The sequence below is a fragment of the Sphingomonas sp. Y38-1Y genome, from assembly GCF_032391395.1.
Taxonomy (GTDB): domain Bacteria; phylum Pseudomonadota; class Alphaproteobacteria; order Sphingomonadales; family Sphingomonadaceae; genus Sphingomonas.
Window position 1 is genome coordinate 1,469,850 of the sequence record NZ_CP135916.1, and the last position, 55,520, is coordinate 1,525,369.

General features: G+C 69.2%; 56 protein-coding genes (2 of these 56 cut by a window edge). 29 read left to right on the forward strand and 27 right to left on the reverse strand.

Features of this window, described 5'->3' with window-relative positions; genetic code table 11:
• A protein-coding gene (locus RS883_RS06975) for a LacI family DNA-binding transcriptional regulator (RefSeq protein WP_315764157.1) crosses the window boundary here: on the reverse strand, positions 1–707 show its 5' portion. 385 nt of this gene lie to the left of the window's left edge; 707 of the gene's 1,092 nt are visible here — the first part of the coding sequence; it begins with the start codon at positions 705–707; its stop codon lies off the left edge, out of view.
• A gap of 267 nt (positions 708–974) precedes the next feature.
• Here RS883_RS06975 and RS883_RS06980 point away from each other — a divergent pair, with 267 nt between their 5' ends.
• The 5 genes from RS883_RS06980 (at position 975) to RS883_RS07000 (ending at position 8,637) form a co-directional block, all read left to right on the forward strand.
• Positions 975–3,872, forward strand: a complete 2,898-nt coding sequence (locus RS883_RS06980; protein WP_409977402.1) for a TonB-dependent receptor — start codon at positions 975–977, stop codon at positions 3,870–3,872.
• Positions 3,873–3,951: 79 nt separating this feature from the next.
• Complete coding sequence (locus RS883_RS06985; RefSeq protein ID WP_315764159.1) at positions 3,952–5,199, forward strand: SGNH/GDSL hydrolase family protein; 1,248 nt, start codon at positions 3,952–3,954, stop codon at positions 5,197–5,199.
• A 9-nt stretch (positions 5,200–5,208) separates the two neighbouring features.
• Positions 5,209–5,538: a hypothetical protein gene (locus tag RS883_RS06990; protein ID WP_315764161.1), complete on the forward strand. Its 330-nt coding sequence runs from the start codon at positions 5,209–5,211 to the stop codon at positions 5,536–5,538.
• 172 nt (positions 5,539–5,710) lie between these two features.
• Positions 5,711–7,444, forward strand: a complete 1,734-nt coding sequence (locus RS883_RS06995; protein WP_315764163.1) for a copper resistance system multicopper oxidase — start codon at positions 5,711–5,713, stop codon at positions 7,442–7,444.
• The gene (locus RS883_RS07000; RefSeq protein WP_315764165.1) at positions 7,441–8,637 is read left to right on the forward strand and encodes a copper resistance protein B; all 1,197 of its coding nucleotides are present in this window, start codon (positions 7,441–7,443) and stop codon (positions 8,635–8,637) included. Before RS883_RS06995 ends, RS883_RS07000 begins: the two co-directional genes overlap by 4 nt.
• Before the next feature lie 440 nt (positions 8,638–9,077).
• Here RS883_RS07000 and RS883_RS07005 read toward each other — a convergent pair whose 3' ends face one another.
• Complete coding sequence (locus tag RS883_RS07005) at positions 9,078–9,983, reverse strand: NAD(P)/FAD-dependent oxidoreductase (RefSeq protein WP_315764167.1); 906 nt, start codon at positions 9,981–9,983, stop codon at positions 9,078–9,080.
• A gap of 87 nt (positions 9,984–10,070) precedes the next feature.
• On the opposite strand from RS883_RS07005, the gene RS883_RS07010 reads away from it, so the two are divergent.
• Genes RS883_RS07010 through rplS form a run of 4 tightly spaced genes read left to right on the forward strand, consistent with a single transcriptional unit; the run spans position 10,071 to position 11,827 of the window.
• Complete coding sequence (locus RS883_RS07010; RefSeq protein ID WP_315764169.1) at positions 10,071–10,331, forward strand: AbrB/MazE/SpoVT family DNA-binding domain-containing protein; 261 nt, start codon at positions 10,071–10,073, stop codon at positions 10,329–10,331.
• Complete coding sequence (locus tag RS883_RS07015; protein ID WP_315764171.1) at positions 10,324–10,707, forward strand: type II toxin-antitoxin system VapC family toxin; 384 nt, start codon at positions 10,324–10,326, stop codon at positions 10,705–10,707. The genes RS883_RS07010 and RS883_RS07015 overlap by 8 nt, the downstream gene beginning before the upstream one ends.
• Positions 10,704–11,441: a tRNA (guanosine(37)-N1)-methyltransferase TrmD gene (gene trmD, locus RS883_RS07020; protein ID WP_315764174.1), complete on the forward strand. Its 738-nt coding sequence runs from the start codon at positions 10,704–10,706 to the stop codon at positions 11,439–11,441. Before RS883_RS07015 ends, trmD begins: the two co-directional genes overlap by 4 nt.
• A complete protein-coding gene (gene rplS / locus RS883_RS07025) occupies positions 11,438–11,827 on the forward strand; it encodes a 50S ribosomal protein L19 (protein WP_315764176.1) in 390 nt (129 codons plus the stop codon). Before trmD ends, rplS begins: the two co-directional genes overlap by 4 nt.
• A 164-nt stretch (positions 11,828–11,991) precedes the next feature.
• Here rplS and RS883_RS07030 read toward each other — a convergent pair whose 3' ends face one another.
• Both RS883_RS07030 and RS883_RS07035 read right to left on the reverse strand, forming a co-directional pair.
• Complete coding sequence (locus tag RS883_RS07030; protein ID WP_315764178.1) at positions 11,992–13,023, reverse strand: ferritin-like domain-containing protein; 1,032 nt, start codon at positions 13,021–13,023, stop codon at positions 11,992–11,994.
• 16 nt (positions 13,024–13,039) lie between these two features.
• Complete coding sequence (locus tag RS883_RS07035) at positions 13,040–14,002, reverse strand: ferritin-like domain-containing protein (protein WP_315764180.1); 963 nt, start codon at positions 14,000–14,002, stop codon at positions 13,040–13,042.
• Between the two features lie 172 nt (positions 14,003–14,174).
• Between RS883_RS07035 and RS883_RS07040 the strand changes: the two genes are divergently transcribed.
• On the forward strand, positions 14,175–14,930 hold the full coding sequence (locus RS883_RS07040; RefSeq protein WP_315764183.1) for a Crp/Fnr family transcriptional regulator: 756 nt from the start codon (positions 14,175–14,177) through the stop codon (positions 14,928–14,930).
• A 266-nt stretch (positions 14,931–15,196) separates the two neighbouring features.
• Here RS883_RS07040 and RS883_RS07045 read toward each other — a convergent pair whose 3' ends face one another.
• The 3 genes from RS883_RS07045 to RS883_RS07055 form a co-directional block, all read right to left on the reverse strand.
• A complete protein-coding gene (locus tag RS883_RS07045) occupies positions 15,197–15,904 on the reverse strand; it encodes an anti-sigma factor (RefSeq protein ID WP_315764185.1) in 708 nt (235 codons plus the stop codon).
• On the reverse strand, positions 15,894–16,451 hold the full coding sequence (locus RS883_RS07050) for a sigma-70 family RNA polymerase sigma factor (RefSeq protein ID WP_315764187.1): 558 nt from the start codon (positions 16,449–16,451) through the stop codon (positions 15,894–15,896). The genes RS883_RS07045 and RS883_RS07050 overlap by 11 nt, the downstream gene beginning before the upstream one ends.
• 341 nt (positions 16,452–16,792) lie before the next feature.
• The gene (locus RS883_RS07055) at positions 16,793–18,730 is read right to left on the reverse strand and encodes a PAS domain S-box protein (protein ID WP_315764190.1); all 1,938 of its coding nucleotides are present in this window, start codon (positions 18,728–18,730) and stop codon (positions 16,793–16,795) included.
• A gap of 204 nt (positions 18,731–18,934) precedes the next feature.
• Here RS883_RS07055 and RS883_RS07060 point away from each other — a divergent pair, with 204 nt between their 5' ends.
• The 5 genes from RS883_RS07060 to RS883_RS07080 all read left to right on the forward strand — a co-directional run bounded on the left by RS883_RS07060 (position 18,935) and on the right by RS883_RS07080 (position 22,749).
• Positions 18,935–19,105 carry a hypothetical protein gene (locus tag RS883_RS07060; RefSeq protein WP_315764192.1) on the forward strand — a complete coding sequence of 57 codons (171 nt, stop codon included), beginning with the start codon at positions 18,935–18,937 and terminating at the stop codon, positions 19,103–19,105.
• Positions 19,105–19,935 (forward strand): MBL fold metallo-hydrolase, encoded by an 831-nt coding sequence (locus tag RS883_RS07065; RefSeq protein WP_315764193.1) that lies wholly within the window; start codon positions 19,105–19,107, stop codon positions 19,933–19,935. The genes RS883_RS07060 and RS883_RS07065 overlap by 1 nt, the downstream gene beginning before the upstream one ends.
• Positions 19,936–19,959: 24 nt before the next feature.
• A complete protein-coding gene (locus tag RS883_RS07070) occupies positions 19,960–20,481 on the forward strand; it encodes a ferritin-like domain-containing protein (RefSeq protein WP_315764195.1) in 522 nt (173 codons plus the stop codon).
• A 77-nt stretch (positions 20,482–20,558) separates the two neighbouring features.
• On the forward strand, positions 20,559–22,079 hold the full coding sequence (locus tag RS883_RS07075) for a tryptophan halogenase family protein (protein WP_315764197.1): 1,521 nt from the start codon (positions 20,559–20,561) through the stop codon (positions 22,077–22,079).
• Positions 22,080–22,122: 43 nt separating this feature from the next.
• On the forward strand, positions 22,123–22,749 hold the full coding sequence (locus RS883_RS07080) for a trimeric intracellular cation channel family protein (protein ID WP_315764199.1): 627 nt from the start codon (positions 22,123–22,125) through the stop codon (positions 22,747–22,749).
• Here the strand turns inward: RS883_RS07080 and RS883_RS07085 are convergent.
• From RS883_RS07085 to sppA, 3 genes are read right to left on the reverse strand one after another with little or no spacing between them, the layout of a single operon-like run.
• Positions 22,746–23,414, reverse strand: a complete 669-nt coding sequence (locus tag RS883_RS07085) for a DUF2490 domain-containing protein (RefSeq protein ID WP_315764201.1) — start codon at positions 23,412–23,414, stop codon at positions 22,746–22,748. The genes RS883_RS07080 and RS883_RS07085 overlap by 4 nt on opposite strands.
• Positions 23,415–23,453: 39 nt before the next feature.
• On the reverse strand, positions 23,454–24,017 hold the full coding sequence (locus RS883_RS07090; RefSeq protein ID WP_315764204.1) for a GNAT family N-acetyltransferase: 564 nt from the start codon (positions 24,015–24,017) through the stop codon (positions 23,454–23,456).
• Complete coding sequence (gene sppA, locus RS883_RS07095) at positions 24,014–25,906, reverse strand: signal peptide peptidase SppA (protein ID WP_315764208.1); 1,893 nt, start codon at positions 25,904–25,906, stop codon at positions 24,014–24,016. Before sppA ends, RS883_RS07090 begins: the two co-directional genes overlap by 4 nt.
• 200 nt (positions 25,907–26,106) lie before the next feature.
• On the opposite strand from sppA, the gene groES reads away from it, so the two are divergent.
• Positions 26,107–26,397 carry a co-chaperone GroES gene (groES, locus tag RS883_RS07100; RefSeq protein WP_096342122.1) on the forward strand — a complete coding sequence of 97 codons (291 nt, stop codon included), beginning with the start codon at positions 26,107–26,109 and terminating at the stop codon, positions 26,395–26,397.
• Between the two features lie 49 nt (positions 26,398–26,446).
• A complete protein-coding gene (gene groL, locus RS883_RS07105; RefSeq protein ID WP_315764212.1) occupies positions 26,447–28,084 on the forward strand; it encodes a chaperonin GroEL in 1,638 nt (545 codons plus the stop codon).
• A 147-nt stretch (positions 28,085–28,231) separates the two neighbouring features.
• On the opposite strand, the gene glsA is transcribed toward groL, so the two are convergent.
• The 8 genes from glsA to RS883_RS07145 all read right to left on the reverse strand — a co-directional run bounded on the left by glsA (position 28,232) and on the right by RS883_RS07145 (position 36,165).
• Positions 28,232–29,143: a glutaminase A gene (gene glsA, locus RS883_RS07110; RefSeq protein WP_315764215.1), complete on the reverse strand. Its 912-nt coding sequence runs from the start codon at positions 29,141–29,143 to the stop codon at positions 28,232–28,234.
• A 52-nt stretch (positions 29,144–29,195) separates the two neighbouring features.
• On the reverse strand, positions 29,196–30,119 hold the full coding sequence (locus RS883_RS07115) for a TraB/GumN family protein (RefSeq protein ID WP_315764217.1): 924 nt from the start codon (positions 30,117–30,119) through the stop codon (positions 29,196–29,198).
• Between the two features lie 217 nt (positions 30,120–30,336).
• The gene (locus tag RS883_RS07120) at positions 30,337–31,188 is read right to left on the reverse strand and encodes an RDD family protein (RefSeq protein ID WP_315764219.1); all 852 of its coding nucleotides are present in this window, start codon (positions 31,186–31,188) and stop codon (positions 30,337–30,339) included.
• Positions 31,175–32,176: a stage II sporulation protein M gene (locus RS883_RS07125; protein WP_315764222.1), complete on the reverse strand. Its 1,002-nt coding sequence runs from the start codon at positions 32,174–32,176 to the stop codon at positions 31,175–31,177. The genes RS883_RS07120 and RS883_RS07125 overlap by 14 nt, the downstream gene beginning before the upstream one ends.
• Positions 32,176–33,414, reverse strand: coding sequence for a DUF58 domain-containing protein (locus RS883_RS07130; protein WP_315764225.1), 1,239 nt, complete (start codon positions 33,412–33,414; stop codon positions 32,176–32,178). The genes RS883_RS07125 and RS883_RS07130 overlap by 1 nt, the downstream gene beginning before the upstream one ends.
• 2 nt (positions 33,415–33,416) lie before the next feature.
• Positions 33,417–34,373, reverse strand: a complete 957-nt coding sequence (locus tag RS883_RS07135) for a MoxR family ATPase (protein ID WP_315764228.1) — start codon at positions 34,371–34,373, stop codon at positions 33,417–33,419.
• On the reverse strand, positions 34,370–35,548 hold the full coding sequence (locus tag RS883_RS07140; RefSeq protein WP_315764230.1) for a hypothetical protein: 1,179 nt from the start codon (positions 35,546–35,548) through the stop codon (positions 34,370–34,372). Before RS883_RS07140 ends, RS883_RS07135 begins: the two co-directional genes overlap by 4 nt.
• Complete coding sequence (locus RS883_RS07145; protein ID WP_315764233.1) at positions 35,545–36,165, reverse strand: hypothetical protein; 621 nt, start codon at positions 36,163–36,165, stop codon at positions 35,545–35,547. Before RS883_RS07145 ends, RS883_RS07140 begins: the two co-directional genes overlap by 4 nt.
• 99 nt (positions 36,166–36,264) lie before the next feature.
• Between RS883_RS07145 and RS883_RS07150 the strand changes: the two genes are divergently transcribed.
• From RS883_RS07150 to RS883_RS07170, 5 genes are all read left to right on the forward strand, one after another.
• Positions 36,265–37,062 (forward strand): hypothetical protein, encoded by a 798-nt coding sequence (locus RS883_RS07150; RefSeq protein WP_315764236.1) that lies wholly within the window; start codon positions 36,265–36,267, stop codon positions 37,060–37,062.
• Between the two features lie 32 nt (positions 37,063–37,094).
• Positions 37,095–38,507 carry an amidohydrolase gene (locus RS883_RS07155; RefSeq protein ID WP_315764238.1) on the forward strand — a complete coding sequence of 471 codons (1,413 nt, stop codon included), beginning with the start codon at positions 37,095–37,097 and terminating at the stop codon, positions 38,505–38,507.
• A complete protein-coding gene (locus RS883_RS07160; protein WP_315764241.1) occupies positions 38,507–39,814 on the forward strand; it encodes an amidohydrolase family protein in 1,308 nt (435 codons plus the stop codon). The genes RS883_RS07155 and RS883_RS07160 overlap by 1 nt, the downstream gene beginning before the upstream one ends.
• Positions 39,815–39,933: 119 nt before the next feature.
• Positions 39,934–40,581, forward strand: a complete 648-nt coding sequence (locus tag RS883_RS07165; RefSeq protein WP_315764244.1) for a TetR/AcrR family transcriptional regulator — start codon at positions 39,934–39,936, stop codon at positions 40,579–40,581.
• A complete protein-coding gene (locus tag RS883_RS07170) occupies positions 40,578–40,922 on the forward strand; it encodes a hypothetical protein (RefSeq protein ID WP_315764246.1) in 345 nt (114 codons plus the stop codon). The genes RS883_RS07165 and RS883_RS07170 overlap by 4 nt, the downstream gene beginning before the upstream one ends.
• A gap of 136 nt (positions 40,923–41,058) precedes the next feature.
• Here the strand turns inward: RS883_RS07170 and RS883_RS07175 are convergent, their stop codons facing one another.
• Complete coding sequence (locus RS883_RS07175; protein ID WP_315764249.1) at positions 41,059–43,533, reverse strand: PhoX family protein; 2,475 nt, start codon at positions 43,531–43,533, stop codon at positions 41,059–41,061.
• Positions 43,534–43,713: 180 nt separating this feature from the next.
• Between RS883_RS07175 and RS883_RS07180 the strand changes: the two genes are divergently transcribed.
• Genes RS883_RS07180 through RS883_RS07190 form a run of 3 tightly spaced genes read left to right on the forward strand, consistent with a single transcriptional unit; the run spans position 43,714 to position 45,049 of the window.
• Complete coding sequence (locus tag RS883_RS07180; RefSeq protein WP_315764252.1) at positions 43,714–44,211, forward strand: hypothetical protein; 498 nt, start codon at positions 43,714–43,716, stop codon at positions 44,209–44,211.
• Positions 44,208–44,660 (forward strand): hypothetical protein, encoded by a 453-nt coding sequence (locus RS883_RS07185; RefSeq protein WP_315764255.1) that lies wholly within the window; start codon positions 44,208–44,210, stop codon positions 44,658–44,660. The genes RS883_RS07180 and RS883_RS07185 overlap by 4 nt, the downstream gene beginning before the upstream one ends.
• Positions 44,657–45,049: a hypothetical protein gene (locus RS883_RS07190; protein ID WP_315764258.1), complete on the forward strand. Its 393-nt coding sequence runs from the start codon at positions 44,657–44,659 to the stop codon at positions 45,047–45,049. The genes RS883_RS07185 and RS883_RS07190 overlap by 4 nt, the downstream gene beginning before the upstream one ends.
• A 40-nt stretch (positions 45,050–45,089) precedes the next feature.
• On the opposite strand, the gene RS883_RS07195 is transcribed toward RS883_RS07190, so the two are convergent.
• From RS883_RS07195 to gspG, 7 genes are all read right to left on the reverse strand, one after another.
• On the reverse strand, positions 45,090–45,407 hold the full coding sequence (locus RS883_RS07195) for an HPF/RaiA family ribosome-associated protein (protein WP_315764261.1): 318 nt from the start codon (positions 45,405–45,407) through the stop codon (positions 45,090–45,092).
• Positions 45,407–45,616, reverse strand: a complete 210-nt coding sequence (locus RS883_RS07200) for a hypothetical protein (RefSeq protein ID WP_315764264.1) — start codon at positions 45,614–45,616, stop codon at positions 45,407–45,409. Before RS883_RS07200 ends, RS883_RS07195 begins: the two co-directional genes overlap by 1 nt.
• Before the next feature lie 93 nt (positions 45,617–45,709).
• Positions 45,710–47,794: a type II secretion system secretin GspD gene (gspD, locus tag RS883_RS07205; protein ID WP_315764267.1), complete on the reverse strand. Its 2,085-nt coding sequence runs from the start codon at positions 47,792–47,794 to the stop codon at positions 45,710–45,712.
• 10 nt (positions 47,795–47,804) lie between these two features.
• Positions 47,805–48,485 carry a type II secretion system protein N gene (locus tag RS883_RS07210; RefSeq protein ID WP_315764270.1) on the reverse strand — a complete coding sequence of 227 codons (681 nt, stop codon included), beginning with the start codon at positions 48,483–48,485 and terminating at the stop codon, positions 47,805–47,807.
• Complete coding sequence (gspI, locus tag RS883_RS07215) at positions 48,482–48,997, reverse strand: type II secretion system minor pseudopilin GspI (RefSeq protein WP_315764273.1); 516 nt, start codon at positions 48,995–48,997, stop codon at positions 48,482–48,484. Before gspI ends, RS883_RS07210 begins: the two co-directional genes overlap by 4 nt.
• 41 nt (positions 48,998–49,038) lie before the next feature.
• On the reverse strand, positions 49,039–49,464 hold the full coding sequence (locus RS883_RS07220) for a prepilin-type N-terminal cleavage/methylation domain-containing protein (RefSeq protein ID WP_315764276.1): 426 nt from the start codon (positions 49,462–49,464) through the stop codon (positions 49,039–49,041).
• A 294-nt stretch (positions 49,465–49,758) separates the two neighbouring features.
• Positions 49,759–50,235: a type II secretion system major pseudopilin GspG gene (gene gspG / locus RS883_RS07225; protein WP_315764279.1), complete on the reverse strand. Its 477-nt coding sequence runs from the start codon at positions 50,233–50,235 to the stop codon at positions 49,759–49,761.
• 33 nt (positions 50,236–50,268) lie between these two features.
• Between gspG and gspL the strand changes: the two genes are divergently transcribed.
• The 4 genes from gspL (at position 50,269) to RS883_RS07245 (ending at position 54,617) form a co-directional block, all read left to right on the forward strand.
• Positions 50,269–51,321 (forward strand): type II secretion system protein GspL, encoded by a 1,053-nt coding sequence (gene gspL / locus RS883_RS07230; protein WP_315764282.1) that lies wholly within the window; start codon positions 50,269–50,271, stop codon positions 51,319–51,321.
• The gene (gene gspM, locus RS883_RS07235) at positions 51,318–51,812 is read left to right on the forward strand and encodes a type II secretion system protein GspM (RefSeq protein WP_315764285.1); all 495 of its coding nucleotides are present in this window, start codon (positions 51,318–51,320) and stop codon (positions 51,810–51,812) included. Before gspL ends, gspM begins: the two co-directional genes overlap by 4 nt.
• Positions 51,809–53,266 carry a type II secretion system ATPase GspE gene (gene gspE, locus RS883_RS07240; RefSeq protein WP_315764288.1) on the forward strand — a complete coding sequence of 486 codons (1,458 nt, stop codon included), beginning with the start codon at positions 51,809–51,811 and terminating at the stop codon, positions 53,264–53,266. Before gspM ends, gspE begins: the two co-directional genes overlap by 4 nt.
• A gap of 124 nt (positions 53,267–53,390) precedes the next feature.
• On the forward strand, positions 53,391–54,617 hold the full coding sequence (locus tag RS883_RS07245; protein WP_315764291.1) for a type II secretion system F family protein: 1,227 nt from the start codon (positions 53,391–53,393) through the stop codon (positions 54,615–54,617).
• Here RS883_RS07245 and RS883_RS07250 read toward each other — a convergent pair.
• On the reverse strand, positions 54,614–55,520 hold the 3' portion of the coding sequence (locus tag RS883_RS07250; protein WP_315764294.1) for a cyclopropane-fatty-acyl-phospholipid synthase family protein. 320 nt of this gene lie beyond the right edge of the window; 907 of the gene's 1,227 nt are visible here — the last part of the coding sequence; the start codon falls outside the window, past its right edge; it ends in the stop codon at positions 54,614–54,616. The genes RS883_RS07245 and RS883_RS07250 overlap by 4 nt on opposite strands.

Below are 55,520 nucleotides of genomic sequence, written 5' to 3' on the forward strand. Positions count from 1 at the left end.
AGGCCGGAGCGATAGGTGAAATAGCCGGGCTCCACGCGCATCTCGGCGGGATCGAGGCCGGCTTCCTCGATCGCGTGGACGAAGCCGCGGAAGCGTTCGGCGCTCGCGACTTGGATCGGGTGCCCGCGGATGAAGGCGATGTCGCGGTGGCCGAGCGAGATCAGGTGGCGGGTCATCGCCGCCGCCGCCTGGAAATCGTCGATGCGCACGTTGAGGTTGCCCGCCTCACGCCGGCCCATCGCGACCGCCACCGCGGGGATGCCCGCTGCTTCGAGTTCGCTGCGCACCGGCTGCGATTCCGACAGGGGCGGGGGGAGGATCACGCCCTGCACGTCGGTCGCGGCGAACTGGCGCGTGGCCTCGGCCTGTTCGTCGGCGCTCTCGCCCTCGCAGGGTTCGAGGACGAGGTGGCAGCCGGCACGGCGCGCGGCGGCAAGCGCGCCGATCAGGAACTGGCTGAGATAGGCGGCGGACGGGTTGGCATAGAGAAGGCCGATCTGCGTCGCCTCGCCGACCGCGAGCGACCGCGCCGCCGGGTTGGGCTTGTACTGGAGCCGCTCGATCGCCTCCGCCACTGCCAGGCGGGTCGACTCGCGGACATTGTGGCCGCCATTGACGACGCGGCTGACGGTCATGGCCGAAACCCCGGCCGCGCGCGCGACGTCCTGGACCGTCACGCCCCCCTGACCCCGCCGTGTCGCCCGCATCCGTCTCTCCTGTTTATCGTGCGATAAGCTGGCCACGAACACTTGGCAAACGACCGTTTATCGGCTCAAGCATGCCTGACCAACCATGCGCGATCGACCGGGCACTCTGGTTGGCGCATTGGTCTAGCCAGCTATTGACAAGCCTGGTCCGCCGGCCTTACCGGAATTGATAGCGTTACCAGTAACTTCGTGAACCCGTCGCCGAACGGGGAATTGTCCGGAGGGGATCTCATGACTTTCAGTTTGCGTCTTCGTCGTTCCGTGCTGATGGCTGCCGTCGCGATGCCAGCGTTGGCAGCGCTGCCGGCTCATGCCCAGACGGCCGAGCCGGTTCAGGCCGACCCCGCGCCGATCGAGCAGGTCGCCGCCGGCGACGAGCCGCCGCAGGACGACATCGTCGTCACCGGTATACGCGCCTCGCTCCAGAGCGCGACCAACGCCAAGCGCAACTCTGTCGCGTTCGGCGATTCGATCTTTGCCGAGGACATCGGCAAGCTGCCCGCCACCAACCTGGCCGAAACGCTCAACCGCATTCCGGGCGTTCGCCTCAACCGCGATATCAGCGGCGAGGGGACGCAGGTGTCGATCCGCGGATTGGGGCCGAGCTTCTCGAAGGTGCTCCTCAACGGCGCGCAGTTCGCGACCGCGTCCGATGGCGGCACCAACGGTGCGGGCGGCGGCAACCGTGAAGTCGATCTCGACTTCTTCCCGTCGGAGCTGTTCACGCGCCTGGACGTCGCCAAGTCGCCGACCGCGTCGGTGCTGGAGGGCGGCATCGCCGGTACCGTCAACCTTCGCAACGCGCGTCCGTTCGACAAGCCCGGCACGCACCTGACCGTGGTGGCGCAGGGCAACTGGACCGAGGCGAATGGCCGCGTCGGCCCGCGCGGCGCGATCGTCGGCAGCCACACCTTTGGCGACACGGTCGGCATCCTGATCGGTGTCGCCGGCGTCAGCCAGGACATTCGCGTGGACGGCTATGATTCGCTGGGCTTCGCCGATGCCAACCTGCCGTGCGGTCCGGGCTGCAACGTTTCCCCGCCGGAGGGCAACGGCTTCAGCTATGCCAATGTCGCGCCCGCCAACGTGCCCGGCCTGGTCGCCGGCCAGCCCTATGACATCACTCAGACGTCGGGCCTGTCGCTGTCGCAGCTGTCGAAGGCGCTGATCCCGCGCCTCGGTCGTCCGTCGCTGACCACCGGCAAGCGCGAGCGCATCAGCGCGGTCGCGGCGGTCGAATTCCGCCCGTCCGACGCGCTCCATGTCAACATCGACGGCATCTGGGCCAAGTCGACGCGCGACTACCTGCGCTCGAACATAAATTGGCAGGTTCGCAACTCGGGCCCCGGCACGACGCCGCAGTCGACGGGCGGCATGGTCCCGTTCGACATCACGGTGGACGAGAACAACATCGTCACCAGCGGCCGCTTCGCCAATTCCTCGTTCTTCAGCGAGAACAGCGTCTTCAACCAGGATACCGAATTCTGGAACGTGACGCCCAGCGTGACGTGGAAGCCGAGCGACACGCTGACCGTCCAGCTGTCGGGCAATTACGGCAAGAGCGACTTTTTCCGCGAGCAGCCGACCTATGCATTCCAGACCGCCCCGAACTCGGGCGTGATCGTCGACTATGACAACACCGGCAACGGGCCGCAGCCGATCATCACCGCCAATCGCGACCTGGGCGATCCGAACCTCGGCTGGCAGTGGTACCGTGTCAACGTCCAGAACGTGCGTCGCAACACCCAGACGCAGGGCGCGCACCTCGACTTCACCTGGGGCGACGACGCGCTCAACGTGAAGTTCGGCGCCGCCTATGATCGTGCCGAGCGCCGCGTGCGTGCGTACGACAACACGATCGCGTTCCAGGAGTCGGTCTGCGGCACGAGCTGCGCCGGCCTGACGGGCAGCGTGCCGACCAGCGCCATTCCGCAGTATCTGATGCGCACCGGCGTGGACAATTTCGGCTTCCTGTCGCGGGGGCGCTTCGGCGTCACCAGCTTCATCGTCCCCGACATCGCCGCGCTCAACCGCGTGACCGGGTACGAGCAGTTCCGCGACAACGCGCCGGAAACGCGCGGCGCGGTGACGGGCGGCTCGACCGGCGACGTCTATGAGACGGTCTATGGCGGCTATGTCGAGGTCAACGGCCAGGGCGAGCTTCTGGGTCGTCCGATCAGCGCCAATGCGGGTTTTCGCTATGTCTGGACCGACCAGCGCGTGCTGGGGCCGAGCCAGGTCGGCGCAACGATCGTCGATATCGAGGCGAACTCCGACTATGAGGAAGTGCTGCCTTCGTTCAACGTGGCGTGGGACGTGCTCGACAACCTCAAGCTGCGCTTTGCCGCGTCGAAGGGCCTGACCCGGCCCGAGGCGGGGCAGATCCTGCCGGGCATCACGTTCAGCGATCCCGCCGCGCAGATCGCCAATGCCGGCAACCCGCAGCTGGCGCCGTTCACGTCGGACAATCTGGACCTTGGCGGTGAGTTCTACACCGGCGGCACCGGCTATATCGGCCTGGCCGCGTTCCAGAAGAGCATCAACGGCTTCACCGTGACGCAGCAGCAGCAGGTGGCGTTCGGCGCGCTCAACATCCCATTCAGCTCGCTCCAGTCGACGCAGGCCAATGCGCTGGCCGATCGTGCGCGCGCGGCGGGTGTCCCGGTCGAGCAGGTGGCGATCACCGTCAACCGTCCCGAAAACCTCCAGTCGCTGCGCATCCGCGGTGTCGAGGCGACGTGGGTGCAGCCGCTCGACTTCCTGACGCGCGGCCTCGGCTTCTCGGCCAACGGCACCTACATCACCCAGTCCAGCGACAGCGGGTTGGTGGCGCCGGGCGTGCCGGAGTTCCAGTACAACCTTCAGGGGTTCTACGAGAATTACGGCCTGTCGCTCAGCCTCAACTATGTCTGGCAGGACGGCGTGATCGCCGCCAACGCGCCGCAGAACAACCTGCCGCTGCCGCTTCTGGCGGATGCACGCGGTCAGATGGATCTGTCGGCGGGCTATCAGCTGCCCTTCATGGACAAGGCGTTCCGCCTGACGCTCGACGTGCTCAACATTACCAACGAGCCGATCCGGACGACCTTCGGATACGAGAATGCGACGTACAACGTCTTCTATCCGGGCCGTTCGGTGCTGTTCGGCGTGCGCGCCAACTTCTGATGGTGCGGACGATCGGGTAACGACGGGGGCTGGTCCATGCGGACCGGCCCCTTTTTCTTTTCGGAGCAAGGCGATGCGGATGATCGGGTGGGCGGCGGTGCTGGTGGCGGCGATGCCCGGCGCGGCGGCGGCGCAGCAATGCGGATGGCGACCCGCCTGGGTCTCGGCACAGATGGTGCCGGGCGGCGAGAACCGGCTGGCGCCCGGCGCGCTTACCGATGCGAGCCTGCGCCAGGTCGTGCGGCTGACCGCCGGCGGCGCCAAGGTGCGCGTGCGCGTGTCCAACGCGTTCGGCAAGGAGCCGCTGACGGTGCGCGCCGCGTCGATCGCGCGGCCCGTGCGCGTCGACGGCGCGGCGGTGCGCGAGGGAAGCATCGTGCCGCTGCGCTTCGCCGGGCGGGCGGGCGGGATGGTGCCGCCGGGCGCCGACTGGCTGTCCGACCCGCTGCCGCTGCGCGTCGCGGCGTTCGACGACCTGGCGGTGACGCTGCACCTGGCGGGCGAGGGGGGCGAGCAAACCTCGCATCCAGGCTCGCGCGCGACGTCCTGGCTGGTGAAGGGCGATGCGACCCGCACGGCCGCACCCACGGGCACGACCCCGACCGAGCACTGGTTCAACCTGTCGGGGATCGAGGTGGAGGCGTGTCAGCCCGCTCGCACGATCGTCGTCATTGGCGACTCGATCACCGACGGACGCGGCTCGACCACCAACGGCAATAATCGCTGGCCCGACCTGCTCGCCCGCCGTCTGGCCGCCGATCCGCGGACGCGCGGGACGGCGGTGCTCAACCAGGGGATCGGCGGCAACCGCGTGCTGGGCGACGGACTGGGGCCAAGCGCGATGGCGCGGCTGGACCGCGACGTGCTGGCGTTGCCGGGCATCACTGACCTGATCCTGTTCGAGGGCGTCAACGACATCGGCCAGCTTTCGCGCGCCGAGCGCCCGACCGAGGCGGACGCCCGCGCGCTGGTCGCGCAACTGACCGCCGCCTATGCGCAGATCGTCGCACGCGGCCGCGCACGAGGCCTGCGCGTCCATGGCGCCACGATCACCCCGTTCGGTGCGAGCGACTATTACCACGCGACGTTGCTGATCGAGGGGGTGCGCCAGGCGGTGAACGCCTGGATTCGCGCGCCCGGCCATTTCGACGGCGTCATCGACATGGACCGCGCCGTCGCCGATCCCCGGCGCCCGGACCGGATCGATCCTGCGCTGGACACCGGCGACGGTCTGCACCCGTCGCCCGCGGGGTTCGAGCGCATGGCCGCGGCAGTGCCGATCGAGGCGTTCGCCGCGCCGGTTGCGGGCCGCCGTCCGAACCCCTAGTTCGGACGGGTGACGGCCCGCCCGATCCCGACCCTGCGCGCCCTGTTCCGCCTGATCGCGGTGATGGTGGCGGCTGCGCTGCTGCTCCCGCTCGGCATCGGCTGCGCGGCACAGGCGGCGCCGGCGGTCGCGACCCACATGGATTGCGAGGGCAAGTCGGCCCCCGCCAAGCCAGCGCATGATTGCGCGTCGGACTGCGCACTTGCCTGTGCGGCGATCCCGGTGCCGCCGCTGGCGAGCGGCAGCGACGCGGTCGGCGCGGCGATCCATGCGCAGCCGGCGATGCTGACGCTCGCAAGCCTCGCGCGCGGCCCGGCACCACCCCCTCCGCGCGGTTGATCCTTTCGCTTTCGGCCACTCCGTTCGTCCTGAGTAGCGGCTGAGCGAAGTCGAAGCGGCGTATCGAAGGGTGCTTCGATACGGGTCTTCGCCTGCGCTCAGCCCCTACTCAGCACGAACGGAGGTGGATTGTTCGAGCGCCGTCATCGCGGCGCCAAAGACTGGATCCCCCATGTATTCCATCATCAATCGCCGCGCGGTGATGCGCGGCGCCGCGCTCGCCGGCATCGGCTCCGCGCTTCCGGGCTGGGCGCGGCAGGTTTCGGCGGGCACCACCGCGCTGCCGCCCGAGCTGTCCGGCGAGACGCTCCGGCTCAGCGTCGGTCACGTCATGCGCCGCATCGACGGCAGGGATGCGCACCGCATCGGCATCAACGGCCACGCACCCGCGCCGCTGATCCGCCTGCGCGAGGGGCAGCGTGTTCGGATCGAGGTCGAGAACACGCTGGGAGAGGAAACCTCGATACACTGGCACGGGCTGCTCCTCCCGTTCCAGATGGACGGTGTGCCCGGCGTGAGCTTCCCCGGCATCCCGGCGCGAGGTCGCTTCACCTACGAGTTCCCCGTGATCCAGTCGGGGACCTATTGGTATCACAGCCATTCGGGGCTTCAGGAGCAGATGGGGCATTACGGCCCGATCGTGATCGATCCCGCCGGCGCCGATCCGGTCGGATTCGATCGCGAGCATGTGGTGATGCTGTCCGACCACAGCCCGCTCCACCCGCACGCGATCTTCCGCAAGCTCAAGCTCGAGCCAGGCTATTTCAATCGCCAGCGCCAGACGCTTGGCGGGCTGCTCGCGGGGCGGGACCAGAAGGCGGGGGAGCGCGCCGAATGGGGTGCGATGCGGATGGACCCGACCGACATCGCCGACGTGACCGGATCGACCTACACCTATCTCGTCAACGGCCATGGCCCGACGGACAACTGGACCGCGCTGTTCCGGCCGGGCGAGCGGGTGCGGCTGCGCTTCGTCAATGCCAGCGCGATGACGACGTTCAACGTGCGCATCCCCGGCCTCGCCATGAACGTCGTCGCTGCCGACGGGCAGAACGTCCGCCCGGTCGAGATCGACGAGTTCCAGTTCGCGCCGGCCGAAACCTATGACGTGATCGTCGTGCCGCGTGAGGACCGCGCCTTCACGATCGTCGGCGAAAGCATCGATCGGTCGGGCATGGCGCGCGCGACGCTGGCACCGCGCGCGGGCATGGTCGCGCCGGTCCCGCCGCTTCGCCGCCGTCCGATCGCGACGATGACCGACATGGGGATGGGCGCAATGGGGGGCAGTTGTGCGCCCGAGCACGCGGCGATGGGGCATTGCTCGCCCGGCGGCGAAGGCCATGCGATGGACCACTCGATGCGCGACTTCACCCCCGCGCCCGGGGTGAAGCGCGATCCGGGCGTCCAGACGATCTCGCCCATGCCGGCCGATCGCACCGACTATCCGGGGCAGGGGCTGGAGGATGCCGGCCGCCGGACGCTCAACTACCGGATGCTGGAGGCGCTGACGCCCAATCCCGACCCGCGGCCGCCGGGGCGCGAGATGGTCATCCACCTGACCGGCAACATGGAGCGCTATATGTGGAGCTTCGACGGCGTGAAGTTCGCGCATGTCGACAGGCCGATCGCGATGCGCAGCGGCGAACGCGTGCGCGTGACGCTCGTCAACGACACGATGATGGGCCACCCCATCCACCTGCACGGCCATTTCTTCGAGCTGGTGACGGGCAAGGGCGCGCACGCCCCGCGCAAGCACACGGTGCTGGTCCAGCCCGGCGGCAAGGTGAGCTGGGACGTCACCGCAGAGCCCGGCGACTGGGCGTTCCACTGCCACATGCTCTATCACATGCACGCCGGGATGATGCAGGTCGTCCAGGTTCGCGATGCCGAGGGGAAGGTCGCATGACGATGCTGATCCTCGCCGCGATGCTGGCCGCGACGCCGCAGCATCAGGGACACGCCGCGCCCGCCTGCACGCCCGAACACGCGGCAATGGGACATTGCAAACCGGCGCCGGCGAAGCCGGTCGCGAGAGCGAAGCCCAAAGCTTCGCCCGCTCGCGCGGTGTCGTCCCGCAAGCCGAAACGCTCGGCCCCGCCCGCGCGCAAGGCACCCGCCGCGCCGAAAGCGATGCCTGAGCTCCGGCCGGCTGCTCCCGTTCCGGCCTGCGCGCCCGAACATGCAGCGATTGGGCATTGCACGATCCCCCCCGCGGCGCCGTCCGCGACCAGCTGTTCGCCGGAGCAGGGGGCGATGGGGCACTGCAAGACCGCCGAGCCGGTGACCAAGCCCGCCGATCCGGCCTGCCCGCCCGAGCATGCGGCGATGGGGCATTGCAAACCGACTGCCGCGCCCGCGATCGGTAATGCGCCGGCGCCCGCTGCCTTCCCCGGCCTCGCCGCGTCGTCCTTCTATGGCGAAGACGCGATGACGCGGGCGTCGGACGCGCTTCGGCGCGAGCATGGCGGGATGGCGTTCAACCAGATCATGCTCAACATCGCCGAAGTCGCGGTGCGATCGGGTCGCGACGGCTATCGCTGGGATGGCGAGGCGTGGTTCGGCGGCGACATCAACCGCCTCGTCGTCAAGTCGGAGGGGGAGGGGGCGTTCGGCGATCGGCTGGACGATGCCGAGATCCAGCTCCTCTATGCCCGCGCGGTCGGGCCGTATGAAAACCTTCAGTTCGGCCTTCGCCAGGATCTCGGCGCCGGCGCGCGTCGGACCTATGTCAGCGCCGGATTTGAGGCGCTCGCCCCCTATTGGTTCGATGTCGAGGGCACGCTGTTCCTGTCCGACAAGGGGGAACTGTTCGCCCGCGGCGAGGCCTATGTCGATCAGCGGCTGACCAATTGGTGGGTGCTCCAGCCGCGCGCCGAGTTCGACCTGTCTGCGCAGGACGTACCGGCGCTGCGGCTCGGCTCGGGCCTGACCAAGGCGGAGCTCGGCCTGCGCCTCCGCTACGAATGGAAGCGCGAAGTCGCGCCCTATGTGGGCGTGTCGTGGGAGCGGCGGTTCGGCGACACCGCGCGGTACGCCCGCGCCATGGGCGAGGAAACGGGCGGGTTTGTGCTGGTAGCGGGAGTGAGGGCTTGGTTCTGACCGGATGCAGCCAATCCGCTGTTCGCGCGTCTTTTTCGGGAGTTGCGTGCAACATTTGAGAGAGGCTCATGATCACGACGGTCGCAACGTTGCTCCTGACGGTCTCAGCACCCGCGCCTGTACAGGCTCGCTGCTCGTCTTTTGAGACGCTGTCGGCCGCGGATCAGAAGCAATATGGCTCCCGCTATCGCCGCCGCCTGCGCACAAAGGGGCGCGAGGTCGCCGACCAATGGGTCCGCACACAAGTGTGTCCAGAAGCCCGCGCCGCCTTGCGCCAGAAACGCGGCGGTCCGCCTACCGACAAGCAGGGTCGCCCTTGCAGGAAGACCAGGACAGAGATGCGCCCGATCACCAGCGGCGGAAGCATGACGATGATCCCGAAGCAGGTGTGCGTCAGGTGAGTGCAGCGTGACGGAATCGTGATCGTAGGCAGCGTGCGCTCAGCGCCTCAGCGGCGTCGCCTCGCTCAAGGCGTTGCGGATCGTCGTCGCGGCGACACCCGCCTGGCCCATCGCGTTGGAGATCTGGTCCAGTCCGAGCACGACGTCGCCCGCGGCGAACAGGCCAGGGACCGATGTCCGCATATGGCTGTCGACCTCCAGACAGCCTTCGTCCGTCGCGTTGGCGCCCGCCGCGATGGCGAGATCGGAGCGGATGATCGAGCCGAGCGCGGGATAGACGCTGTCGAACCGCAGCGATCCTTTGGCGGTCTGGACCCGGAGCTGGTCACCCGCGATCGCATAGTCGCCGCACGGCCCCTCGACCCGCGCGATCCCCGCGTCGTCGAGCTTGCGGCGGCAGGTTTCGTCGAGATCGTGGGCCGCCGGCGCAATCAGCGTGACGTCCCTGGTGTAGCTGCGCAGGAACAGCGCCTCGCGCATGCCGTGGTCGCCGGTGCCGATCACGCCGACGCGCCGGTCGGTGACCTCATAGCCGTCGCAGATCGGGCAGTAGCGGAGCAGCCCGCGTTGCAACGCCTCGTCGTGAAGGTCGTCGTCCATCTCCTCCGGCCGGCGATTGACCACGCCGGAGGCGAGCAGCACGGTCCGCGCCTGCCACTCGCGATCCTCACACGCGACGCGAAAGCGCTGGTCGAGCGGTTCGATGGCGGTGACGCGGCACGGTTCGACCTCGACGCCGAACTCGGCAGCCTGGTCGCGCATCCGCCGCAGCAGCTCCGTCCCCGCGATGCCGCCGGGATAGCCCGCGTGGTTATGCGTCCGCGGGATCAGCGCCGCGCGGCTTGACCCGCAGTCGAACACGCGCACCCTGAGGTGGAAGCGCGCGAGATAGATGGCGGCGGTCAGCCCGGCGGGGCCCGCGCCGACAATGATGGTGTCCTCCATGCCGCGCGTAAGCGATCGATGCGGCGAAGGTTCCTTGCGGATCAAAGGGCGAGGACGTATATACTGGCGGTATCTACGGAGCTGTCGATGGGCAAGATTTACCAGGCTAAGATTTTTAAGTCGGGAAATTCAGTGGCACTGCGTTTGCCGAAAGCGATGGGGCTTAAGGAGGGGATGGAGATGACGCTGCGTGAAAACCCGCGGGGCTTCGATGCCGAGCGGGTCGAGCGTGAAGGGCGTATCGACCTGACCGGGATCGCCGGCAGCATTCCGGATCTTAAGCCGTTGACCGCAGAGGATCGAGAGATCGAGAGCAATCTTGATTTCAGCGCGCTTCGTGATGGCTGATGCGCGCTTTCTGCTCGATGCGAACATCCTGATCTACGTCCTTGCCGATGCGGCGGGTCCGGCGACGAGGCGGCTTGAGCAATGCCATTGGGGTGAAGCCGTGACCTCGGCCATCGCCTATGCCGAGGTGATGCGAGGCATTGATCGCGCTCGTCCCGATCAAGCGTCGGCCGCCGATCGGCTCTTCGAGATCGTCGAAGTTCAGCCCTTCGATGGTGAGGCGGCGCTTGCCTATGCATCGTTGCCCTTTCGCCGGCACCGCTTCGACCGCCTGATCGCCGCGCATGCGCTGTCGCGCGGGTTGACGCTGGTCACCAACCATTCCGGCGACTTTGCCGACATCCCCGGCCTCATCGTCGAGAACTGGTCCGAATGACGTTTCGTGCTTCTGTACTGACGCTCTATCCCGAGATGTTTCCGGGGCCGCTCGGGCTGTCGCTGGCGGGCAGGGGGCTTCGCGAGGGACGGTGGTCGCTCGACGCGGTGCAGATCCGTGACTTCGCGACCGACAAGCATCGAAGCGTGGACGACACCCCCGCGGGCGGCGGCGCCGGGATGGTCTTGCGCGCCGACGTGCTGGCTGCCGCTTGCGATTCCGTGGGTTACGACCGGCCGATGCTGGCGATGAGCCCGCGCGGGCGCCCGCTCACCCAGGCGCGGGTGCGGGACCTAGCGGCCGGGCCGGGCGTCTCGATCCTGTGCGGGCGGTTTGAGGGGTTCGACGAACGCCTGTTCGAGGCGCGCGCGATCGAGCCCGTGTCGATCGGCGACTATATCCTGTCCGGCGGCGAGATGGCGGCGCTGACGCTGCTTGATGCTTGCGTCCGGCTGCTTCCCGGCGTAATGGGCGCCGCTTCAAGCGGGGACGACGAGAGCTTCGAAAGCGGCCTTCTCGAATATCCGCAATATACCCGACCAGTCACATGGGAAGGGCGCACGATCCCCGAAGTGCTGCGATCGGGGGATCATGCGAGGATCGCGGCGTGGCGCCATGCCACCGCCGAGACCGATACACGGCTAAGGAGGCCGGATCTTTGGGAGCGCCACACCGGCGTTCGGGTCCAGTCTCCCTCTGGTGCGCGGCGAAACGATTGGGACGAAGACACATGAACCTGATCCAGCAGATCGAGGCGGAACAGATCGCCAAGCTGCTTTCGGCACGCGAAATCCCCGACTTCCGCCCCGGCGACACGCTGCGCGTCGGCGTGAAGGTCATCGAAGGTGAGCGGCGCCGCGTCCAGAATTACGAGGGCGTGTGCATCGCGCGCTCGAACAAGGGCATGGGCTCGAACTTCACCGTTCGGAAGATCTCGTTCGGCGAGGGCGTCGAGCGTGTCTTCCCGCTCTATTCGCCGAACATCGATTCGATCGAGGTGGTTCGCCGCGGCGTCGTGCGCCGTGCGAAGCTCTATTACCTGCGTGGCCGCACCGGCAAGTCGGCGCGTATCGCCGAGCGTCGCGACCCGCGTCAGACTGCGGCTGCCGCCGCCGACTAATCGGCCCGGCATCGACGCCTATCGAAAGGGGCGCGGCGGGACATCCTGCCGCGCCCCTTTCTGCATGAAAATGGGGCCGTTTCGACGCTCTGCCGGAACGGCCCCCGAGGCATACGCCGCCGCCGCCTGATATGGGAGGGTACGGCGCGGCGTGGGAGAAAGGGTCAGTTCGCGGCGCTGGTCCGCAGGCTGCCGTTGAGCCCCGAAGGGAAGAAGCCGCCCTGCGACACCGCCGACTTGTTGAGATAGGCGATGTTGAGCACCTGGCCCGGCGTCCGGCTGAACGCGATGCCGCTCGAGTCCGTCGGTACGATGTTCGACGTGAGCGTCGCGCCGCTGCCCGACGGACGGATGCCTTGGTCGAGATCGCTCGTCCCATCCAGACTGTCGCGCGCGTTCGAGATCGCCTCGGTCGCGTCTATCAGCGCCGGCGTCGCCAGTCCCTTGCGGAACAGCACCGTGCGGATCAGGCCGGCATGGTACGCCTCGGCCGCGTGGATGCCCGCCGCCGCCTCGATAAAGGCCTTGGTGTTGAGGAAGCTGACGGCACCCTTGTACGCGGTGACGCCGACATCCTCGAAGATGAAGGCGGCGAGCAGGAAGTTTTCGTCGCTGGCATAGGCGTCGAAGCTTTCGCCTGCCCCGACCAGCCCGGCGGCGCGCGCCGCGCTGGAGAACGCACCCGTCGCGGCGGTGCCGATGTCGATCGCCGGCATCGCCACCCGCGCCGACATCAGCGCATTGCGCAGGAAGTTGACGTGCTCGCGCTCGTCATTGGCGATCTCGCGCGCATAGGCGGCGACCAGCGGGTCGGTGAAGTTGACGCGGCGGCCGCCCGTCACCGTCCCCTGCGTGCCGGTGCCGGTCAGCTGATCGGCCGGCAGGCCGCTACCCGTCGCGGCGAAGGCATAGAACTGCGCCTCCAGATATTCGAGCTGAAGCGCGAAGTTGAGCACGTCGGCCTCGCTCGGTGCCGCCGAGGTGGGCGAGGGGGTCGGCGTGGGTGTGGGCGTCGGCGACGGGGTGGGGGTCGGGTTGACCACCACGTCGTCGTCATTGTCGTCGCACGCGGCGAGCAGCCCGGCGCCAGCCACGGCAACCGTGGCGGTGCGAGCCATGCGCAGCATTGCGCGGCGGCTTTCCCGACGCGCTTCGCCAGCGCCCAGGATTTCGAGAATCAGGTCCTGATTTCGCATGTCTGCCTCCCCTGGCTCAGTTTGACGCGCTGGTGCGGATGGTGCCGTTGACGCCGGCGGGGAAGAACCCGCCGCGGTCGGTCGACATGCGGTTGAGATAGGCGATGTTGAGCGTCTGGCCGGCCGATCGGCTGAAGGCGATGCCGTTGGCATCGAGCGGCGCGATGTTGCTCACCGTGTTGCCGCCGGTGCCCGACGGACGCACGCCCTGGTCCAGGTCGCTCGACCCGTCCAGGCTGTCGCGCGCGTTGGAGATCGCCTCCGTCGCGTCGATCAACGCAGGCGTCGCGATCCCCTTGGCATAGAGCGTCGTCCGCACGATCGCGGCATGATACGCCTCGACCGCCAGGATCCCGGCCGCCGCTTCGAGGAAGGTCTTCGACGTGATCAGCGGGGCTGCGCCCTTGTAGGCGGTGACGCCGACATCCTCGAAGATATAGGCCGCCAGCAGGAAGTTCTCGTCGCTGGCATAGGGGTCGAACGTCTCGCCCGCGCCGATCAGCCCGGCCGCGCGGGCGGCGGCGGAGAAGGCGGTGTTCGGGCCGACGCCGATGTCGATCGCCGGCTGCGCGACGGCGGTGTTGGTGAGCGCGTTGCGCAGGAACTCGACATGCGCGCGCTCGTCGGCGGCGATTTCTCGCGCATAAGCGGCGACGGCAGTGTCGGTGAAGTTGACCCGGCGTCCGCCGCTGACCGCGCCGGCCGTCCCGGTGCCGCTCGTCAGCGAACTCGGCAGGCCCTCGCCGGTTGCCGCGAACAAATAGAATTGCGCCTCGAGATATTCGAGGTTGAGGGCGAAGTTGAGGATGTCGCCATCGGACGGCGCGGTCTGCGCAACGACCGGCGCGGTGCGGGTCGCGATCGCCGCGCCACCGGCGACGGCCGCGGCCACCCCCATGGTGCGGAAGAAATCGCGTCGGCCCTCACGTCGACGCTCACGCGCGTCGAGGACCTCGATCAAGTCAGGCGTCGCTTCCATGCCATCCTCCCTCTTTTGAGTGATCGTGCGACGAACCGCGAGGATGGAGGTTGCAGCATGAACCTGCGGGGGTCCGATTGTGCGCACAATACTGAAGTTATTCGGTCCGCCCTGCATCCGTTCGCCCGGTTGAGGCGAAACTAACAAGGGATAACTTTTGGTTTGTGAGCCTATGTATCGCACGGAACATCGGATCGATCGCACCGACCGCGTTGACGGCGTGAGCTTTGCCAACGCGTTCCTTGCGGGCCTCTCTCGCGACGATGCACGAGCGGTCGCCGCCACCGCCATGCGCGTCACGCTGGCAAGCGGCGATCCGGCGGTGCCCGAGGGGCAGCAGGCCTCGCTCTGGCTGCCCGAGACCGCGGTGCTCTCGTTCGGAGAGGCGCTGGGCGGGCGGCTGATCGAATGTGGGATCATCGGGCGTGAGGGGCTGGTCGGGTGGGAGCCGGCGACCGGCATCGCGCCCTCCGCCGCGATCGGGGTGCTGATCCGTGGGACCGCGCTGGTGGTGCCGGGCGAGCGGGTGTCGGCCTTGTGTGCCGAGCGGCCGACGCTTGCTGCGGCACTGCTGCGCTATCGTGAAACCCTGGTGGCGCAGATGCGCGCGACGATCGCCGCGCGGCTCCACTGCCGGCCGGAGGCGCGGCTGGCGCGCTGGCTGTGCATGCTCCACGACCGGGTGGAGGGCGATACGCTCGACATCACGCATCTGCGCCTTGCCGACTTCCTCGCCTCGCGCCGGGCGGGCGTGACCGACAGCCTCCATCTGCTGGAGGGCGAGCGCGTGCTGCGGTGTACGCGCGGCAAGATCGTCGTGCGCAGCCGTGCCGCGCTCGAGCAGGCCGCTGGCGAATGCTATGGCGCGGCGGAGCGGGTCCACCGCGCGCTGGTGGGGCCGTTCGGGAAAGTCGCCGCGGCCGCCTAGGGTCAGGACCCATTACTGGCAATGGCCGTGACGGAGCCGATGTGGCCGCGCGGGTAGGAGCAAGGAGGGAGCGATGTATTCACATCGTGACCGACGCGCGACGCCGCCGTGCGGCCACATCGGCCCGCCGCGAAGCGGTCGCCCGGAGCAGCCCGCCGAGCGTCGTCGCTTGCTTGCGCGTAGCGACAGCTACGTGACTGCGCTGCGCTCCTCGTCGGCGGGCTGCTCCTGGCGATCACGACCGTTGCCAGTAATGGGTCCTGACCCTAGAGCCGCGTCAGCCGCGCGGTGCCCAGGATCGTGCCCGACGGTGCCGGATGCGGCGCTCCCTCGGCAGGCTCCAGCGTCAGCGCCAGCACCGCGCCATCTTGAAGCAGCTTGGCCACTTCGGGCGAGATGACCAGCCGGCTTTCGCCATCGCGCGCGAACTGGCCGAGCGAGACGGGTGCGGCGTCACCGGCGATAAGCCACAGTTCGGGTTCGCCGCTGCCCGCGGGAACCGCGATCGCACGCAGGTGCAGCGCGCCCTCGGCGCCCAGCCGCGCGGCGATCATCGACGCGCCCTTGGCATCGGGAAGCTGCGCGAGCAGCGTCCGCGAATCCTGCGGCGGCGGCGGCGCGGCAAGCGGGGCGGGGACGGGCCGCAGCACGAGCACTGCGCCGAGCACCGCCGCCACCGCGCCCAGCGAGATTGCCGATGCGCGCCAGCGCCGCAGGCTCCGCAGCAACCCATCGTTGGCGGGCACGCGCAGTCGCGCCTCGATTTGCGGCCACAATCCCTCGGGCGCGGCCGCCGGCTCGATCTCGTCATAGAGCGGCGCCAGCCGCGCTTCCCAGCGTGCTACTGCGGCGGCAAAGCCAGGGTCGCTCGCGACGCGCGCCTGCGCGGTCGCCGCCTCGGCCCCGGTCAGCAGCCCCAGCACCCATTCGGCCGCGAGATGCTCGTCGTCGTCCAGGGCCGGATCAGTCTGCATCGAGGCAGAGGCGAAGGCGGTCGAGGCCGCGGCGGATCCAGCTCTTCATCGTACCCAGCGGCACCGAGGCGTGCTGCGCCAGTTCGGCATAGCTGTAGCCGTCGAAGAAGGCGGAGCGGATGAACTGCCGCTGGTGCTCGTCGAGCAGGCGCAGGCACTGGACCAGGCCGATCCGCTCGTCCGCCGGCATCGGCGCCGAAGCGGTGCTCGCGATGCCGCGGTCGGCCAGGTCGGTGCCGTCGGCATCCTCATGCCGCCGCTCGCGGCTGCGCCGGCTGTCGATCGCGCTGTTGCGGGCGATCGTCGCCATCCAGGTGATCGGGCTCGCCCGCCCCGGCTCGAAGCTGGCGGCGCGATCCCAGATCTTGAGATACACCTCCTGCAACACGTCCTCCGCCGCCTCCCGATCATGCAGTACACGCAGCACGACGCCATAGAGCTTGTTCGACGTGCGCGCATAGACACGTGCGAAAGCCGCACGATCGCCCTGCGCAGCAAGCGCCATGTCGTCGTTCAGCCGCGCGCGCGCTGCATCCGCCTCGGCCATGCTTGCCCCTCCTTTACCCGGCCTTCGTTGTACGCGCCGGTCAAGGCAATGGAAAAGGGTAGAAATCTACCATAGGGTCAGGGCCCATTACTGGCAATGGCCGTGACGGAGCCGATGTGGCCGCACGGGTAGGAGCAAGGAGGGAGCGATGTGTTTGCATCGTGACCGACGCGCGACGCCGCCGTGCGGCCACATCGGCCCGCCGCAAAGCGGTCGCCCGGAGCAGCCCGCCGAGCATCGTCGCTTGCTTGCGCGTAGCGACAGCTACGCGACTGCGCTGCGCTCCTCGTCGGCGGGCTGCTCCGGACGATCACGACCGTTGCCAGTAATGGGCCCTGACCCTAATCTACCAACGCGGGACGGCGCAACATCGCCGTCAGTTCGGGCAGCGAATAGGGCTTTCGGATCAGGTCGAAACCGTGGCTGCCTTCCTGCGCCAGGACATGGCTGTACCCGCTGGTGAGCGCGATGCGCAGGCTCGGCCAGCGCCGCCGCAACTCGCGCGCCAGGTCGATGCCGTTCACCCCCGGCATGACGATGTCCGAAAAGACGAGGTCGAAGCCGCCGTCCGCCGCCTCCACTTCCGCGATCGCGGCGGCGGCGCCGGTCGCCAAAGTCGCGTCCTGCCCAAGCTCGCGAAACAGCCCGAGCGCGAAGCGGCCGACAATCTCGTTGTCCTCGACCAGCAGCACACGGCGGCGCGGCAGCGTCGGCTCGTGTGCCACCGCGTCGCCCGGTACAGCCACCTGCGGCTCGCCCGGATCGACCTGCGGGAGGTAGATGGCGAAGCGGGCGCCCTTGCCCGGCTCGCTTCCCACCGACACCTCGCCGCCCGACTGCTTGGCGAAGCCGTAAACCTGGCTGAGACCCAGGCCGGTGCCCTTGTTGATCGCCTTGGTCGTGAAGAAGGGCTCGAACACGCGCGACAGCGTCTCGGCATCGATCCCGCCGCCCGTATCGGCAACCTCGATCGCGACGAAGCGCCCGCTCGCGGCAGCGTGGCCGCGGACCGCCGGAACGCGATCGACGTTGCGCGCGGCGATCGTCAGCGTGCCGCCGTCGGGCATCGCATCGCGCGCGTTGACGACGAGGTTGAGGATCGCGGTTTCGAGCTGGTTCGGATCGACCTCGACCCAGGCTAGGTCGTCGGCGAGAGCCAGCTCGAGGCGGATCGTCGTGCCCACCGTCGAGCCGATCAGGTCGGTCATCGTCCGCACCCGGTCGGCGACGGCGAAGCGCTCGGGTTGGAGCGGCTGGCGGCGCGCGAAGGCGAGCAGCTGGCCGGTCAGCGCGGCGGCGCGATCGGCGGTCTCGGCGATTGCGTCGACATAGCGAACCCGCTTCTCCTCGGCCAAGTCGGCGCGCTTGAGGAGGTCCGCGGAGGAGCGGATGACGGTCAACAGGTTGTTGAAGTCGTGCGCGACGCCGCCGGTCAGCCGGCCGATCGCCTCCAGTTTCTGGCCCTGAACCCGCGCCTCGCGGCTCGCCTCCAGCTCGGCCTGCGCACACTTCTTCTCGGTGATGTCGCGCGTGACCTTGGCGTAGCCGGTCAGCTTGCCGCTCTCGTCATGGATCGCGTCGATGACGATATGCGCCCAGAATTCCTCGCCCGACTTACGGACGCGGATCGCCTCCTTCTCGAACCGACCCTCCCCCCGCGCGATGGCGAGGGCGCGCTCGGGCTCGCCCGCGGCGCGGTCGGCCTTGGTGTAGAAGCGCGAGAAATGCTCGCCGACGATTTCCTCGGCGCGATAGCCCTTGATCGCCTCCGCGCCCGAATTCCAGTTGGTCACCCGTCCGTCGGGATCGAGCATGTAGATCGCATAATCGCGTACGCCTTGGATGAGCACGCGAAACCGCTGCTCGCTCTCGCGCAGCGCCAACTCCGCCTCGCGCCGTTCGGTGATGTCGCGGGTGATCTTGGCGAAGCCGATCAGCGCGCCCGCATCGTCGCGGACGGCATCGATGACGACATGCGTCCAGAAACGGCTGCCGTCCTTGCGCACGCGCCAGCCCTCGGCCTCGAACTTGCCTTCTGCCGCTGCCGTCGCGAGCGCGCGGGCGGGAAGGCCGGACGCGCGATCCTCGTCGGTATAGAAGCGGGAAAAATGCTGACCGACGATTTCGTCCGCGGTGTAGCCCTTGAACCGCTGCGCGCCCGGATTCCAGCTCGCGACGATGCCGTCGGGTTCGAGCAGGTAGATCGCATAATCCTGGACCGCATTGAGAAGCAGTCGGAGGCGTGACTCCTCGCTCAACGCCATCAATCGACCCGCCATAGGCGCGGCAATTCCCTTCTATCACCCCGTTCAACGACCGCATCTCTCGCACAAGCGGCGGTGAGGATCGATGATCCATGTAAGAAATTGCCTGTGCTGCGCAGTGAGCCGCATCAAAGATCCAGTAAGTAGCTATAAAATATCAGGAAAAGGAACGCGCAGCGCAGCATCGGGTTGATCGCCGGTATGTCGGCGGAGGCGCGGATGGCGAATGATGGCAGGTTCGGAGCGCCGGTGGCGATCGCGGCGGGCGCGTTGATCGCCGGGATCTGGATCGTCAGCGCGGTGCGGCAGCCCGCGCTCGACCGGCGCACGCGTGAGCGGCTGGGGCGGACGGCGGCGGTGCCCGACGCTTCGACGATCCGTATCGGCTGATGCGCATTCATCACCTCAATTGCGGTACCTGCTGCCCGGTCGGCGGGCGGCTGTTCGACGGACAGACCGACGCGGCGCTGGCGCATCTCGTCTGCCACTGCCTGCTGATCGAGAGCGAGGCGGGACTGGTGCTGATCGACACCGGCTATGGCCTGCGGGAAGTCGACGCGCCGCGGCCGCGCCTCTCCCCCTTCTTCCTGGCGCTCAACAATCCGCAGCTTCGACGCGAGGAGACCGCGGTCGAACAGGTCCGACGGCTCGGGTTCGATACCGCCGACGTCCGGCACATCGTCATCACGCATCTCGATTTCGACCATGCCGGCGGGATCGAGGACTTTCCCAACGCCGCCGTCCACCTGACCGCGCGCGAGAAGGAGGTCGCCGATGCGCGCGCGGGCGGGGCCTTCGTGGGCACGCGCCGCTATCGCCCCTGCCAGTGGGACGAGGCGGAGAACTGGCGGTTGTATCCGCTCGGCGGCGGCGAGCGCTGGTTCGGGTTCGATGCGGTACGCGATTTGGAAGGATTGCCGCCCGAGATCCTGCTGATCCCGCTCGCAGGACACACCTGGGGCCATGCGGGGGTCGCGATCGATACGCCCGATGGCTGGCTGCTCTACGCCGGTGACGCCTATTTCTTTCATGGCGAGGTGGGGCCGGGTCCCTACCGCTGCCCGCCCGGCCTTCGCGGCTATCAGACGCTGATGGAGGTCGACCGCGCCGCGCGGCTCGCCAATCAGAGGCGGCTGCGTGCGCTCTCGCGCGAACATGCGGGCGAGGTGCGGATGTTCTGCGCCCATGACGCGACCGAGTTCGCGCTGCTCGCCACCTGACCCGAACTCCGAAGGAGACGAACCATGGCCAGTCCCGAAAACGCCGCTCTCGACCTCTACATCACCGGTCTGCGCAACGCGCATGCCGTCGAGAAGCAGGCGCTGTCGATCATGACGCCGCAGGTCGAGCGGATCGAGAACTATCCCGAGGTCGCCGACCGCCTGCGCGCGCATATGGACGAGACGCATGGGCAGATCGCGCGGCTGGACGAGATCCTCGCGCAGTTCGACACGAGCAACTCGGCGTTGAAGGACATCGCGCTCAGCATGTCCGGCGGCATGGCGGCAATCACGCACAGCGCCGCGGGCGACGAGATCCTGAAGAACAGCTTCGCCAACTATGCCTTCGAGCATTTCGAGATCGCGGCGTATTCGTCGCTGCTGACGCTGGCCGACGACAATGGCTTCCATGGCGCGGCGGCGCTGCGCCAGTCGCTGTCGGAGGAACAGGCGATGGCCGAATGGATCGAGAAGTCGCTGCCGCTGGTGACGCGGCGCTATGCCGAGCTTTACGCCACATCGGGACAGATGGCGGCGAAGGTCTGATCCTCCATCCTGCTCGCGAACGCGGGGGTGGACGAAAGGCGGTTCACCCCCGCGCCAATCCCCCCTAGGATCGCCGGATGGAGGGGCGTTCGATCATCGTCGTCGGCGGCGGCACGTCGGGTTGGCTGACCGCCGCCTATCTCGCTCGCGCGTTCGAGGGACGCGTGAGCATCACGCTGCTCGAAAGCCCCGGTATCGGCATCATCGGCGTGGGCGAGGGTGCGTTTCCGACGATCCGCGAGACGCTGCGCTACATCGGCATCGACGAGGCGCGGTTCGTGCGCCAGGCAGGGGCGACCTTCAAGCAGGGGGTGCGCTTCGACGACTGGCTGCACGCGCCCGCGGGCAAGCGCCGCCACCGCTATCTCCACCCGTTCGAGCCGCCCTTTCACGGCGGCGAGGCGAGCCTCGTTCCCTATTGGCTGCTGAAGGATGCGGACAACCGCCCGCCCTTTGCCGAGGCGATGACGATCCAGAACCGGGTCGCCGAAGCGGCGCGCGGTCCCAAGCGGCCGGGCGAGGGCGAGTATGACGGTCCGCTCGCCTATGCCTATCATTTCGACGCCCATCGGCTGGCCGACCTGCTCCGCACGCGCGCGATCGAGCTTGGCGTGCGGCATCTGGAGGGCGTGCTCACCGGCGTGGAGCCCGACGGCGCGGGCGGCATCGCCCGCATCCACAGCGACGCGCACGGGGCGCTGGCCGCGGACCTGTTCGTCGACTGTTCGGGCTTTCGCGCCGAGTTGATCGGACGGACGCTCGGCGCCTCGTTCCGCTCGGCCAAGGCGCATCTGTTCACCGATCGGGCGCTCGCCTGCAAGATCCCCTATGACCACCCCGACGCGCCGATCGAGAGCGTGACGACCGCGACTGCGCATGAAGGCGGCTGGATCTGGGACATCGGGTTGCAGGGGGCGCGGGGCCTCGGCTGCGTCTTTTCGAGCGCGCATGTATCCGACGGGCGCGCGGCCGAGATTCTTCGCGGCTATGTCGGTCATGATCGCTTCAATGCGCGGATCATCCCGTTCGAGCCCGGCTATCGCGAGACGCAATGGGTCGGCAACTGCGTCGCCGTCGGCTTGTCGGGCGGGTTCCTGGAGCCGCTCGAATCAACCGGCATCGTCCTGATCGAAGCGGCGGCGGCGATGATCGCCGAGCTGTTCCCGTTTGGCGGGCCGATCGATGCGCCTGCGGCCCGCTTCAACACGTTGATGACCGCGCGCTATGCGGCGATCACCAACTTCCTCAAGCTCCATTACTGCCTGTCCCGGCGCGACGAGCCGTTCTGGCGCGACAATGTCGCCGCCGCATCGATCCCCGACGCGCTGGCGACGCTGTTGGCGCAATGGCGGCACCGTCCGCCCAGCCGCTTCGACTTCACCGTCGATGTCGAGAGCTTCGCCTGGTTCAACTATCAGTACGTCCTCTACGGCATGGAGTTCGAGACCGACCTGTCGGGCGCGCGCGACCGGTTCGGCGACGCCGAGCGCGCCGAACGTTGGTTCGAGCGTATCCGCGGCTTCGGCCGGCAGGCGGTGGCGGACTTGCCGGAGCACCGCGCGCTGGTGCGGCAGCTCGAAGGCGGCGTGTCGGCATAGGCCGCGACTTGCCCCGATGCGCTGCCCGCCCTAGCGCTCCGCCATGACCCCGCCTTCCTTCGATCCCGGGCCGATCCTCGTTTGGCTCGATGGCTTCGGCATCGCGATGTTCGCGGCGTCTGGCGCGATCGCGGCGGCGCGGGCGCGCCAGACGTTCGTGACCGCCGCCTTCTTCGCACTCGTGACGGGCGTGGGGGGCGGGACGTTGCGCGACCTGCTGATCGGCGCGCCCGTCTTCTGGGTGGTCGATCCGTGGATGGCGCTGATCGTGCTCGGCGCGTCGCTCGTCATCTGGGTCACGCCGGAGCGGTGGTGGGCGGGGCAGGGGCTCGACTGGCTCGATGCGATCGGACTGGCGTCCTATGCCGTGTTCGGCGCGGCGAAGGCGTTCGGGCTGGGCGTGCCGCCGGTGCCCGCGTTTCTGATGGGGATCGTGACCGCGTGCGTCGGCGGCATCATCCGCGACGTGCTGGCGGGCGAGCCGTCGATCCTGATGCGGCCGGAGCTCTACGTCACGGCCGCGGCGCTCGCCTCGGCCTTGTATGTCGGGCTTCGGCTCGCAGGCTTTCAGGGGTTCGGCGTCAGCCTGATCGCCGCCAGCGCCGGCTTCACGCTGCGGGCGATGGCGATCCGCTACAAGCTCGGCCTGCCCACCTATCGCGGCTATTAGAGCGCGAGGAACACCGCGACGTTGGCGATGTGGTTGCTGCGGTTCTCGCCGGCGCGGAACACCGTCTGGTTGAGATAGCCGGGTTCGATGCGCAGCTTGGGGGCGAGCGGCAGGCCGACGCCGACGAAGTTGCGCCACTGGTCGACGCCGCTGCGCGAGCCCCAGGCCGTGTCGTTGAGGTTGAAGAACCCCTCGGTATAGGCGACCGCCTGGACACGGCCCTCGTCGGCGATCGGCGCCTGAAGGCGGACGAACTGGCGCAGGCGCCAACCGGTGTCCTCACGCCCCTCGATCATCCGCTGTTCCAGCCGGGTGCGGCTGATGACCAGCGGCGCGCCGCTGCCGGTGCGCAGGCCCACGAACTGGACCTGCTGCCACACGCGGTGCTCGGTCGTGGCGGTCCCGAGCTCGGGATCGGTGCGGACAAAGGCATAGCCGATGACGGCATGGGCATCGCGCGCGACGCGTGCGCCGATCGCCGGGCGGATCAGCGTCTGGACGCCGCCGCCGAAATCATCGGTCAGCCGGACCTGACCCTCGGCCCAGACGAACAGGTCGCCCTTGACCGCGCCGTTGGCGGTGAAGGCGCCCCAGCCCTGGACGTCGTCCTCGGCCATGGCGGGGGTGGCGGCGAGCGCGGCGGCAATCAACAACAGGGAACGCATGGCCCCTCTTGGCGAAGGGGGGACAAGCGGGCAACCCCGTCAGTCGCGGACCAGGCCGACCTCGCTGAACGGGCGAACCTCGCGCGGCGGGCTCGCCGCCTCGGCCAGCTCGCATTGCCAGAAGCCGATGTCGATCCAGCGACCGAACTTGTACCCGGCCTCGCGGATCACGCCCGCGCGGCGGAAGCCGACCTGCTCGTGGAGCTTGATCGAGGCGTCGTTGGGCAGCGCGATCGCGCCGATCGCATGGACGAAGCCCTGCGCACGGAGCGTGTCGAGCAGCGCCTCATAGAGGAGGCGTCCGACGCCGCGCTGCTGCGCATCGCCCGCAAGGTAGATCGAGGTCTCGACCGTCCAGTGATAGGCGGGGCGATCGCGGAAGCGGCCGGCATAGGCATAGCCGACGACGCCGCTGCTCACCCCGTCGCCGTTGGTCGCGACGAGCCACGGATAGAAGCCGTCGCTCGATCCCATGCGGCTGCGCATGGCGCGCGCGTCGGGCGCCTCGTTCTCGAAGCTGACGGTGCCCGACAGCACGAACGGCGCATAGATGGCGGCGATCGCGGCGGCGTCGGCAGCTTCGGCGGGGCGGATCGCGATCATGGCAGCGCGCGCCCGATCATGAGCTCGGCGAGCGCCCGGTCGGCGGCGGTGGGCGTCGCAGGCGCGAAGCCGGAGCACTCCAGGCAGCGGGCCTGGACCGACTGGCCGCCGAGCAGGCGGCGCACGTCGCCGAGCGCCTGGCCCAGCCGCGCGCGGCGGTCGGCGGTGACGCGTGCGAACAGGTCGCCGCCGATCCGCGACTCCTCCGAGCCCTTGTCGCGATCACGCTCCTGCTGCCACGCCTCGGCAAGCTGCGCGGCCCAGCTCGGCTCCTTGTCGAGATAGACGGGGCGGACCTTGGCGGGGTCGAGCTTGGCGCGGCGCGCCGCCTCGGCGATCGCGTCGGCCAGACCCCCGAAGCGATCGACCAGCCCGATCTGGCGCGCGGTGCCGCCGTCCCAGACGCGACCCTGGCCGATCTCGTCGACGCGCGCCGGCGCCAGCTTGCGCGAGGCGGCGACCACGCCGACGAAGCGGCGGTAGATGTCCTCGATCGATCCTTGCAGGATCGCATCGAACGCCGGGGTGGTGCCGCCGAACACGTCGGGCTGCCCGGACAGCGGCGTCGTGCGAACGCCGTCGCTGGTCACGCCGATCTTGGACAGCGCGTTCTCGAACGTGGGGATGATGCCGAACACGCCGATCGAGCCGGTGATGGTGTTGGGCTCGGCGAAGATCAGGTCGGCGGGAGTCGAGACCCAGTACCCACCCGAAGCGGCAAGGCCGCTCATCGAGACGATGACGGGCAGACCCTGCGCCTTGGCCTGGAGGATCGCCTGACGGATCTTCTCCGACGCCAGCACCGACCCGCCGGGCGAGTCGACGCGGACGACCAGTGCCTTGAGCTTCTTTTCGGCAAGGCCCTTCAGCACCAGGCGCGCGATCGTGTCGCCGCCCGCGGTGCCCGAGCCCGCCTCGCCATCGACGATCTCGCCGGCGACGGTCACGACGCCGATCGCGTCGCCCGACGTAGGCAGCGGGTTGGCGGAGAGATAGTCGGCGAGCTTGATCGTGTTGTAGCTGCCCGCGGGCTTGCCGGCCGGCGCGCCGGCGAGTTCGGCGACGCGCTTGCCGAACGCGATCTCGTCGCCGGTCTTGTCGATGATGCCCGCCTCGACATTGGCACGGCTGAGATCGCCGCCGGCTGCCTGCACCATCTCGGCCGGGCGGTTGAGGAAGTCGGCGACGCGCGCCTTGGGGCGCGCCTTGGCCACCAGTTCCTGCCAGCGGCCCAGGATCGCGCCATAGAGCGCCTGGTTGGCGGCGCGCGCCTCCGGCGACTGGTCTGCGCGCAGGTAGGGCTCGACCGCCGACTTGTACGTGCCGACGCGATAGATGTGCGCGTTCACGCCCAGCTTGTCGATCAGCCCCTTGTAGTAGAGCTGCGATCCGCCCGGACCCATGAACGCGGTGCCGACCAGCGGGTGCGCCCAGATCTCGCTGGCATTGGCGGCGATGAGATAGCCGGCATCGGTATAGCCGAGCGCATAGGCGAGGACGGGCTTGTTCGCGGCGCGAACGCGGCCCACCGCCTCGCCGACCTGAGCCACCACCGCGGGATAGCCGCCGGTGAAGCTGTCCATATCGAGCACGACCGCCTTCACCTTCGGATCGGTGCGGGCAAGGTCGAGCGCGCGGATCACGTCGCGCAGCCGGGTCTGCTTGGTGACCTGTCCGCCGGCCAAGCTCGCGAACGGGTCGGTCTCCTGCGGCTGTTCGACGAGCTGACCGTCCAGCGACACCACCAGCGCGCCGTTGCTGACGGTCGCGGGGTTGGGCCGCGCGGACAGAAGCGCGAACAGCGTGACGAAGAACAGAAGCATGAACAGGAGGACCAGCGCGTCCTTCACGCCGACCAGCAACTTCCAGGCTGCACGCACCAGCTTCACGTCGCAAAACTCCTTCGCATCGGCGCATCGCGCTAGAGCATCGCCGCGTGACAGGCAACGGCGTCTTGGGCGCGTAACACAGCGCAATTTAGATGCCCCGGGTTCTTGACGAAGCAACCCTGCCGGAACATATCCGCGACCGTTAGCACTCGGGGGAGCTGAGTGCTAAACATGCTCACATCGCTTTGAGAGGAAGGCGCATGAACTTTCGTCCGCTGCACGACCGCGTGCTGGTCCGCCGCGTCGAGGCCGAGGAAAAGACGGCTGGCGGCATCATCATCCCCGACACCGCCAAGGAAAAGCCCCAGGAGGGCGAGGTCGTGGCGGCCGGTGCCGGTGCCAAGAACGACAAGGGCGAGATCAGCCCGCTGGACGTCAAGGCCGGCGACCGCATCCTGTTCGGCAAGTGGTCGGGCACCGAGGTCAAGGTGGGCGGCGAAGACCTGCTCATCATGAAGGAAAGCGACATCCTCGGCATCGTCGAGGCGTAAGTCCTTACTCCTTCTTCCTTCTTTCCAATTCAACTGAAAGGGTAGCCACATGGCAGCCAAGGACGTGAAATTCAGCCGCGACGCGCGTGAGCGCATCCTGCGCGGCGTCGACATCCTCGCCGACGCGGTCAAGGTCACGCTGGGGCCCAAGGGCCGCAACGTCGTCATCGACAAGAGCTTCGGCGCGCCGCGCATCACCAAGGACGGCGTCACCGTCGCCAAGGAGATCGAGCTCAAGGACAAGTTCGAGAACATGGGCGCGCAGATGGTGCGCGAAGTGGCCTCGAAGACCAACGACGTCGCCGGTGACGGCACGACCACCGCGACGGTCCTCGCCCAGGCGATCGTCCGCGAGGGCATGAAGTCGGTTGCGGCCGGCATGAACCCGATGGACCTGAAGCGCGGCATCGACCTGGCGGTCGAGAAGGTCGTCGCCGACGTCAAGGCGCGCTCGAAGCCCGTCTCGGGCTCGTCGGAAGTCGCGCAGGTCGGCATCATCTCGGCAAACGGCGACAAGGAAGTCGGCGAGAAGATCGCCGAGGCGATGGAGAAGGTCGGCAAGGAAGGCGTCATCACCGTCGAGGAGGCCAAGGGTCTCGAGTTCGAGCTGGACGTCGTCGAGGGCATGCAGTTCGACCGCGGCTACCTGTCGCCCTACTTCATCACGAACCCCGAGAAGATGTCGGTCGAGCTCGCCGATCCGTACATCCTGATCCACGAGAAGAAGCTGTCGAACCTGCAGTCGATGCTGCCGGTGCTCGAGGCCGTGGTGCAGAGCGGTCGTCCGCTCCTCATCATCGCCGAGGACATCGAGGGTGAGGCGCTGGCCACGCTCGTCGTCAACAAGCTGCGCGGCGGCCTGAAGGTCGCGGCCGTCAAGGCGCCGGGCTTCGGCGATCGTCGCAAGGCGATGCTCGAGGACATCGCCGTCCTGACCAAGGGCGAAGTCGTCAGCGAGGATCTGGGCATCAAGCTCGAGAGCGTCACGCTCGGCATGCTCGGCACCGCCAAGCGCGTCACCATCGACAAGGACAACACCACCATCGTCGATGGCGCCGGTGATGCCGACTCGATCAAGGGCCGTACCGAGGCGATCCGTCAGCAGATCGAGATCACGACCTCTGACTACGACCGCGAGAAGCTGCAGGAGCGTCTGGCCAAGCTTGCGGGCGGCGTTGCCGTCATCAAGGTCGGCGGCGCGACCGAGGTCGAGGTCAAGGAGCGCAAGGATCGCGTCGACGACGCGCTGCACGCGACCCGCGCGGCCGTCGAAGAGGGCATCGTCCCCGGCGGCGGCACGGCGCTGCTCTATGGCACGCGTGCGCTCGACGGCCTGACCGGCTCGAACGAGGACCAGACGCGCGGTATCGACATCGTCCGCAAGTCGCTGACCGCGCTGGTTCGCCAGATCGCCAGCAACGCGGGCCATGACGGCGCGGTCGTGTCGGGCAAGCTGCTCGACCAGACCGACACCTCGTTCGGCTTCAATGCGTCGACCGACACGTACGAGAACCTGGTTGCGGCCGGCGTGATCGACCCGACCAAGGTCGTTCGCACCGCGCTCCAGAACGCGGCGTCGGTCGCGGGCCTGCTCATCACGACCGAAGCGACGGTCGCCGAGCTGCCCGAGGACAAGCCCGCGATGCCGGCGATGCCCGGCGGCGGCATGGGCGGCATGGACTTCTGATTTCGGACCGGGGCAGCAAGCGCTGCCCCGGACACGAAATCGGAACGGACGGCGGGGCCAAGGCCCCGACCGACGGCGCGGCTCCGCTGCGCCGGTCCGCCAGAAAAAGGGGTCGGGGGTTCAAACCTCCGGCCCTTTTTTCGTGCATTACTCGACCGGCGGCCCGAACACCGACCAGCCGGTCTTCGTCGTCAGCATCTCCAGCGCGCGCACGCCCAGGATCGAGTTGCCGTGCTGATCGAGGTTGGGCGACCACACCGCGATCGACGCGCGTTCGGGCGCGATCGCCAGGATGCCGCCGCCGACGCCGCTCTTGGCGGGGAGGCCGACACGAACCGCAAAGTCACCCGATCCGTCATAGTGGCCGCAGGTCATCATGAGTGCGAGTACCGTCCGCCGCCGCGTCGCACATTGGTCCGCGGCCTCGTCGGCGCCGCCCAGCCGGGTGGCGGTGAGGAAGCGGCCGGCCAGTGCCAGCCCGGCGCAATCGACCGAGATCGCGCATTGCCGCCGATAGCCATCGAGCACCCGATCTAGGTCGCCGGTCAGGTTGTCGTGATGCTTCATGAAGCTCAGCATCGCCATGTTGAGGTCGCCGCCTTCGCCGAGCACATCCTCGTTCAGTGAGACGGCCTCGGCGCCGATCTGATCGCGCACGCAGTCGACGACACGGTCGCGATCGTCGCCGTCGGCGAGCAGCAGGTCGACGACCACCAGCGCGCCGGCGTTGATGAAGGGGTTGCGCGGGATGCCCCTGGTCCGCTCCAGATCGACCATCGAGTTGAACGGGTCGCCCGACGGTTCGCGCCCTACGCGCTTGAACACCGCGTCGCCATGGCGCTCGAGCGCGATGTCGAGCGCCAGTACCTTGCTGATGCTCTGGATGGGGAAGCGGGTGCCGGCGTCGCCGGCGGTCAGCACCCGGTCGGGCAGCGCCACCGCGATGCCGAAGGGGCCGGGCGCCGCATCCTCGTCCTTGGCGTCGGCGGCGCGTTCGATCTCGGCGGCGTTGGCCGCGATTTCGCGGGCGATGTCGTCAATGATGGTTTGAAGGTCCATCACCGCCCAACGTGCGTTCCGCGCGGACGGGTCCGCCGGAACGCGGCGTTCGTCAGTATCTTACCCGCGTCACCTTGATCTTCTTCTTCTCTAGCGCGGCGATGACGCTGTCGCGGCCGGCGAGGTGACCCGCACCCACCGCGACGAACACCGTGCCGGGCTTGTCCATGCGCGCGTCGATCCAGTCGGCCCAGCGCTGGTTGCGGTCGGTCAGCAGGATCTTGGCGACCTCCGGCGTGTCGGTCAGCCCCTCGTTCATGATCGCGCCGAGCTTCTCCGGATCACCCGCGGCCCAGGCAGCGACCATGTTCTCGATCATCGGCTGGATGCGCGGCAGTTCGGCGACGGTTGAGTTGAGCAGCGCGATCTGCGCCGAGTCCGACATCGATTCGAAATAGCCGAGCTGCTGTTCGGCGGTCTCCAGCCCGGTGACGGTCTTGCGCGCGGTCTTGGCGGCGGCGGTGATCTGCGCTTCGGCACCCTGCGCCGGATCGTAGCCGAGCTTGATGAGCGGCAGCAGCGACAGGTTGGTGGAGGCGAACCACGGATCGGTACGGTCGAACACGTTGGCGGGCAGGCCGAGGTCGGACAGCGCCTTCAGGTACGCCGCCTTCTTGTCGGGTGCGAGCTTGTCGGGAAGGGCGGGGCCGCTGGTCGTGATCGCCAGCCGCTGGATCAGGCTCTGCATCGCCTGCGGGTCGGGCATCACCATTTCCAGCACGACCTCGTCGCTGGCGTCGAAGGCGCTGCGCACACCCTCGTCGAACCAGCTGAGACCGGGCTTGAGCACGTGGATGGTGCCGAACAGATAGATCGTCGTGTCGTCATCGCGAACGACCCACAGCGCCGGGTCGGCATCGACGGTGGCGGCGGGCGCGGGCTGTGGTGCGGGTTGCGGCGCGGTCTGCGCGGACAGGCTCATCGGCGAGGCCGCGAGGCCCAGGGCAATCAGCAGCTTCTTCAGACGTGTCGGCACCGGCAACCTCTCTTCGCGACGAGGGTGCTGGATAGCCGGTTCGCGCGCGTTTGCCAGTGGCTAACCGGCGCTTGCCGAGGGGGCGAATCATCTCGGCAAGCGCCGCGGGGCGTTCCGGGGGTGAATCGGACGCGCCCCGTATCTTCGCGAGTGCAGCAAAAAGGCTGGCGGCGCTAGGGGGGATCGCTCATCGGCCCGGCGCATGCGACGAAGCCATTCAGGCTGCGTCGAACTTGTCGCGCTTGCGCTGACCGAACAGCAGCCGCCGCTCCAGATGGCGGCGCAGCGCCCGGTAATAGGCATCGAGAAACGCACGGTCGCCGGGCACGTCGTAACGCCCAAGCTTGGCGCGGATCGTGTCGGCGACGGCGGCCATCGCCGCGGCATCGTCGCGACGAAGCACGTCCTCCAGCCGATGCAGCTCGTACTGGCCATAGACTTCCAGCTCCTCGGCCGAGAAGTCGATGGCGTGCGCCGCCTCGCCGCGCATCAGGTCGCTGCCGATCTTGCGCCGCTCCGCCTCGATCACCCAGGTGCCCGCGATCAGGTCACCGGCACGAAGGCGGTCGCGGTTGAACAGCGGGAAGAACAGGAAGATCGCGGTCCAGGCGAGGCCGAACCCCGCGGTCCACTGGTCGGCTAGCCCGCGCGACCCCGAAAAAGCAAGGAAGGTGAGCGGCAGGAACACCTCGATCTCGCGCATCAGGTTGCGCGCGACGATCGCGCCGCCGGTCAGCCGGCCGCCGTCGCGCGCGACGACGCGCAGCTTCATCACGCGCTTGCCCAGCGTCGCCGCACGGCCGCCGCTCTCACCCAGGATGAAGTAGAAATTGCGCAGGAAGAAGAAGCCGAGCAGCCAGAGGATCAGCATGACGTTGCCGATCGAGCCGCCGAAGCCGGTGTGAAAGGCGAGCAGCGCCAGCGTCACCCCGATCAGGATGCCGAGCATCAGCAGCGCGTCGATGATGAACGCACCCGCGCGCGCGCCGGCACCCGCCAGGCGCAGGTTGAGCGCAACGCCCTCCGGCGTCACCAGCCGGCGGCCGAGTCCGACCTTAACGCGCGCCAAGCCGGCGGCCCCCCAAGGCGAAATAGGTGGTCCAGAGTGCCAGCATCGCTGCCGCGACGGCAAAGCGCGCATCGTCGGTGCGGATGAGCTGTCGCCCGAACCCTTCGAGCAAGCCCGCAACCAGCAGCATGATGACGACGCCGATCATCACGATCGCCGCCCGCTCACCGGCATGGCGCGCCGCGGTCAGGCGGCTGCGTGGCCCGGGAAAGGCGACGGCGCGGCCGATGTGGAAGCCGGCCGCCGCCGACAGGATGATCGCAGTGAGCTCGGTCGTGCCGTGGATCATCAGCCAGCCGGTCAGCCCCCAACCGAGCCCCTTGGGAACATAGACGGCATAGAAGGCGCCGAGCAGCGCGCCATTGGAGGCAAGCAGCAGCATCGTCGGCACGCCGAATGCGAAGCCGAGCGCGAAGACGAGGATCGAGATCTGCGCATTGTGGGTGAACAGCGCGGTCGCGAAGATCTCCAGCCCGCCCTGACCGGGCGCGTCGTAGAGCGTGCCGCGCAGGAACTGGACGCCCGCCTGCGGATTGCGGCCGTTGGCCAGGCCCGGCGGCACGATCGCGTCGAACCAGCCCGGATCGGCCAGGATCAGCGCATAGCCTGCCGCCGCCGAGGCCATGAACAGCGCGAATGCGAGCAGCAGCTCCGGCACGATCCCGCGCACCGCAGCGGGCCAACCCTGCCGGAAGAAGCCAACGACCTGACGCCCCCAGGGCTCGCGCGCCGAATAGAGGAGGAAATAGGCGCGGGTCGACAATTGCTCGAGATAGCCGATCAGGTCGGCATCCAGCGACGTCTCACGCGCGATCGATAGGGCCGACAGCGTTGCGCGATAGAGACGCGGCAGCTCGACCAGCTCAGCCTCCGACAGGCGGCGGACCGATCCCTTCTCGACACGCTTGAGCAGCGATTCGAGCCGCGCCCAGTCGCTCTCGCGCTCGGCGCGGAAATGGTCGGGGGTGAAGATCGCCTGGCTCGCCATCACGGCCGCTCCCGCAGCGAGAGATAGCGTTCGACGAGCGCGAGCGGCGCGGCGTCGGGCGCAGCCTCGATCACATCGATGCCCTGACGCTTCAATCGCTCGACGACGATCCTGCGCTCGCGCAGCAGACCGTGCGCGACATTGGCGCGGGTGACGTCGTCGGCGCTGGCCGGGCGGGCGTCGGCGAACTGCATCAGCTCGGTATCGTGGAACAGCATGAACAGCAGGCGATGGCGCCGCAGCAGCCGCCCCGCGGCGGCGAGCATCAGCTCGGCGGCGGTCGGGTCGGGAAACTCGGTGAACAGGACGATCAGCGACCGCCGGTCGAGCCGCTGGTCGAGCAAGGTGAGGGCGAGCGTAAAATTGGTCTCGTCGCTGCCATAATCGATGTCGGCGGCGTGAGCGTGGAGCCGCGCAAACGCCGAGCCGCCGCCCAGGCTGCCCGAATCGACGCGGGGGCGGGCGTCGAAGGCGAACAGGCGGGCGCGGTCACCGGACTTCAGCGCGACGAACGCCGCCAGCAGCGCCGCCGAGACCGCGCGGTCAACGCGCGGCACGCCGTCGACCGGCTCCGCCATCGATCGTCCGCAATCGACGGCGAGGACGATGGGGTTGTCGCGCTCCGTGCGGTATTCGCGGGCGAGCAGCGAGAGGTGGCGGGCAGACGCCTTCCAGTCGATCGTGCGGCGGGCCATGCCCGGCTGGAAGCCGGTTAGCGCCTGGAACTCCTGACCCTCGCCCGCCTCGACGCGCATCCGCTGACCGAATTGCGGCGCGGTGAGGTGCTGGCGCATCGCCGCTTCGCGTACGCCGGCGATGTCGGGGGTGACGCGGACCGCGATGTCGGCGGTGCGCGCGCGCTGCCATGCGCCAAGGCCCAGCGGACCGCGTGCGCGTGCCCAGAGCCGGCCGATCCGCGCGGTACCGCGGCGGACGGCGCGGTAGCACAGGGGGCTCTCCTCGACGAGCGGGTCGCTGACGTCGGCGGCGAAGTCGAGCTTGGCGCCGGCGATCTGCGGGCGGATTTGCACTTCGGTGCCGACGGGCACGGCGCCGGGCACCGCCACCTCCAGCGGACCGCGCACGCCCGAGGCGAGCATGCCGTCGATCAGCACCATCAGCGCGACGCCCAGCGCCCACAGCACCGCGATCGCCCAGCCGCCCGGCGCGACGACGCCGAGCGCCAGCGCGGCGGGCGCCGCGACCAGCGCCAGCATCGCCGCACGGGGCGTGGGCACGATCAACGCGGCGCCTCGACGCTCTCGATCAGCTCGGCGACGACCTGATCGACGCGGCGGCCGTCGATCTCGGCGGCGGGGGACAGGATCAGGCGGTGGCGAAGCAGGGGGGCGGCGAGCGCCTTGACGTCGTCGGGGATGACATAGTCGCGCCCGTCGAGCGCCGCGGCGGCGCGCGCGGCACTGGCGAGCGCGGAGGCAGCGCGGGGGCTGGCGCCGCTTGCCAGGTCGCCATGCGCGCGGGTCGCGCGGACCAGCGCGACGACATAGTCGATGATCGGCTCGACCAGCCCGACACCCCGCACCGTCTCGATCGCGGCGGCCAGCGCGGCGGCGTCGGCGACCTGGGCCACGCCCTGTTCGGCGGCGCGCGGCACGCCGCCCGCGGCGCCGTACTGCCCGACGATCGCCCGCTCGGCGGCTTCGCTCGGATAATCGATATCGATCTTGAACAGGAAGCGGTCGAGCTGCGCCTCCGGCAGCGGATAGACGCCCTGCTGCTCGATCGGGTTCTGCGTCGCGACGACGGTGAAGCGGTCGGACAGCCGCTCGGTCCGCCCGTCGAGCGTGATCGCGCGCTCCTGCATCGCCTCGAGCAGCGCGGCCTGCGTCTTGGGCGGGGTGCGGTTGATTTCGTCGGCGAGCAGCAGCTCGCAGAACACCGGCCCCTTGGTGAGGGCAAAGGCGCTGGTCTGGAAGTTGAACAGGTTGGCGCCGACGATGTCGCCGGGCATCAGGTCGGGGGTGAACTGGATGCGCCCGAAATCGAGGCCGAGCGTCCGCGCGAAGCTTTGTGCGAGCAGCGTCTTGGCGGTGCCCGGCGGCCCTTCGAGCAGGACGTGCCCGCCCGACAGCAGGGCGACGAGCAGCAGGCGCACCGTCGGCGACTGGTCGACCACCGCCTTTGCCACTTCGCCGTCGATCGCGCGGCCAAGTGCCGCCACTTCGTCGAGGGTCATGCCTTCTCCTTGGTAAAATCGTCGAGCGCCGCGGCGGCGGCAGCCAAAGTCGTGTCGTCGTGCGCGTCGGCGGCGGCGCGGTACCGCTCGGCAAAGCCGGGCCGCCGCGCCTCCAGCCAGTCGGTCAGCGCCGCGCCGGTCAGCCCCGCCGGTGCATGCAGCCGCGTGCCCAGCCGCTCGGCACGCATGGCGGCGAACCGCTCGCCGCCCGCGCTCGACCGACCCGCGCGGCGGGTGAGCATGATAATCGTCTCGATCAGCGCCGCCTTGCCGAACGGGATCGCGCGCGCGTCGCGGCGCGGCGGGCCGAAGCGCGCGGCGCTCGCCCAGCCGGCTAGAATCGCGGCCGCGAGCAGCGCGATCGTCACCGCGACGAAGGGCGGCGTCAGCATCAGCTTGACAAGGTTGCGGTCGCCCGCGCGGTAATGGAGCGTCAGGTCGAAGGCGACGGCGTCGAGCTGATCGTCGTTCATCGCCTTGATCGCGGCGACGATCGCGCGCGCATTGCGCGGATCGCGCAGGCCGTAATTGTTGGCGAGGTCGGGATCGGCGAGGAGCCAGACTTTCTGAGACGGAAGCTTGCCCAGGATCGCGCCCCGGCCGGTCACACTAATCCACGGTTCGACACCCTTGGCGATCACCTGTGGCTGCTCGATCGGGGCGAGCGGCCAGCCGGGCGCCACCGGACGGCGGACCTGCGATCCGTCGCGATTGACCTCGAGCTGACCGACCTGGCTGAGCATCGTGTCCAGCGTCAGCACGCCCATGTCGCCCTGCACACGCCGCTCGCGAGTCGGCGAGAAGCCATCTCGCTCGGTCTGCCATTTGGGCAGGATGATGAGCAGCGGCTTCGCATCGCGGCGCCTGACCAGGTCTGCGAGGTCGGCGGGCCGGGTTTGCGCGTCGGGCGTGGCGATCACCAGCGTGTCGGAAGTGAGGGCGTCGTTGTCGCGGGCCAGGGTCACGGTCGTGCCGGGCAACTTGGCGAGAAGGTCGTGGAGCGCCTGGAACCCCGTCGCGCCCTTGGCCGTGGCGCCGGGCACGCGCGTCATGCGTTGTTCGATCTCCTGACCGAATCCCACCATCACGAGGAGCGCGAGCAGCAGCACCGCGCCGAGCCCGGCAAGGATCACGCCGCCGCGCGTCGTGAAGGGAGTGGGATTGCCGTCGCTCAAAGCGCGAACGCTCGATAGGCGTCGCGCGCCGTTTGCCAATCCTCGGGCCCGAGCGGGCGGGCGGCAAAGATGCCGCGTTCGGTCAGCGCCACCAAGCGGGAGAAGACGCCGCGCGCCGCAGCCGGGATCGCCGGGACGCCGGCGATGTCGCGCGCGGTCAGCGAGGGGCGGACGAGGCCCGCGCGCCACGCCTCGATATCCTCGATCGACCGGTGGAGGAGAAGCTGGACCGCCGCCTCGAACCGGCCAGCAGCCGCCAGCGCCTCCGCCTCCGCGAGGAGCGCGCGGGCAGCGGCCTGGGTGGGCTGCCATGCCGGCTCCGCCTCGCTCGGGCGGCGGGCGAGGCGGTTCCGCAGCCAGTCGCGGATGGGCGCGAAGAAGCTGGCCACCAGCACGATCAGGATGAGCGCGACCAGCACCCAGAACACGCCCTGCCAGAACGGGCCCAGCGCACGAAAGAAACGGTCGATGCCCGCCGCAAGCGAGCGCATCCATTCGGGCGTCTGCTGCTCCGCCTCGACCACGCGCCAGGGAAAGTCGAACTGGATCGAGGGATCGGCGCGCACCGCCTTGTGCGCGGCGTCGACGGCGTCGGTGTCGATCGTCGTCGCTGGCACCCGTCACCCCCCAAAGCGTCCGCCGCAACCCAAGCAATTCGGTCGTTTACACGCAAGCCGTTTCGATCCACCTTTTGTCCAAGAACAAAGGGGTTTCGCGTGTTTTCGGTCGTTGGCCTGACCTTCCTGCTGATCGCGGGCGTGTTTGCGGGTGCCATCGTCATGGCACTGCGCGGCGGCGCGGGGTTCGAGCTGTCGCGCGTGATCGGCGATGCGGGGACGGCGATCGGCCGGGCGCCGCTAATCTTTGCGGGCCTGGGCGTGGCGGCGACCGGCGTGCCGGGCCTTCTCGCCGTGTTGGGGGCGGTCGGTTCACCCGATCTGCCGATGCTGGCGACGTGGCCGACCGCATTCGGTCTCGGCCTCATCGCCTTCGCCTGGTACCAGCTTTGCACGATGGCGATGGTCGTCGCGACGCTGGAAGCGCTGGACGGCCGGGTGCGGATCGCCACCGTGCTGGCCCGGTCGTTGCCGGTCGTGCCGCAGGCGATGCTGACAAGCGTGCTCTACTGGGCGGCGGTATTCGCGGGCTTCGTGTTCTTCGTCGTGCCCGGCGCGATCCTCGCCTGCGTTTGGATGCTCGTGCTGCCGGTGTTGGCGGAGGAGCGGCCGTCGCCGTTTGCCGTATTCGGCCGCGCGGCGCGATTGAGCCGCGGCGTACGCTGGCAGCTGTTCCTGCTTGCGGCGATCGGCTTCGTGTTCGGCACGGTGGTGCAGGGGCTGCTGGGCGGGCTGGCGGCGCTGCTGGGCGGCGGCTGGATGTCGCAGGCGGCGTTCGTGCTTCTAAGCTCGCTCTTGTCGGTACTGCCGCCCGCGCTCGTCGCCAGCGCCTATCGCCAGCGCGTGGCCGCGATCGAGGGCCCTCGACGCCGCGAGCTCGAGGAAATATTCGCGTGATAACAACGATATCGAAGATCAGGGAGATACCAGTGAAGCGAACATTGCTGCTCGGCGCCGCCGCGGCGCTGCTGGCGGGTTGCGCCGCGCAAGGGGGCGGGGAGACCAAGTCGGCCTCGACCAAGGCGCCGGGACCGGGCCTCAACAAGGGCTATTCGCACGACCCGTTCCCATCAACCTATCGCGCCTATCCCGGCCGGCCGACGCTCATCACCAACGTGACCGTGCTCGATGGCGAGGGCGGGCGGATCGAGGGCGGGCAGGTGTTGTTCCGCGACGGCAGGATCGTCGCCGTCGGCCAGACCCTGGACCCCGCGGGCGCCGATGTCATCGATGGCCAGGGCAAGTGGGTGACGCCCGGCGTCATCGACATTCACAGCCATCTCGGCGACTATCCCAGCCCCGGCGTCGACGCGCATTCGGACGGCAACGAGGCCACTGCGCCGATCACGGCCGAGGTTTGGGCGGAGCATTCGGTCTGGCCGCAGGACCCCGGCTTCAGCCGCGCGCTCGCTAATGGCGGCGTGACGACGCTGCAGATCCTGCCCGGCTCCGCCAACCTGATGGGCGGGCGGTCGGTCGTGCTCAAGAACGTCTATGCCCGGACGATGCAGGGGATGAAGTTCCCCGGCGCGCCCTATGGCCTCAAGATGGCGTGCGGCGAGAACCCCAAGCGCGTCTATGGCGGCAAGGGGCGGATGCCCTCGACCCGGATGGGCAATGTCGCGGTCAACCGCGCGACCTGGGCCAAGGCGGCCGACTATCGCCGCAAGTGGGACAAATATGAGAATGACGGCGGCGATGCGCCGACGCGCGACATTCAGCTCGATACGCTGCGCGGCGTGCTGTCGGGCGAGATCCTGGTCCACAACCACTGCTATCGCGCCGACGAGATGGCCATCGTCATGGATATGGCCAAGGAGTTCGGATACCAGGTCTCGACCTTTCACCACGCGGTCGAGAGCTACAAGATCGCCGACTTGCTGAAGGCGAACAACGTCTGCTCAGCGGTTTGGGCCGACTGGTACGGCTTCAAGATGGAAAGCTATGACGCGGTGAACGAAAACCTCGCGATCCTCGACAAGGAGGGCGCGTGCGTCATGATCCATTCGGACGACGCCAACGGCATCCAGCGGCTGAACCAGGAAGTGGCCAAGGCGATGGCGGCGGGCCGGCGCGCGGGGATGGAGATCAGCCCCGAGCATGCCTGGACCTGGCTGTCGCTCAATCCCGCCCGCGCCCTCGGCATCGCCGACCGGACGGGGAGCCTCAAGCCCGGCAAGATGGCCGACGTGGTGCTTTGGAACGGCAATCCCTTCAGCGTCTACACCCGGCCCGAGCGCGTGTGGGTCGACGGCGCGCTGATGTACGACATGAACAATCCCAAGCTGCGCCCGGTGTCCGACTTCGAGCTCGGCCAGCCCGGCGAAGGAGACGTGAAGTGATGCGCGGCCTGAAAGCAATTGCGGTGCTGATGGCGAGCGCCGCCGCGCTGCCAGCCGCCGCGCAGGACGTGGTCATCACCAATGCCAAGGTCGTCGTCGGCGACGGGTCGGAGCCGATCGAGGGCGGCACCGTGGTCATCCGCGGCGGGCGCGTCGTCTCGGCGGGCCGCGGCGGCGCGGCGCCGGCGGGCGCGCGAACGATTGATGCGGGCGGGCGCTGGGTGACGCCGGGCATCGTCGCGGGCTTCACGCGAATGGGCGTGGTCGAGGTCGACGGCGTTCGCGATACCGACGACTCCTCGGCCGCAAATTCGGTCTTCAACGCCGCGCTCGACATCGCGCCGGCGGTCAATCCGAAGGCGAGCCCGATCGCGATCAACCGGGCGGAGGGGATCACCCGCGCCGTCGTCGCGCCGGCGGCGCGCGGGTCGATCTTTGCCGGCCAAGGTGCGGTCATCGACCTGGGCGCGGACATGGACGCGCTGACCCGGCCGCGCGCCTTTCAGTTCATGGAATGGGGCGAGACCGGCGCGCAGCGTGCCGGCGGCAGCCGCGCGGCGGCGATGACGACCCTGCGCAATGCGCTGTTCGAGGCGCAGGCCTATCGCCGCAATCCGTCATCCTATGAGGATCGCGGCAAGGACGCGCTGCTGACGCGCGCCGATGCGGCGGCGTTGGTGCCGGTGCTGGCGGGGCAGATGCCACTCCTCATCCATGTCGAGCGGGCGTCGGACATCCTGACGCTCATCGAGCTCAAGCGCGAGTTCGCCGCGCTCAAGATCGTGCTCGTCGGTGCGACCGAAGGCTGGACGGTGGCGCGAGAGATCGCGGCGGCGGGCATGCCCGTCATCGCCTCGGCGCTGGCTGACCTGCCGATCAGCTTCGAGCAGCTCGCCGCCACCCAGTCGAACATCGGCCGCCTTCGCGCGGCGGGCGTGACCGTCGGCATCGGGTCGATCAACGACGACGAAGCGCGGCAGGCGCGGCTGGTGAAGCAATATGCCGGCAACCTGGTGGCGCTGTCCAAGGTGCCGGGCGCCGCTGGCCTCACCTGGGGTCAGGCGTTCGCGACGATCAGTTCGCTACCGGCCGAAGCGATCGGCATGGGGGGCGAGATCGGCTCGCTTCGCCCGGGACGCCACGGCGACGTGGTGATCTGGGACGGCGATCCGCTGGAGATCGGGTCGGCGGCGACGTCGGTGTTCGTCGACGGGGTCGAGCAGCCGCTCGTCAACCGCCAGACGAGACTTCGCGACCGCTATCTTGACCCCAAGGAGGGAACGATGCCCAAGGCCTATCAGTATTAGGTCGAGCGCCTATATGGGACCGGAACGGGCGCTCCAATTGACGGCGCGCCCGTCCGGTAAGGCGAGTTTGATGGTGAAGGGCGATTGCATTGGTTGAAGCGGCGGGTTGCTATGCGGCGATGCGCGCGCGGGTCGGGCCGGGACGGCCGCGCGACCCGGCCAAGAACGATGCGATCGTCGCCGCCGCGCGCGACAGCTTTCTGGAAAAGGGTTTCCACGCCTCGACGATCGAGGACATCGCCGCGCGCGCCAGCGTGTCGAAGGTGACGCTCTACAACCGGTTCGGCGACAAGGAAGCGTTGTTCGACGCGATGGTCCGCGGCGAGGTCGCGCGGATGGACGCGCTGTTCGCACTGACCCCGGACGGTGAGCCGACGCTGGTCGAGCGGCTGACGCAGATTGGCACGGCGATGCTGGAGCTGATGTTCGAACCCGATCACGTCCGCTTCGACCGGCTGATCGCCGGCGAGATCGCGCAAAGCCCCAAGCTTGCCCGTCGGTTCTTCGACGCGGCGCCCGGCCAGTGCCAGCAGGCGCTCGCCGCGATCCTGGAGGATGCGGCGCGGCGCGGCGAGATCGTGGTCGACGATCCCAAATGCGCGGCGGAGGACCTGGTCGCGCTGTGGAAGGGGTTCTGCGACTTCAAGCTCAAGCTGGGCCTGATCGACCCGCCGTCGCCAGAGGCGATCGTCGCGCGCGCGGCGCGCGGGACGCAGGTATTCTTGCGGGCCTATGCGCCTGGCAGCGGTGATGGAGGCGATCGATGATGCGGGCAGTGCTGATGCTGGCAGGGCTGGGGCTGTTGTCGGCGTGCGGCGGCGGTGCCAGCGCGCCGGCACCCGCGGTCAACGAGACGACGACGAACGAGGCCGCGCTCAACTATCAGGCGGCGGTGCTCGACTTGTCGCCCGGCCAGCGGAACGTCGTGATGATCCGCGCAATCCAGGATGCCGGCATCACCTGCAACCATGTGACCGAAAGCGCACCGGCCAAGGGCGAGGGGCTGACGTTCCGCGCCAAGTGCGACGACGGCGCGAGCCACGTCGTGTCGATCGCCGCCGACGGGAATGCCAAGGTCATCAGCGCGGGTTCGGCGCCGAAGCGGTAAGATCGCTTGTTGTTAGTGGGGCGGAAGCACAAGATGAACGGCGACTAGGATAGCGCCACACGACCGCTCAACAACGTCGCGCAAAAAAAAGGGGAAGGCCGAAGCCTTCCCCTTTCTCGTGTCCGGCGTCGGTCGATCAGAGACCGATGATGCCGCCGTCGTTCTTGCGGATCACGACCACTGCCGAGCGGGGGCGCGTGGTCGCGGGCAGGGTGGTCGAGCCGCCCTGGCTGTCCGGCCACTTGCTGGTCGGCGCGGCGGGCGTGCCGTTCTCGCCCGGATGCTGGATGCCGACGAACAGCGTGCGGCCGTCGGGGGTCGAGTCAACGCCGGTGATCTCGCACTCGATCGGGCCGACCAGGAAGCGGCGCAGGTTGGTGCCCGGCGCCGCGCCGATGCGCGTCACGACCTGAGACGTCGTGCCGTCCGCGGCGGTGTTGGTGACCGTGCGCGTGCCGCCGTCGCCGACCCGGCCGGGGAAGGCCGCCAGCATCTGATTGTTGGTGACGTCGGTAAAGGCGCCGTCGTCGGTCTGGATCCACAAGAGCGGATTGACCTGGCCCGACGCGTTCGACGCGCGACCGAACCACAGGCCGTCGGGGCTGGACAGGTCGTTGTCGGCAGTCAGGCCCGACAGGTTGATGTTGGTGGCATCCAGGTCGGAACCGGCCGCGAACAGGTAGATATCCCAGGTGAACGCCGTCGCCTCGGTCGTGTCGCCGCTCTCACGCAGGCGCAGGATGTGGCCATTGCGGTTGCCGCGCGAGGTGCTGGGCGGATCGATATACGCACGCGGGTTGGCCGCATCCGCGGTCGCCGCGGTGCGCGACGAGTTGTTGGTGAGCGTCAGGTACATCTCGCCGTTCACCGGATTGACCGCGGTCCATTCCGGACGGTCCATCCGCGTCGCGCCCTGCACGTCGGCGGCAAGGCGGGCGTGCGTCAGCACGTCGGCCTGGTCGGCAAAGGCATAGGTCGCGTTGGTGCTGGTGACGTTGCCCTGGCCGAACACCAGCGGCAGCCACTGGCCCGAACCATCGGCATTGAACTTCGCGACGTAAAGCGTGCCGCTGTCCAGATACTTGTCGCCGATCGACAAGCGGTCGGTGGCAGTGGCATCGGCCGCGACCCACGGCGTCGCCGACACGAACTTGTAGAGATACTCGTTCTGCGCGTCGTCGCCCATGTAGAAGGCAGGCTTGCGACCCGCGACGAATGGACCCGGCCAGCAACCCTCGTGGTTCATGCGGCCGAGCGCGGTGCGCTTCCGCGGCGCGCGGGCGCGGTCATAGGGGTCGATCTCGACCACCCAGCCATATTGGTTGGGCTCGTTGCGATAGTCGGCACTGGCCGACGAACCGGTCGCCTGCGCATCCCACTTGCGGAAGATAGTGCTGCTCGCGTCCGACGGCGTGACGCTGGCCCAGGCATAGTTGCCGTTGGCGTTGGTGACGCCGTAGCGGCTGAGCGCGGTCACTTCCTTGGCGGTGCGGCGGGCATTGTCCGCAGCAGGGGGGCGGCGGAAATAGCCGGCCCAATTCTCTTCGCAGGTCAGCAGCGTCGCCCAGGGCGTCGCGCCGTTCGCGCAATTATTGATCGTGCCGCGGCCCGCGGTCGCATCGGCCGAATAGGCGGTGACGAGCAGCGCGTTGCCGCGCGCCGGGCCGCGGATCTCGGTCGGCGTGTTGGGAGTGACGCGGCGGTTGAAGGTGCTGTCCTGGACGACCGCCCAGCCGCCGGTGCCCTGGACGAGCTCGACCGCGGAGACGCCGTGCGCCTCGATCTCCTTGATCGCCTCGCCCTCGGGGCGCGGACCCGACGACACGTTGGTCGGGCCGTTGGCGTGGAGATACTGGACGTTCAGGTTCTCGTGGTTCTGCATCAGCACGCCGCGCACGCTGCTGGTGTCGTCACGCGCGCCCGACGAGTTGAGGCCGAAATAGTAGAGCGCATCGCCATGGTCGCCGATGCGGTTGGCGAAGTTGGTGTCGGTGCCGTCGTTCTTGTACGCGGCAACGTCCTTGGCGATCGGGTCGCCCAGCTTGGTCAGCACGCCGAGCGAATAGCCGGTGGGAACGGTGACGACGTCGAGCTTGTTCTTGGCGACGGCGGTGAAGCCGAGCGCGGCGGGGGTGACGGTGACCGTCGTCTCGGCCGAGGCCTGGAGCCCGCCCTGATCGGTCGCGACATAGCGAAAGACGAGCGGGGTCGAGGTCGAGACCGCCGGCGCGGTGAAGGTCGCGCTTGCGGTGTTGGCGCCGGTCAGCGTGACCGTGGGGCCCGACACCTGCGTCCAGGCCGAGGTGACGATGCCGCCGTCATCGGTAACGGTGCTGGTCAGCGTGACGGTACGGCCCGAGGAGGACGAACCGCTGGAGCCCGCGGTCACGACCGGCGGGGCGTTGCCGTCGCCATCGTCGTTGCTGTCGTCGCAGGCGGCGAGCACGGAGCCGCCGAACACCGCGATCGCCGCGGCCGACACGCCGCCCTTCAGCGTCTTGCGACGGGTATAGCGCGCGTCCACCAACTCGTTGAGCGACAGGTTGTTGGTGCGATTGGTGTCGATGTCGCCGTCGGTGTAACCCGACTCGAGTTCAAGCATGTCACTCATGTATCGATTCCCCATAGCGTCCTGACGGGCAGGCAAGCCCCCGGTCCCCTGTTCCCTCTGGCGGTGCCAGCTTACGCGCGCATGCACAATGCGTGACTGTTCGGCGTCGTTCGTGTGACGCGTTTACGACAGTGACGGAGACGCTGGTCTGAACCCGTGAACCGTAATAGGCGCGCGCCGATGGAGCCCGAGAAACTGCCCCGCGCCGACCCGGCGCCAAGCCTGGCCGACCGGCTGGGAACGGCGGCGCGGCGCGGTGAGGACACGGGCCGGCAGGGTGCGCGCATCGGCTGGCTGCTGGCGGTGCTGCTGCCGGCGGGGCCGGTACTGACGATGCTGGGCGCGGACTGGTTGGCGGTGCGCGAGCGGGCGGCGGCGGCGGTGCAGACCGGCGGGGAGGCGAGCCGGGCGGAGCGGCACTCGCTCGCGCGGCTGGGCGGATCGGGCTTCGCGCCGGTCCTCGACGGCGTCGTGCGGGTGTTGGCGGCCGAGGATCGACTCGCCTCGCTGGCGGTGGTGCGCGACGAAGAGGGCGAGCGGCTGGGCGCCGAGATCGCCACTGCCGATCCCGATCGCCTGCGCGCCTCGCTCGCCCGGGCTGGCGCCGGCCGGTTTCGCGTCACCGGCGAGCGGCGAGGTGAGGGCGTGCTGATCGTCTCGGTGGAGGGACGGCCGTGACGCGCGCGGCGCTGATCGGCGGCGGGGTCGGCGCGGCGCTCGCGGCATTGGCGTGGCCGTCGGCGCGGGCGTCGCTTGATCGGCTCGATGCGGTTCGCGCAGGGGTGGCGGAGGACCGCGCTCAGGCGGCGCCGGTCGATACGGTACCGAATGCGGCGTGGCGGTTGCGCGCGGGATCGGCGCCGTCGGCGCTCGCGTCCGTCGCGCAGCGGGTGCGGCAGGCAGCGTCGGGCAACGGGGTTCTGGTCGAGCGAGAGGCGGCCGCTGACCCGATCGGGCCGGGCGTCGCGCAGATCGACCTGACCCTGTCGGGGCCGGAAAAGGCGGTGCTCGCGATCGCCGATCGCGTCGAACGGGAGGGGGCGGGCGCGCGCTGGCAGTCGTGGCGGCTCCAGCCGGCGCCGGGCGGTGTGCGGCTAAGCGGTAGCGTCGCGGTCGCGTGGCGATGAAGCGACTCGCCATCCTGCTGGTGGTGATCGCGCTGGGGTTGCCGGCGTTGTTGCTCGGCACGCGAATGGGCGGCGCGGCCGACGTCATGGTCGAGCCCGCGGAGCCGATCGAGTTTCGCACCCCGCCGCCGCTCGCCGCGGCGCTGGAGCGGCCTTTGTTCGAGGGCGAGGGCGCCGCACCGCTCCCCGCCGATGCGCCCGAGTTGATCGGCATCGCCGGCCGGCTCGATCGCGATGCGGTGGCGATGGTGCGCGGGCGTGACGGCACGGTGCGGACATTGAAGCCGGGCGAAGGGATCGACGGCTGGCAGCTGCGCAGCCTGGCCATCGACGCGGCCTATTTCACGCGTGGCGGGCAGTCGGCGCGCGTCGCGATGCCGGGCGAATAGCCGCTCCGCGGCGACATGGATGCCGCCGCGGAGCGGGTTTTCAGCGTACCTTGTCCTGCTTGGCGAACCGGCGGTCGAGAAGATCGACCGCCTTGCGCAGCGCGCCGCTCACTGCGGTATCGGCATCGGCACCGCTGTCGGTGGTGGCGAGCGGCTGTCCGCCCGCCGGGCGCAGCTCGACGCTCGCCTCGATCCCGCGGCCGCCATTGCGATGGCCGTCGACATCGCGAACATGCACTTCGGCGCGGGTGAGGCGATCGGCGAAGCGAGTGAGCCGCGAGCGCAGCCTATCCTCGATCTGCGCGGCGATGTCAGCGGTGCCTTCGACACGCTTTCCGGTGTTGACCTGGACCAGCATCAGCGCGTCCTCCGGCTACGCTCGAGGACGGGGCGGTGCCCTTCCGCATCGAAGGCACCCGATGGCGGTTGATCCTCGAACGGGATCGACCGGATGCCCTGATCGGCATGGTCGTCGTTTTCGGGATGATGCGGGCTGTCGGCGTTCGCCTGCTTGAGGCGCAGCGCCTCTTCGGTCAGGGCACGCTGATCGCGCGGTTCGGTCGCCATGAGGGGTCTCCTTTCCGGCGGCATCGATCGACGGTGATCGGCCTTCACATGGGTCAATGCGTGAAGGCGCTGATGTCTCCCGACTTTCTCGACCTAGTAGATCCCGTCGATCTCCACGGTCAGGCGCGGCGCGGGCGGGTTGAGGAGGAGGCTGTTGCGATCGGCGAGGCCCGCCTCGATCCCGCGCAGTCGCTGATAGCGCTCGGCGGCGGCGGCGGCGGTGGCGTCGGGATCGCGCAGGATCGTCGGCTTGAGAAAGATGAACAGCGTTCGCTTCTGGCGCTGCTCCTGGCGCGACTTGAACAGCTCGCCGACCAGCGGGATGTCGCCGAGGATCGGCACCTGGCTGCGCGCGCGGATATAATCGTCGTTGATGAGCCCGCCGAGCACGATCGTGCGGCCGTTGTCAGCCAGCACCGTCGTGTTGATCGCACGGCGATTGGTGATGAGGTCGGCCGCCTGGTTGAGCTGCGTCGTCGCGATCGTCGAGGCTTCCTGGCTTACCTCCAGCCGGATCGTGTCGCCCGCGTTGACGCGCGGCAGGACGCGGAGGGTAATGCCCACGTCCTTGCGCTCGATCGAGGTATAGGGCGCGGCGCCATTGTTGTTGGTGAGCACCGATCCGGTCACGAACGGCACTTCCTGCGCCACCACGAACTCACCCACCTTGTTGTCGAGCACCGTCACCGATGGCGTCGAGAGCAGGTTTGCCTTGGTCGAGGTGCCGAGCGCCTGGACGAGAATCGAGAAGTCGTTGCCGAACGCGATATTGCCGGTCAGGCCGCCGGTCAGTAGCGCACCTGCGGGCACGCCTAAGGTCTGGAGGATCGTCCCCAGCGACACCCCTGCGCCCGGCGAACCGAAGCTGGTCGCCACTCCCTCAACCTGGTCGAGCACGGTGCCCGCGCTGCCGATCTGCACCGCCAGCCGCTCGGCCTCGTCGCCGGTGATCTCGGCGATCGCGGCTTCCAGCAGCACCTGCGGACGGCGGACGTCGAGGTCGGCAATCAGCGTGTCCATCCCCGCCATCGCGCTCGGCGTGCCGCGCACGACGATGGCGTTGATGTCGGGGGCAGGCTGGACGGTAAGGTCGGGGGTGGAAAAGCCCTGCGGCGTCGCCTCGCGCTCGTTCTGGCCGACCGTCGAGATGGTCGAGCCGCCACCGGCGCTGCCGCCGTTCAGGCCGCCAACGGCGCCCAGCGCCTGCTGGTTGCTCTGGTTGACCAGGCCGGCGAGCGCCGCGGTCGGGCTGCGATTGGCGTTGGTGCCGAGGCCGCCGCGCGTGCCGCGCGACTGAAGGCTTCGCGCGACGGGGTTGGTCGCTTCCGCTTCCTGGCCCAGCACGCCGCGCATCACCTCCGTCACGCTTTCGGCATCGGCATAGTTGAGGCGGAAGACGCGGGTGATCGGCGTCGCGCCGCCCGGCGTGTCGAGCGACAGCGCGATCCGGCGCGCCTCCGCCACCGCCGAAGGGGTGCCGCGCACGACGACGACGTTGCTGCGCGGATCGCCCGCGACACGCGCGCCGCCCGCTTCGCGTTCGCCGAGCACCTGGCCGATCGCGGCGGCGACGTCCGCCGCCGAGCCGTTGCGCAAGGGGATGGTCGCGAAGCTCTGGCCGCCGCCGCCATCCAGGTTGCGCATCAGCGCCTCGATCCGACGGACATTGTCGGCATAGTCGGTGACGACAATCGCGTTGGGACTGGCGAGCGGCTCAACCGAGCCGAAGCTGGCGACCAGCGGCCGCGCGATCCGCGCCGCCTCGCCCGCGGGCACGTTCGACAGGCGGATCATCCGCGTGGTCAGTTCCTGGCCGGACGCGGAGCGGCGGACGCCGCCGTCGCGCACCGCATTGGCCGCGGGCACGATCCGCCACGCGCGGCCCGAACGCACCGCGGCAAAGCCATTGGCGCGCAGCACCGACTGGAAAAGCTCCCAAACGCCGTCGGGCGACAGCGGCTGGGCCGAGGTGACGGTGACGACGCCCTTGACCGCTGGATCCAGGATCAGCGTGCGGCCGGTCAGGCGCGAAATCTGGTCGGCGACATCGGCGATCTCGACCCCGCGCATGTTGACGACGATGTCGCCCGGCGCCTCCTGTGCGGACAGCGCGATCGGCTGCGCGGCGGTGGCGACGAGCGCGCAGGCGAGTAGGGTGCGGCGGAAAGCGTGGTTCACGGATACTTCTCTAGCGTAGCGGGACGGTGAGCGTCATCGGCTTGCCGTCGCGAAGAACCTGAAGTTGCGCCGAGCCGCTGGCCTGCGCCGCGGCGAACGCGGCCTGGTCGGCGGCACCGCGGCCGAGCGCCTGGCCGTTGACCGACTGGACAACGTCGCCCGGTCGCATCCCCGGCAGCGAGCCGCTGCCGATGCGATAGCCGCCATCGGTCGGCGTCGCATCAAGCCGCTGGAGCAGCGCGGCCGGATCGGGGAAGGCGAGGAACTCGACACGGCCGGCATTGTCGAGGAGGATGCGGTCGCGCTGGATCGACTGGATGGTCGCACCGCCGAGCGCCTCGCCGACGCGGACGGCGCGCGCGGTGCCGCCCGCCTCGCTGACATAGGCGACGGCGAAGCTCTGCGGGATCGCGAAGACCACGCCCTTCAGCACCAGCTGGATCGAGGTCGGGACTGCCTGTTCGGTCTGGGCCGCGCGGCCGAACGGGCTCCAGGCGAGCGCGGGCGATAGGTCCGGCGGCGGCACCGGGCGGCTGCCCGATGGAACGGTGATCGCGCCCTGCCCGGCATGACCCGCCAGCCGCCAGGTCAGGCCGGCGAGCGCGAACGCGACCGACACCACCATCACGCCCGTCACGAGATCGAGCGCAATTCGCTGTTGCCGGGGATTGAGGTCGAGCGCGCGCTTCATGCGCCTTCTGCGTCCACGAAACCGTCGAGCGATGCAAGCGGCGAGGCCTGCCGGGCGCCGCTTTCGAACACGTCGATGCGCACGCGGCGGATGGCGGGATCGTCGGTCGCGCGCTCGGCGACGGCGATGCGCCAGCGGCGGCCCATCATCTCGACCTCGTTCGCGCCGTCGATCCGCGCCTCGATCTCGGCGAGGCGGTTCTCGGCGACCCACATCGCCGCTTGCCGCCCCTCCATCGCGCGGGTCGAGTCGATGTGCGTTTCGACGGTGCGGACCAGCCCGACGGTGGCGATGGCGAGGATCGCGAGCGCGACGAGCGCCTCGATGAGGGAGAAGCCGGCGGTTGCGTCGTTCGGGGCACGTCCTTCGACAGGCTCAGGACGAACGGAGTGGGTGGGCCCCGAGCCCCCTCCATCGTTCGTCCTGAGCCTGTCGAAGGACGTGCCAAGAGCGATGCGGCGTGTGGCTGAACCACCCCCGTTCGTCCTGAGCTTGTCGAAGGACGTGTCCAAAACGCTGCGCCCAGTTTGGGGCCGAGGGAGAACGCGCACCCTCATGTTCCCGGCACCACGCGGGCGGTGAGGCCGTCATAGGCGACGCTGACCGACTGGCCGCGCTCGGCGATGACAGCGATCAGCGGCTTGCCCGACCCCTCGGGGCCGAGCACGACCGGCGGCTTGGCCGACAGCCGCATCGTCATGCCGCCGGGGAGCGGATGAAAGCCGAGCGCGTCGCCGCCCACCGGCTGCCACGTCTGGCCGTCGAAGCGCGCGAAGCCGTAGCCGGTCTTCTCAGCGGTGAAGGCGACGAGGGCGTCGCCGAGCATCGCGTCGTCGGCAGCGGCCTGAAGCCGTTCGGCAAGCCGCTGCGCCTCGCTCTGTACGGACGGCGCGCGAGTGGCGGCGCCGATTCCGAGCGTGACCGCACCGGCCGCGACCGCAATGATCGCGAGGACGATCAGCATCTCGATCAGGGTCATGCCGGATTGCCCCCCGGCCGACGCGCCACCGTGCTCCCGCGAAGGCGGGAGCCCAGGGCCAAGCAGGACCGGCCGCCATTGCGCTCTTGACCCAAGGCTCCCGCCTTCGCGGGAGCACGGGACCTTTCCTGCATGATCGTCACCCCGGACTTGTTCCGGGGTCCACCGGACCGCAAGTGCCGCGGCGGCCGGGTACGCGGCAAGGTGGACCCCGGAACAGGTCCGGGGTGACGAAGAAGGACGAGATGGGAGGCTCACGTCAGTGCCGCTGGCAAAGCGCGACCGCGCGCCGCATCACTTCTTGCCGTCGAGGTCCGCGTCTAGGCCCTCGCCGCCCGGCTTGCCGTCTTTGCCCAGCGACTTGAGCGTGAAGGTGCCGCCCTCCGCGCTATACTGATAGGGATTGCCCCAGGGGTCCGCCGGCACTTCGCCGAGATAGCCGTCGCCCGACCAGTTCGACGGGATCGGCGGGGTCGAGGGTTTTTCGGCCAGCGCCTTCAGCCCCTGCGCCGTCGTCGGATAGTCGCCATTGTCGAGGCGGTACATCTTGAGCGCGGCGGAGATGGTGCGGATGTCGGTGTTGGCGACGGTCACCCGCGCCTCGTCCGGGCGGCCGATGACGTTGGGGACGATCAGCGCGGCGACGAGCGCGATGATCGCCAGCACCACGATCATCTCGACGAGCGTCAGGCCCGCTTCGGTGTCCCGTGGAAGACGCGATTGCGCGGCGTCGTCGCGGCTGTCATGAAACTGTTTCAAAAGGATGTGCATCGCCGCCCCATGCGTCGCCAGAATGAAAGCAATGTGACAGCCGGCTCGGAGCCATCCTCGCTCATCATAGACGAGGCGGGCGGCGCGGCAACCATGCTGGTGCCGGGCGAGGCGGTGCGGCTGCTCGCCGTCGACCTGCCGCTGCCGAGCCGGGCCAAGCGACTGGAAGCCTTGCCCTTTGCCGTCGAGGAGCTGATCGCCGATCCGCTCGACGCGGTGCACCTGGCGCTCGGGTCCGAACTGTCGCCGCGCCGCTTCCTGGTCGGCGTGGTCCGCCATGCGCAGATGCAGGCTTGGATCGAGGAAGCCGCGCTCGCCGGTCATCCCGACGCCGCCTTCGTCCCCGACGCGCTCGCGCTGCCCCGGCCGGACGCGGGCGAGTGGGCGGTCGAGCTTGGCGAGACGCGCGCGGTGGTGCGGACTGGCGACGGTACTGGCTTTGCGATGCCCGCGCCGATGATCGCTGCGGCGTGGGAAGCCGCGGGACGCCCGCCGATCCGCAACTATGGCGCCCCTTTGCCTGAGGCGATGGCCGCGCTCCCTGCCGAGCTCGGCGAGCTGTCGCTGGCGCGGCGCATCGCGGAGCCGGCGCTCGATCTGCGTCAGGGCATTTACGGCCGCCGGCGGGCGGCGTCGCTGCCCGGCTGGGGACGGCGGCTGTTCTGGGTGGGGGCGATCGGGCTGACTGCGCATGTCGGCATCGCCGCCGCCGATACGATGATGCTGCGCGCGATCGCCGACCGGCGCGAGGACGATACGCGAATGCTTGTGGCCACGGCCTCGCCCGGAACGCCAACGACTGGCGACGACCTTGCCGGCACGGTCGCCGACTTGCTGCCCGAACCCAAGCGATACAGCGCGTTCCTGCCGCTATTGTCGCGCGTTTCGGCGACACTGGCGCCGCTCAACGGCCAGATGGCGGTGCGGGGCATCGGCTTTCGCGGCGACGCGCTGATGGTCGATCTGGAGCCGCTGCAACCGGGCTTGGCCGGGCGGCTGAGCGGGGCGATCAGCGACGCGCGCCTGTCGGGCGAGGTCACGACGCTGCCGAACGGCACGCTCCGCCTGACCGCGAGGGGTGCATGAGGATCGAGCTTCGCGACCCCCGGCTCGACGCCGCGATCGCCCGGTTCGAGGGCTGGTGGGCGACGCTCAGCCAGCGCGAGCGCGTGCTGCTGACGGTGCTGGGACTGCTGATCGCGGGCGCGGCGCTGGTCTATGGCGTAATCAAGCCGCTCCAGGCCGCACGGGCGGAGGCGCGCGCCGACATCCGCACCTATGAGACGCTGTCCGCGCGCATCCGCGCCGTGGGCAAGCTCCAGCCGCAGACCGCGCAGCGCCGCACCGGCAGCCCGGTGGAGATCGTCCAGGCAGCGGCGCAGGCACAGGCGCTGTCGGTCGCGGTCGAGCCGCAGGGCGGGGGCGTGCGTGCGGTCGTGAGCGAGGGTGACTACGCAAAGGTCGTCGGCTGGCTCGCCGACCTCAGCCGGTCCTCAACGCTGGCGGTCACGTCGGCGCGGATCGTTCGGCGGCCGAACGCGGGCATGGTCGAGGCGCAAGTGAGCTTCGCGCCATGACCGCGATGCTCCCCTATAGCTTCGCGCGCCGGCACGGCGTGGTGCTCCGCGAGAGCCCGGACGGTGCCGAATGTGTCCACCGCGCCGGCGTCGGCCTAGACGCACTGATTGAGGTGCAGCGGATCGCGCCGGCCGCGCGGCTGGTGCCGGTGGCGGACGAGGCGTTCGATGCGGCGCTCGGTGCCTCGTACGGCGACCGCGCGGCACAGGCGGCGGACTTCGAGATCGACGGCACCGACCTTGCCGCACTGGCCGACTCCGCCGCGGCGGTCGACGATCTGCTCGACACCCGCGACGATTCGCCCGTCATCCGCCTCATCAACGCGTTGCTGCTCGAGGCGATCAAGGAGGGCGCGTCCGACGTTCACGTCGAGACGCAGGAAAAGCGGCTCGTCGTGCGCTTCCGCATCGACGGCGTGCTGCGCGACGTGGTCGAGCCGCAGCGCGCGCTCGCGCCGCTCCTCGTCAGCCGCATCAAGGTGATGGCCAAGCTCGACATCGCGGAGAAGCGCGTGCCGCAGGATGGCCGCGTGACGCTGCGCGTCGGCGGTCACGATGTCGACGCGCGCGTCTCGACGATCCCGACCCAGCATGGCGAGCGCGTGGTGATGCGATTGCTGGAGCGCGGGTCGATGACGCTCGACCTCGGCTCGCTGGGCATGAGCGAGCGCGATCGCACCGTTTTCACGCGGCTGCTGGAGCGGCCCCACGGCATCCTCCTCGTCACCGGGCCGACCGGGTCCGGCAAGACGACGACGCTCTATACGGCGCTCACCCGGCTCAACGACCGGCGGCGCAACGTCATGACGGTCGAGGACCCGATCGAGTATGAGCTGTCGGGCATTGCCCAGACGCAGGTCAATCCGCGCACCGACATGACGTTCGCGCGCGGGCTGCGCGCGATCCTTCGCCAGGATCCCGACGTCATCATGGTGGGCGAGATCCGCGACCAGGAGACGGCGCAGGTCGCGGTGCGATCGGCGATGACGGGGCATTTCGTCCTCTCGACTCTCCACACCAATTCGGCGGTGGGATCGGTGACGCGGCTGATCGACATGGGTGTCGAGCGCTATCTGCTCGCGCCGATGGTGGTCGGGTTGTGTGCGCAGCGGCTGGTGCGGCGGCTGTGCCAGACGTGCCGGCGCGAGGAAGTGGTGAGCGAGGGCGACGTGGCGATGGTCGGCGGCGGCCTTCGCGTTGGCGAGCCGATCTGGCGCGCCGAGGGATGCGATGCCTGCCACGGCGACGGTTATCGCGGGCGGGCCGGCCTGTACGAGGTGGTGGCGATCGACGACCGCTTTCAGGCGATGATCCATGATGGCGCATCGGAGGCGGAACTCGAGCGGCATGCGCGGGCTGAGAACCCGTCGCTGCTGGACGACGGCATCGCCAAGCTGCGCGCAGGCCTGACGACGGTGGAGGAGGTCGCGCGGGTGACGCGCGAGGAGGCGTGACCTTGCATCTTCATCGTCACCCCGGACTTGTTCCGGGGTCCACCGGCCCGCGTACCCAGCGGCGGCTTGGCTGGCGGCACGGTGGACCCCGGGACAAGTCCGGGGTGACAGTTAGGGGGATCGCATGACCGCCTACGCGTATCGCGCCGCCACTCGCGAAGGGACCGCGCGCAAGGGGATCATCGAGGCGTCGTCGCCCGCCGCCGCCCGTGCACTGCTGCGCGAGCAGGCGCTGCTGCCGCTGTCGGTCGAGCCCGCCAACGACGCGGGGCCCGCGGTCGGCGGGATCAAGCTGCCGTCGCTGCGCCGTCGCGGACTGTCGGCGCGCCAGCTCGCGACGGTCACGCGGCAGATCTCGACGCTGATCGGCTCCGACATCACCATCGAGGAATCGCTCCGCCTCGTCGCGCAGCAGTCGGAGGTGCCGGCGGTGACCGCGCTGCTGACCGACGTGCGCGGCGCGATCCTTGACGGGCGCAGCTTCGCCGCGGCGCTGGGGCTGCACCCCAAGGCCTTCCCCGAATTCTATCGCGCCTCCGTCGCGGCGGGCGAGCAATCGGGGCGGCTGGCCAGCGTGCTCGACCACCTCGCCGTCTTCGTCGAAAACCGGCAGGCGAACGGGCAGAAGCTCCAGCTGGCTCTCCTCTATCCCGCGCTGCTCGCCACCGTCAGTTTCGGCATGATGGTGCTGCTGATGGTCTATGTCGTGCCCGACATCGTCCGCGTGTTCGTGTCGCGCGGCGCCGAGCTGCCCTTCCTCACCCGCGCATTGATCGCGGTGAGCGCATTCATCCAGAATTATGGCCTCTACGTCCTGATCGCCGCTGCCGCCGCGTTCCTGCTCTATGGCCGCTGGGCGCGCGTCCCCGCCAATCGCCTCCGCGTCCACCGCTTCTTCAACGAGAACCGGCCGTTCGCGCGGTTCAGCCGGCAGTTCAACGCCGCGCGCTTCGCCGGCAGTCTGGCGACGCTCGTCGAGAGCGCGGTGCCGCTGGTCGAGGCGCTTCAGGCCGCTGCGGCGGTCACGCCCAACCTGTTCGTCCGCGACAAGGCGCTGCACATCGCCGCGCGGGTGCGCGAGGGGATCAGCCTGCGCGCGGCGATGGCGGAGAGCGGCGTGTTTCCCTCGATGCTCGTCGCGATCGTCGCCTCTGGCGAATCGAGCGGCCGCCTCGCCCCCGCGCTCGGCCGCGCGTCGGGGGAGTTGGAGCGCGAGCTCGACGCGCTGGTCGCGACGTTGGTCGCGCTGGTCGAGCCGATGGTGCTGCTGCTGATGGGCGGGCTGGTGCTGATGATGGTGCTGGCGATCCTCTTGCCGATCATCAACCTCAACAACCTGGTGCAGATCTAGCGCTTCACCAAGGTCACCTGCGCGACGGTGATGCCGCCGCCGCGGAAGCCGCCCTCGCAGTACATCAGGTAATAGCGCCACAGATTGCGGAACGCGGCGTCGAGGTCGGCGGGCAGGCGGCCCTCGGCATCGGCGCAGTCGAATGCCGCGCGCCAGCGGTGCAGCGTCTCGGCATAGTCGAGGCCGAACTCATGCCGGTCCCGCCAGTCGAGCCCTGCGCGATCGGCGATGGCGCGAAAGCGGCTCTCGGACAGCAGCATCCCGCCGGGAAAGACATAGCTCTGAATGAAGTCGACGTTGCGCGCGTAATTGTCGAAGATCGCATCGTCGATCGCGATATATTGGATCGCCGCGCGGCCGCCCGGCTTCAGCAACCGCGCGATCGCGCCGAGATAGTCGGGCCAGTAGCGCTCGCCCACCGCCTCGACCATCTCGATGCTGGCAATCGCGTCATAGGTGCCGGCCGCGTCGCGATAGTCGGTCAGCGACACCTCGACGCCGGGGAGCGCGCGCGAACGGACATGGTCGGCCTGTTCGGTCGATAGGGTGAGGCACTGGACCTGGCGCCCGGCATCGCTGGCGACGCGCGCGAACGATCCCCAGCCGCAGCCGATCTCGAGAATGCGGTTGCCCGCCCGCGTGTCGGTTCGATCCAGGATGGCGGTCAGCTTGCGATGCTGCGCCGTCTCGAGCGCTTCGCCCGGCGCCGCAAAGATCGCGCTCGAATAGGTGAGCGTCTCGTCCAGCCAGGCGGCGTAGAAGTCGTTGCCGAGGTCGTAGTGATAGGCGACGTTCGCCCGCGCCCCGTCGCGGTCGTTGCGGCGGGCGAGGTGCGCCAGCCGCCGCGCGATCCGCGACCAGGGCCGCGCGCGGGCCGTGTCGCCCAGGCCCTGGCGATTGGCG

Excerpts from the sequence above, each read along its gene's own strand:
- RS883_RS06980 (WP_409977402.1), top strand. The coding sequence starts at position 975 with ATGGCTGCCGTCGCGATGCCAGCGTTGGCAGCGCTGCCGGCTCATGCC.
- RS883_RS06985 (WP_315764159.1), top strand. The coding sequence starts at position 3,952 with ATGATCGGGTGGGCGGCGGTGCTGGTGGCGGCGATGCCCGGCGCGGCG.
- RS883_RS06995 (WP_315764163.1), top strand. The coding sequence starts at position 5,711 with ATGTATTCCATCATCAATCGCCGCGCGGTGATGCGCGGCGCCGCGCTC.
- RS883_RS07000 (WP_315764165.1), top strand. The coding sequence starts at position 7,441 with ATGACGATGCTGATCCTCGCCGCGATGCTGGCCGCGACGCCGCAGCAT.
- RS883_RS07005 (WP_315764167.1), bottom strand. The coding sequence starts at position 9,983 with ATGGAGGACACCATCATTGTCGGCGCGGGCCCCGCCGGGCTGACCGCC.
- RS883_RS07010 (WP_315764169.1), top strand. The coding sequence starts at position 10,071 with ATGGGCAAGATTTACCAGGCTAAGATTTTTAAGTCGGGAAATTCAGTG.
- RS883_RS07015 (WP_315764171.1), top strand. The coding sequence starts at position 10,324 with ATGGCTGATGCGCGCTTTCTGCTCGATGCGAACATCCTGATCTACGTC.
- trmD (WP_315764174.1), top strand. The coding sequence starts at position 10,704 with ATGACGTTTCGTGCTTCTGTACTGACGCTCTATCCCGAGATGTTTCCG.
- rplS (WP_315764176.1), top strand. The coding sequence starts at position 11,438 with ATGAACCTGATCCAGCAGATCGAGGCGGAACAGATCGCCAAGCTGCTT.
- RS883_RS07030 (WP_315764178.1), bottom strand. The coding sequence starts at position 13,023 with ATGCGAAATCAGGACCTGATTCTCGAAATCCTGGGCGCTGGCGAAGCG.
- RS883_RS07035 (WP_315764180.1), bottom strand. The coding sequence starts at position 14,002 with ATGGAAGCGACGCCTGACTTGATCGAGGTCCTCGACGCGCGTGAGCGT.
- RS883_RS07040 (WP_315764183.1), top strand. The coding sequence starts at position 14,175 with ATGTATCGCACGGAACATCGGATCGATCGCACCGACCGCGTTGACGGC.
- RS883_RS07045 (WP_315764185.1), bottom strand. The coding sequence starts at position 15,904 with ATGCAGACTGATCCGGCCCTGGACGACGACGAGCATCTCGCGGCCGAA.
- RS883_RS07050 (WP_315764187.1), bottom strand. The coding sequence starts at position 16,451 with ATGGCCGAGGCGGATGCAGCGCGCGCGCGGCTGAACGACGACATGGCG.
- RS883_RS07055 (WP_315764190.1), bottom strand. The coding sequence starts at position 18,730 with ATGGCGGGTCGATTGATGGCGTTGAGCGAGGAGTCACGCCTCCGACTG.
- RS883_RS07060 (WP_315764192.1), top strand. The coding sequence starts at position 18,935 with ATGGCGAATGATGGCAGGTTCGGAGCGCCGGTGGCGATCGCGGCGGGC.
- RS883_RS07065 (WP_315764193.1), top strand. The coding sequence starts at position 19,105 with ATGCGCATTCATCACCTCAATTGCGGTACCTGCTGCCCGGTCGGCGGG.
- RS883_RS07070 (WP_315764195.1), top strand. The coding sequence starts at position 19,960 with ATGGCCAGTCCCGAAAACGCCGCTCTCGACCTCTACATCACCGGTCTG.
- RS883_RS07075 (WP_315764197.1), top strand. The coding sequence starts at position 20,559 with ATGGAGGGGCGTTCGATCATCGTCGTCGGCGGCGGCACGTCGGGTTGG.
- RS883_RS07080 (WP_315764199.1), top strand. The coding sequence starts at position 22,123 with ATGACCCCGCCTTCCTTCGATCCCGGGCCGATCCTCGTTTGGCTCGAT.
- RS883_RS07085 (WP_315764201.1), bottom strand. The coding sequence starts at position 23,414 with ATGCGTTCCCTGTTGTTGATTGCCGCCGCGCTCGCCGCCACCCCCGCC.
- RS883_RS07090 (WP_315764204.1), bottom strand. The coding sequence starts at position 24,017 with ATGATCGCGATCCGCCCCGCCGAAGCTGCCGACGCCGCCGCGATCGCC.
- groES (WP_096342122.1), top strand. The coding sequence starts at position 26,107 with ATGAACTTTCGTCCGCTGCACGACCGCGTGCTGGTCCGCCGCGTCGAG.
- groL (WP_315764212.1), top strand. The coding sequence starts at position 26,447 with ATGGCAGCCAAGGACGTGAAATTCAGCCGCGACGCGCGTGAGCGCATC.
- glsA (WP_315764215.1), bottom strand. The coding sequence starts at position 29,143 with ATGGACCTTCAAACCATCATTGACGACATCGCCCGCGAAATCGCGGCC.
- RS883_RS07125 (WP_315764222.1), bottom strand. The coding sequence starts at position 32,176 with ATGGCGAGCCAGGCGATCTTCACCCCCGACCATTTCCGCGCCGAGCGC.
- RS883_RS07135 (WP_315764228.1), bottom strand. The coding sequence starts at position 34,373 with ATGACCCTCGACGAAGTGGCGGCACTTGGCCGCGCGATCGACGGCGAA.
- RS883_RS07160 (WP_315764241.1), top strand. The coding sequence starts at position 38,507 with ATGCGCGGCCTGAAAGCAATTGCGGTGCTGATGGCGAGCGCCGCCGCG.
- RS883_RS07165 (WP_315764244.1), top strand. The coding sequence starts at position 39,934 with ATGCGCGCGCGGGTCGGGCCGGGACGGCCGCGCGACCCGGCCAAGAAC.
- RS883_RS07170 (WP_315764246.1), top strand. The coding sequence starts at position 40,578 with ATGATGCGGGCAGTGCTGATGCTGGCAGGGCTGGGGCTGTTGTCGGCG.
- RS883_RS07175 (WP_315764249.1), bottom strand. The coding sequence starts at position 43,533 with ATGAGTGACATGCTTGAACTCGAGTCGGGTTACACCGACGGCGACATC.
- RS883_RS07180 (WP_315764252.1), top strand. The coding sequence starts at position 43,714 with ATGGAGCCCGAGAAACTGCCCCGCGCCGACCCGGCGCCAAGCCTGGCC.
- RS883_RS07190 (WP_315764258.1), top strand. The coding sequence starts at position 44,657 with ATGAAGCGACTCGCCATCCTGCTGGTGGTGATCGCGCTGGGGTTGCCG.
- RS883_RS07195 (WP_315764261.1), bottom strand. The coding sequence starts at position 45,407 with ATGCTGGTCCAGGTCAACACCGGAAAGCGTGTCGAAGGCACCGCTGAC.
- RS883_RS07200 (WP_315764264.1), bottom strand. The coding sequence starts at position 45,616 with ATGGCGACCGAACCGCGCGATCAGCGTGCCCTGACCGAAGAGGCGCTG.
- RS883_RS07210 (WP_315764270.1), bottom strand. The coding sequence starts at position 48,485 with ATGAAGCGCGCGCTCGACCTCAATCCCCGGCAACAGCGAATTGCGCTC.
- RS883_RS07220 (WP_315764276.1), bottom strand. The coding sequence starts at position 49,464 with ATGACCCTGATCGAGATGCTGATCGTCCTCGCGATCATTGCGGTCGCG.
- gspG (WP_315764279.1), bottom strand. The coding sequence starts at position 50,235 with ATGCACATCCTTTTGAAACAGTTTCATGACAGCCGCGACGACGCCGCG.
- gspM (WP_315764285.1), top strand. The coding sequence starts at position 51,318 with ATGAGGATCGAGCTTCGCGACCCCCGGCTCGACGCCGCGATCGCCCGG.
- gspE (WP_315764288.1), top strand. The coding sequence starts at position 51,809 with ATGACCGCGATGCTCCCCTATAGCTTCGCGCGCCGGCACGGCGTGGTG.
- RS883_RS07245 (WP_315764291.1), top strand. The coding sequence starts at position 53,391 with ATGACCGCCTACGCGTATCGCGCCGCCACTCGCGAAGGGACCGCGCGC.